This is a genomic window from Psychrobacter sp. Arc29 (assembly GCF_041431175.1).
Taxonomy (GTDB): domain Bacteria; phylum Pseudomonadota; class Gammaproteobacteria; order Pseudomonadales; family Moraxellaceae; genus Psychrobacter.
Genome location: NZ_JASMRR010000009.1, coordinates 115344 through 158294 on the forward strand (window position 1 = coordinate 115344; position 42951 = coordinate 158294).

Sequence of the window (42951 nt, forward strand, 5' to 3'; positions counted from 1 at the left end):
TTTAATTGGACCAATATCCTTTACGATAGCACTATCTTATTTTTACGTGAGTATCGCGCCGAACCTAAGTGAACATACGGTGCGGTTCACACTCATACTATGCCTGACTATACAAACCATACTAATTAGAAACTCATAAGCGAAGTCTATTTTATGTCCGATGTTATTGATCCTACTGTTGCCCCAATCATTCCTAATGAACCGATGGATACTCGTTCAGTGGCAGAGTTCACTGAGCAGGCCTATCTCAATTATGCCATGTACGTCATCATGGATCGGGCATTGCCAAATATCGCTGACGGCCTCAAACCTGTTCAGCGCCGTATTGTCTACGCCATGAGCGAGCTTGGGCTAAAATCCTCTGCTAAGGCGAAAAAATCTGCACGTACGGTCGGTGATGTGCTCGGTAAATACCACCCACATGGTGACAGCGCGTGTTATGAAGCCATGGTGCTGATGGCACAGCCATTCAGCTATCGCTATCCGCTCATCACGGGTCAAGGTAACTGGGGGAGCCCTGATGATCCTAAGTCCTTTGCAGCCATGCGTTATACCGAAGCAAAAATGTCTGCTTATGCCAATACATTGCTCGCAGAGTTGGGACAAGGCACGGTTGATTGGCAAGATAACTTTGACGGTACAATGCAGGAGCCAACCACCCTACCTGCCCGCTTGCCCAATATTTTATTGAACGGTACCACAGGTATCGCAGTCGGTATGGCAACCGACATTCCACCGCATAACCTTAACGAAGTGGTACGTGCTGCCATTCGATTACTGAAAAATCCAGAACTATCGGTTAAGCAGCTCACTCAGTCAATACCAGCGCCAGACTTGCCAACGCCAGCTGAAATCATCACTAGCAAAAAAGATTTGCAAGCGATGTATGAGACAGGGCGTGGCAGTTACAAAATGCGCGCGACTTTTCATATCGACCCCAAAGAGAAGAATTTAGTCATCATTGACGCGCTGCCTTACCAAGTCTCAGGCAACAAAATCCAAGAGCAAATCGCCAAGCTCATGACGGATAAAAAACTGCCTTGGATTACCGATATTCATGATGAGTCAGATCATGAGAACGCTTGTCGTATCGTATTGGAATTGCGATCAACGCGCGTCGATGTCGATCGCGTTATGAGCCATCTGTTTGCCAGTACTGATCTTGAGAGCAACTATCGCGTCAATATGAATATGATTGGCCTAAATGGTAAGCCGCAGGTCAAAAACCTAAAAGAAATACTAGAAGAATGGCTGATCTGTCGTCGTTCAGTAGTCACACGCCGTTTGCAATATCGTCTTGATAAAATCGATAAACGTTTGCACATCCTTGCAGGCTTATTGATTGCGTATCTGAATATCGATGAAGTGATACGCATCATTCGTGAAGAAGACGATTCAAAAGCGACATTAATGCAGGACTATGACCTGACTGACATTCAGGCCAATGCTATCTTGGATATTCGTCTGCGTCAGTTGGCAAAGTTAGAGGAAATTGAGCTACGCCGCGAGCAGGACGAACTGGCTGCCGAACGCGCCATTATTCAAGAATACTTGGACAATCCAGATAGTCTGACCAACTTGATGATTGAAGAACTCACCGCCGATATGAAAGAGCATGGCAACGAGCGCGTATCACCATTGGCAGAACGCGAAGAAGCACAAGCATTAAAAGAATCTGATCTGGTGCCGAGTGAGCCAGTCACCGCCATACTGTCCAAAGCAGGCTGGATTCGCGCGGCCAAAGGTCATGACGTCGATGCCGCTGGTATGAGTTATCGCTCAGGCGACAGTTATCAGGCGCACGTGCGCGGTAAATCTAATGAAAAAATCTATGTACTCGACAGTACGGGACGTAGCTATAGTATCGATGCGCACAACTTAGCGTCTGCACGTGGTCAAGGCGATCCACTGACCAGTGTGTTGAAACCGCCAGCAGGTGCGAGCTTTGAGCAGTTATTAACGGGTGACAACCATCAGCGCATTATCCTTGCAAGCTCCGCCGGTTATGGTTTTATCAATACACTGGGTAATCTTGATAGCAACCAAAAGGCGGGGAAAAATATCATTACCTTAACGCCTGACAGTCGCTTGCTCCCTGTCGCGCGTATCGATGCCCCCGTAGATGCAACGGCAAATAGTGACAGTGAAGCTACTAATGCAAATGTAGCGCCCGACCATGTCGCTGTGGTGACCAATGCGGGATATTTACTCATATTTGCCCTTGCTGATTTGCCTGAACAGGCTCGCGGTAAAGGGAATAAATTGATTAAGCTGAAAGCTAATGAAGAAGTGCTCGCTATCACGCCACTTAGTCAGCAAAACAGTCTCGTCATTACTGCGGGCAAACGCCATGTGACGCTAAAGCCAAATGATTTGGCCAACTATACGGGCACGCGTGGTAATCGCGGTGGGCAGTTGCCACGAGGCTTTCAGAATGTAACGAGTGTTGAGGTTGGGTGAGTAATGAAAAAATCAACCTCATTATTGTTTGTATTGATCCTTTCACAATCAAGCTTTGCTGAATGGCAACTAGTAAATGAAAATGATCCAACTGATCCTGTTGAAATCTATATTGATTTTTATCAGGCTGAGCATTTAAGTGATTCGCAATACCAAGTACCTATGAAGACCAGTACTTGGCCTCAGAGTCATTTCTCTAATTATCCAATTGCACTTTATGAACCTTATATAACTGCTTCTTATATTATTGAGTGTACAGAACAAACGGTCACTACTCACTCTCAACGACTTTTCGCAAAGACTGAACCTTCAGGATCTTTCGCTGACATATTCGATATGTTTGAGTTGGAAACAAATGATAAATCTACTCGCCCTCTTGAATTTACTGATGCAGTAGATAAGCGTTTATATAAGCGACTTTGTCAAAGTGATTAAGAAGCACAATTGATTGACCTAGAGTGCGTTCTACCTACTATCAGGTGAGTAACTCCTGAAATAATAATTGAAAGTATCATATTCTTTCTTATCAATAAGCAAGAAAGTTTATTTCACACACCAATGTATAAAAAAGCCGCCTACACAAACGTATAGGCGGCTTTTTTACGCTAATCAAAATAGAAAACCTACTTAAAACTTATTAAATTCGGTACCTTCAAAGATTATTTTTAGGAAGCTTGTAATCTGAGTACTTTTCATGAGGTAAGGATTGAAGTCAGCACCTGCTGAGAAGCTTTTTAAGGTATATTCCTCATCTTCAGTGCTTGATGTTAAATATTTGATTAAAAATCCATTCCATCTCCGTGCCTCTATTTCCTCAACTCCGATGATATGAGGCAATAAATGAGGATAGTCATTAATCAATATTGCTAAGACTTCATTGATAATAGGCCTTGAGCCTTCAATATTTTGAATTAAGTAATTATCATTAATAACAAGTGCAGAGGTTATATCACTTTTCTCATTGTTTCTGCGCCATCGCTCAAGAACTCTAGTTAACTCTATTCCGTTATTTTCCTCGCTATTTCTTCCGATATAAGTGAGACTGAGAAGAATATGCTCGCCATTTCTATTATTATTTTTTGAAGTATGGCTCGTCGTTATATGCATAAGCAACCTTATTTGCAAAACATTTTTCTAAACTAAAACAAATTTTAAACTCAAGTTATTCATCTCCAAATCTTGCTGATCGATCAGAATTACAATAACAGCTCACTCACATCAATTAAGTGCTTGCTCTATTGCCTAACAAACCCTTAATTACAGAAAATCAAAGTCAAATAACATCATGAATTCGTGGTTTTTTCTCATCAAAAATTGCTTTCAGAAAATTTTCAATCTGCGCACTTGTCATTAGATATGGATTATAGTCAGAACCTGCTGAGAAGCTCTTTAAAGTATATTCCTCATCTTCAGCGCTTGAGGTGAGATGTTTGATTAAAAAACCACTCCATTGGCGCGATTCTATTTCCTCTATATTAACGATATTTGGAAAGATGGTTGAATGCTCGTCAAATATCTTTGCCAAGGCAGTATTGATAGCAGGCCTTGTCCCTTGAAAACTTTGAACAAAATAACCTTCACTAATAACTAAAGCTGAAACGATATCGTTTTCTTCAAAATATCTGCGCCAATACTCAAGTGCGCGGGTCAGCTCGATTCCTGAATTTAGCTCGACATTTTTGGCGATATATGTCATGTGAATAAGAATATGCTCGCCATTTCTTTTCTTATTTTCTGGAGTATGGCTTGTCGTTATAATATTCATAAGGAACCCTATTTGCAAAATACTTATCTAAATTAAGATACACTTTATTATAAAATATAGTCAATGAAATTGTTACGTTTGAGCAAGTTTTTATTATCTGCCCTGACTTTCTATGGTTATGATATGAATATATTAATCAGATGCATATCAGCATTTTATCGTTGGATTTTACTACAACAGCTGATAAAAACTACATGATGCCGTTATTCCAATATCTTAAAACTCTAATCTATATTAGCCTATAACTTCTACTAAATTCCAAAATCCACATGGCTAAGTTTTTTCTATCAAGGCGGATGTTGCGAGAGCCTTTCATTGGATTTGATCTAGACAGCTCAAAATCAAATGCTGCTATCAATATCAGCTTAGGATTCTTTCTCCTCAAAAACTGCTTCTAAGAAGCCTGTAATTTGCTCTTTCTTCATCACATAAGGATTGAAATCAGTGTCTGCTGAAAAATGTTTTAGAGCATATTCCTCCTTTTCAGTACCTGATGTTAAGTATTTGATCAAAAACCCATTCCATCTCCGCGTCTCTATCTCCTCAAAATCAATAATATGAATTAAGAGGTGTGGTCGCTCATGATTCACTCTAGTGATAAGCTCATTAATAGCAACTCTTGAGCCTTCAATGTTTTGAATAAAATAATGATCATTAATGACAAGCGCTGAAGTGATACCGCTTTTTTCATTATTTTTTCGTGCTATCTCAAAGGTACGAGTCAGTTTTATGCCATTATCTTTCTCACGATTTTTACCGATATATGTGAGGCTAACCAGAATATCTGCACCGTCTTTATTTCTACTCTCTAAAACTTCGGTACCAGATCCTGAGGTGTAGTCAATAACCTTATGCATAAAAGAGTCCAATGATAAAAAGCCGTTTTAAATTAAGATACCCTTTAACCTAAAGTACAATCAACAACATTTTGTATTTTTTAGTAGGTTTTTGCCCGTTATCACTCTTTTCTAGAGAAACAACGTTGCAGTTTCACTAAGATAGCGTACTCTCTTCTCCTATCGCCACATCGTAGTACTACAGATTCTAGTACATTCAGTACGGTAGTCTTGTCTAATAAAAAATAAAGCTGAACTATTTTTCCTTATAGCACTAATTCAGTCCCAAAATAGGAATGACTAAGTCCTCTTCATCAGTGAGGTGTTGCGACAGTAGCTCACTGGCATCAATTAAACGCTGATGCAATTGCTTACCCAGTGCTTTATTCTCAGTATTGTTTGATGCTAACCTACCATTTAGCACTTGCAACTCATTAAGTAGTGCATCCAAATGTACGTGGTCACGATCTAATATCTCAAAACCTGCTTTTAGTTGAGGGTACATGCGAATGAACTGTGGAAAGTAGCCTGTATCTTCAATATTATGGTGCTGATGTAATTTAAAAATATATTGATTAATCCGTGGTGAGGTTTGTGAGCGATATTCTGACCATTCGATATCACCGGCATGATAGGCGTCACTGATTTGAATAAGAGTGTGTTGGCGTTTACGTATATCAGCGTGAATACTTAACCAAAAAGATGTCTTATAAATATAGTCTGCACTGAGCCATTGATTGGGCGGTAGCTTCTTGTATAAAAACAGCCAATCAGCCTTTAACCGACTCTCAGGATGACGTGGAGTCGGAGCAAGCAGCCCCTCATCTGTTATATCTTGAGCGTTTGATTTTTGAGTAGAAGCAGTCATAATATTGTCCCTATAAATTATTTTGCTTATTCAGTTTTCTCTATGAATGCTTAAGTCGTTATCAATAAATCCTCTTTAAAAATTGAGTTCAGAAAACGAAATCGTAATTCACTAGATACAACTCATTAGATAAACTAAAAAATATTCAATGAAAGTGTAGTCTATATATAGTTTAAACATAGAATATCAACAGTATCTTCGGTAATACGTTAGCAGTTTTATTAGTCATCAAAGTTCATAGCGTAAGACCAATGCGTTACACAACCTAGTCAAAACTCTCATCGTTTTTGGCTGATGAGCCTGTAGGATAAAACGAATAATATAGTCGCTCAGGTATTAGTAATCAGCTACTATTACCTTTAATAGCAGCGCTTAAAATGTAAAGGACAACCATGTTTATCGAAGATAAAATTGCTCAAGAAAGTATGAATACCAAAGTTTCTACCCCTAAAATCATCTTTTTCGATATCGATGATACCTTGAGCCGTAGCGGCGTCATCGCCGAACATAATAAAGCAACCCTTGAGCAACTGGCAGACACTGATATCAAGTTGGTGATTTCAACTGGCCGCTCCAAGGCCATATTGCCTGAGGATATTTTAGCATTGCTTGATGCAGATATATTGGATGCCATTATTTGTATGAATGGACAGTATAGCTTTGATAAAAATGGCCGAATCAGCCACTATCCATTGTCTGGTGAGCAAACAGATAAAATCGTGCGTCTGTGCCAGCAGAGCGACTTGATTCATAAGTTTGACTCTGCCACTCATATCGCTTGGTCAGGTGAAAATGATCGTTTGCGTGAATTCAATGCTGTCACACCCAACTCTATTCTTGACCCTGAGTATTACAAGTCAAATATCGTCTATCAATGCTCAGTATTTTTTAATAATCAACAAGAAAAAATGCAAGATATCGACTTTGCGCAGTATGACTTAAAACTGGTGCATTGGCATCAAATCGGTGCAGATATATTGCCAATAGAAGCATCGAAAGCACGCGGAATCAAAGATATCTGCGAGTACTATGCGGTAGATGTCAGCGAGTGTATGGCGTTTGGCGACGGTATGAATGACTTAGAAATGTTTGATTTGGTGGGGTTTACCGTGGCGATGGGTGATGCGCAGCCTGATCTGATAGCGCGTGCTGATTTCGTCACTGGGACGATCGAAGAGTATGGCATACAGACAGTGCTTGAACCGTTCTACGCCACCTCGTCAACCAAATAAAAATCTTATTTGAGCATGTATTAAGTACCTACCAACATTCTGTTAAAGCATCGTTGAACTACCATCAACAGTCATTGAATCTTCGGTGATAGCGGCGCTCAGTCATTGCGCCGCATCCTTTGCTGTTCTGATGTGGCTAATTATTATCTTAAGTTCTAAGTTCTTGGCGCTATTTGATGCTTGAATCTTCGCTTGTTCTTACACTTGTAATAGCATATTTCTATACGGCCATTATTTGTCTCATCCTTGGCAATACTCTCGAAAACCCACTCAGCATTGACTGTCTTTAAACCAATTTTTATCACTCATTTGATTAGTATTATTAGCGACCTTTATTAGCATAACTAAGCATCGTCTTGATAATAGCCCTTTAAATTGTACAAAGTAATAACCATAATAGTTTTATTAGCGACATGCAGCATTGACTGCTTCATTATTTTTATCAACTTTTTGATTTGCATTATTTTTTATTTAGGAGAAATATTTTGAGCCATTTATCATCGTCCCATCCAGACAACCCAGCTCGTATCGGCCGTATGGTGCCAAAAGCATTATTAGCGGCAGCTATTGGCCTAGCGTTAGCTAGCTGTAGTAACTCTGACAATGCGGCAGATGGTAGCGCTGCGGCGAGCAATGAGACGCTCAATTTGTATAACTGGTCAGAATACATGCCACAAGAGATTTTGGATGGTTTTGAAGAAGAAACTGGCATCGCAGTCAATTACACGACGTTTGATTCAAACGAAGCGATGTACGCCAAGCTCAAACTGCTCGATGATTCGAGCCAGTATGATTTGGCCATTCCATCGACTTATTATGTCGAAAAGATGGCCAAAGAAGGGTTACTTCAAGAGTTAGATAAGTCTAAATTAAGTAACTTTAAAAACCTCGATACGTCATTTACTAACACCAAAGTCGACCCTGACAATAAATACTCTATACCGTACATGTGGGGTAGCACCGGTCTTGCGATCAATGGTGATAGTGTCGATCCTGCAACTGTGAATAGCTGGAACGACCTATGGGATCCTAAGTATAAAGGTCAGGTAATGCTTACCAACGATGTGCGTGAAGTGTTCGGTATGGCGTTACTGACGTTAGGCTACTCGGGCAACAGCAGCAATCCTGACGAAATAAAAGCGGCTTATGACAAGCTTACGACGTTAATGCCAAACGTCAAAACGTTCAACTCTGATGCCACCCGTATGCCGTACATCGAAGGTGAGACATCTCTTGGCATGACGTGGAATGGCGAAGCAGTCATGGCGAATGACGAAGGTCTAACGAGCCTAGCTTATAAATACCCAACTGAAGGCGCTATCTTGTGGATGGACAACTTTGTCATTCCGAAAAATGCCAAACAAGTTGATGCAGCACACAAATTTATTGATTACTTGCTACGTCCTGAAAACGCCAAAATCGTGAGTGAAGAAATTGGTTATGCGTCACCAAACCAGGCAGCACGTGAGCTGATGGATGAAAGCGTTCGTAACAATCCAACGATTTACCCATCTAAAGACGTGTTAGCCAAAGCGGAGTTCCAAGAAGATGTGGGTGATGAAGCACTACAAGTGTATCAGCAATACTGGGATAAGCTAAAAACGGGTCGCTAATATCCATGGTTTAATATCTTTAAAATAAAGTAAATCTTTAAGAAAAAAACGCTGATCCTAAATGGTCAGCGTTTTTTTGTGTGCTATAAATGCAAATCTGTCTCGCCGCCCTGCTCTTTCATCCGGCGCTGCTCACGGCGCTGATAACCCAGCCCAGATGCAGCAAACCAGTGTAGCTTAGAGGTTTGTAACAGATCACTCAATTGCTGCAACTGCGTTTGCAACGTCTGTGTTAACCAAAAATACCCCTGCCACTCAAATGCTAAGTGCTGCACACTTGGATATTCTGAGACAGCAATACGAGTAATAGGCCGAAACACTTCATCGCTTGGACTACGAAGTACCGCCGCCATATGCTGCATGGCTTGCGTCAATTCGTGCTGATAATGTATCAGTAACACATGGTTTTCTTCATCGATTTCGATATTCGCCAAGCGCGGAGCAGCACTTAATAATAAGTCAATCGTTCCGATAATATTACGATGGGTACGCTGAATTGTCTCTAGTGTCTCTTTCTCGATTCCTGACTCACTTGCTGTCGCAGCGATGTGTGGTCGCACAGCCAGCAGGCGTTTATTAATCTGTTGTAGCGCTGTTACCAACTTCCTATCAACAGGTACTTCTTTAATAGGAAAGTCGATTGGGTTTGATTTTTGAGTAGCGTTGTCCATTACCCCATCCGCTGCATCAATATGATGACCCACGCCAGCATAGAGACTGCTACAAGCATCAAGGTTGCTACTCAATAAAAACCGCCACATCAACGTTGATTTGAGCGGTAAAATCAGTGTCACTGCTACCGAAACGCCCGTACCCAGCAAGATATTTAGCGCGCGATAGATGCCATCCTGGCCGATGCTGTTGTGACCCAAATCAGAGACAATCATCAACATAGTGATACCCGTTAGCAGCCCTGTATATCCGAGCTTTCTGACGGCTAAATAGCCAATGATGCCGCTTAATAGACCGATGAGCGCGTAGTCCACCCATGGCCATGCCCCTGCATTTTGAATGAACCACAGCACTCCAAGGGCAGTACCTATACCTAGCAGAGTACCCAAGACACGCTCTTTGGCTTTAGTATAGATAGCGCCTTGATACTGCAATAATCCCAAGATAATAAAAACCGTAATGGTCGTCCACTCCCCATGTGGCAGGTTGGTGAGTTTGTTGACCAGTAGCGCCAGTATGACAGCCGTTCCTAAGCGAATGGCGTGCAAGACGTCGGCATGTTGATAGCGAACATAAGGCTCAGTAAATGGAGCAGTAACACGCTGGTAAAGGGTTGATTTCACGCAAGGCTACTCTTTTTAGTTAATAAGCGAGATGAATGGTAACGCACATAGGTTACGCACAAACATGCTAGCAGTCGAGCCTCGATTTACAAAGTATTAATCAAAAAAAACGCCTTCTGTCTATTAAAAGACAAAAGACGTTCAAGCTCAAACCCTGCTGATGAATAGCTAAGTTTGAATCAATCTCATTAAACCTCTAAAAAGTCTAGTATACCTTCCGCTGCTTCGCGGCCTTCCCAAATAGCCGTCACGACCAAATCAGAGCCACGCACCATATCACCACCTGCAAAAATTTTGGGGTTTTGCGTTTGGAATTTAAAGGTTTGTTTTTCTGCAGCCAACACACGACCAGAGCTGTCCATTGCCACTTGCTGCGACTCGAACCAATCAGCAGGACTTGGTCTAAAGCCAAATGCCATAATCACGGCATCACATGGGATAATCTCTTCAGAATTAGGAATCGGCTCAGGACGCTGACGACCGCGGTTATCTGGCGCACCTAAGTGCGTCGTGACTACTTTTACCCCATTTACCTTGCCATTTAAGCCAATGATTTCAGTAGGCTGACGATTGAATAAAAACTCAACCCCTTCCTCACGAGCATTGACTACTTCGCGGCGTGAGCCAGGCATATTTTCTTCATCACGGCGATAAGCACAGACGACTTTTTCAGCACCTTGACGGATACTGGTACGGTTACAGTCCATCGCCGTATCGCCGCCACCTAGTACGACCACTCTTTTGCCTTTAAAATCGATATACTCTGCGGCGTCTTTTTCCCAGTCATTACAGCGGTTGACGTTGGCAATCAGGTAATCTAGCGCATCATAGACGCCTGTCAGCTCTTCACCAGCGAAGCCGCCACGCATATAGGTATATGTACCCATACCCATAAAGACCGCGTCATACTCAGCCAACAGCTCATCAATGGTGACGTCTGTACCGATCTCTGTCTCTAGACGGAATTCCATACCCATGTCTTCAAAGATCACGCGGCGGTTGCGCATGACGTCTTTTTCCATTTTGAACTCAGGGATACCAAAGGTTAATAAGCCACCAATTTCAGGACGCTTATCAAAGACAACTGGTTTCACACCATTTCTGACCAAGATATCTGCACAGCCAAGACCTGCTGGCCCTGCACCAATGATAGCAACTTTTTTGTCTGTCCAAACGACTTCAGACATATCCGGACGCCAGCCAAGTGCAAATGCGGTATCGTTGATATATTTCTCAACATTACCAATGGTCACTGCCCCAAAACCATCGTTCAATGTACAAGCGCCTTCACACAAACGGTCTTGCGGGCAAACTCGTCCACATACTTCAGGTAAGGTATTGGTGCGGTGGCACAATTCAGCCGCTTGGAATATCTGTCCTTCGGTGGCCAGTTTTAGCCAGTTAGGAATATAGTTATGTACTGGACATTTCCACTCGCAGTACGGGTTACCACACTCAAGACAACGATGCGCTTGCTGAGCAACAGCTTCGTTTTCGAAAGGTTTATAAATCTCGACAAACTCTGTTGAGCGCGTTGCAATGTCTTTTTTGGTTGGATCAAATCTCGGTACATCTAAAAACTGAAAATTATTTTCTAAGCGTTTTGCCATGGTGCTATCTCTTTTATATAAGGCTCTTTTGCAGTGGGTGGTGACAGTCAAGCGATGTGTTGTTTGTCTAAAATCTAAGACATATATCGCTGCTGTCACGTACCTGCTGAAAACCTGTGAGTTAAAACGTCTCTAAAAACGGAACGCTGGCTACCCTAATCAAAGTCATTGTCGATTCCTCAATACAATCTCTCAAGACAATCCATTGACACGACCGACAATGACAAATCGGCTATTGTGGGTCGGCCATGGTAGTTTTAAGAAGACTTGCAATGTTCGCCGCTTTTGGCTTCACCAAATAGAATTTACGAACATAATGCTCAAAGTCTTCCAATATCGTCTGACCCCATGCACTGCCTGTTTTATCTACATGAGCTTCAATCACTTGCTGTAAGTGAATGCGATGCTCTTCTGTTTGCTCGCTTGAGATACGGTTAAGATCGATCAGCTCATGGTTGCAACGATCAAAGAAGTCGCCTTCCATGTCGAGTACATACGCAAAACCACCCGTCATACCAGCACCGAAGTTGAGTCCAGTACGGCCAAGAATCGTGACGATACCGCCAGTCATATATTCACAGCAATGGTCTCCTGTGCCCTCGATGACTGCATGCGCGCCAGAGTTACGAACGCCAAAACGCTCACCGGCGGTACCGGCAGCGTATAACTTACCGCCCGTTGCACCATATAGGCAAGTATTACCGATGATGGCGGTTTCTTGTGCCGTAAAGTTTGAGTCTTTAGGTGGATAAATGACAATCTCACCGCCAGCCATGCCTTTACCCACATAATCGTTGGCATCGCCTTCAAGCTCGATATTTAAGCCGCCAGCATTCCACACGCCTAAACTTTGCCCTGCAGTACCTGTCAGGCGAAGCTTAATCGGCATATCACTCATACCAAGGTTGCCCCATACTTGCGCAATCTCGCCAGAGATACGAGCACCAATAGAGCGGTCACAGTTGCCAACGAAATAGCTATAAACGCCGCCTGAGCCTTGGCGAATATTGACGAGCATATCGCGAATCATTTGCTCAGCGAGCAAGCCTTTATCAAACGGCTCGTTACGCTCCACCTGACACGTTTGGGCTTTGCCCACACTGGCTGGGTGACTAAATAGCAATGGTGTTAAATCAAGATGACGCTGCTTGTCTGTATTGCCTTCTAGAATATCTAGCAAGTCAGTACGACCGACCAGCTCTTCCATACTACGAACACCTAGCGCTGCTAACCATTCACGTGTTTCAGTCGCCACAAATTTGAAGAAATTAATCAGCATTTCTGCTTCGCCAATGAAATGCTCGTCGCGTAGCTTGGCTTTTTGGGTAGCAACCCCTGTTGGACAGTTGTTCAAATGGCAGATACGTAGATATTTACAACCAACCGCAATCATCGGTGTAGTACCAAAGCCAAAGCTTTCTGCACCAAGAATGGCAGCCTTGACGACATCCAATCCTGTTTTTAGACCACCATCAGTCTGGACACGTACCTTATCACGTAATCCATTCACTCGTAGAGACTGATGGGTTTCAGCCAGACCTAGCTCCCATGGCGAGCCTGCATGATGAATAGACGATAGCGGAGATGCTGCTGTACCACCATCATAACCTGAGATCGTAATCAAATCGGCATAAGCTTTTGCAACACCTGTCGCGATCGTACCAACGCCTGGACGTGAAACCAATTTAACAGACACCAATGCATCTGGATTGACTTGCTTCAAATCAAAAATAAGCTGCGCCAAATCTTCGATAGAGTAAATATCGTGATGCGGCGGCGGTGAAATCAAGGTAACGCCTGGCACTGAATAACGCAAGCGCGCAATCAGCGCATTCACTTTACCACCGGGTAGCTGTCCACCCTCGCCCGGTTTTGCACCTTGAGCCACCTTAATTTGCATCACTTCTGCTGAGCGCAGATATGCAGGTGTCACGCCGAAACGACCAGAGGCCACTTGCTTGATTTTTGAGTTACGCAATGTGCCATAACGCGCAGGATCTTCGCCGCCCTCACCAGAGTTTGAGCGACCACCGATGGTATTCATCGCCATCGCAATCGATTCATGCGCCTCAGGAGACAGTGCGCCTAGCGACATGCCAGCTGAGTCAAAACGCGTCAAAATCTCAGAGATATCCTCAACATCATCGACATCGATACTGTTGTCAGTTTTCAATTGCAATAAGTCACGCAAAGTCGCAACTGGGCGGCTATTGACTAGATTGGCATAATTCTGATAATTCTCATAATCGCCCGTACGTACCGCCGTATGCAGGCTGTTAATCACGTCAGGGTTAAAGGCATGGTACTCTTTATTGAAGACAAATTTGAGCAAACCACCTTGATCTAGTGGCGCACGACGCTTAAACGCGTTGGCAGCCAGTTGCGCTTGGTCAGCGGCAAGATCTGCAAAGGTAGCGCCTTTGATACGGCTTTGTACACCTTTAAAACATAAGCTCACGACTTCTTCAGAGAGACCAACTGCCTCAAACAGCTGCGCACCGCGATACGACACAATGGTAGAGATACCCATTTTTGATAAGATTTTTAGCAAACCTTTATCCAAGCCTTTGCGGAAATTAACGCGAGCTTGGATCGGATCACCAAGCAATTCACCAGTAGCCACCAAATCATCGATGACATCATATGCTAGATACGGATACACACAAGTCGCACCAAAGCCAATCAATACCGCTATTTGATGCGAATCGCGCGCCAGACCTGTCTCAATCACCAAGTTAGCATCGGTACGGATACCTTCTGCAATTAGATAGTGATGCACGGCTCCTGTGACCAGAATGGCATTGGCGGGTACTTTTTCTGCATCGATATTTTTATCAGACAGTACAATCAAGGTGTTGCCTGAGCGGATGTTATCTGCCACTTCCTCACAAATAGCGACGATAGCATCAGATAGCTTTAGAGTACGGTCATAGTTCAGATCGATACGAGCCATTTTAAACGCTGGATCATCCAACGTTTCAAGCTGCTGCATTTTGCTAGCTGACAATACTGGCGATGACAAAATAATACGATGCGCATCTCTCGCAGATGGTGCAAATACGTTGGTCTCAGCACCTAAGCAGGTCTGCAACGACATCACGATTGATTCACGAAGTGGATCGATTGGCGGGTTGGTCACCTGTGCAAATTGCTGACGGAAAAAATCACCGACATGGCGAATTTGCTGCGATAGCACTGCCATTGGCGTATCATCACCCATCGAACCCACTGGCTCTTGACCGTTTTCAGCATTAGGGCGGATGATCTCTGTACGCTCTTCATTGGTGATGTGATACATCTTTTGTAAGGCTTTTAGCTTATCGCCACGGCACGCTTGCGCTGCTAAGGTTTCCTCTAAGCGCTCATCATCACGGACACGTGTCGCTTCTTCACGCAGCCACTTTCGATACGGATGCGCATTTTTCAGCAATGTTGCAACAGCAGTCGTATCCATCACTTGACCTGTCAACGTATCAATAACCAGCATTTGACCTGGGCCGACACGACCTTTTGCCAACACATCTTGTGGTGAGTAGTCCCAAACACCAACCTCTGATGCGACGGTGATATAACCGTTCTTGGTCGTCACCCAACGTGACGGACGTAGACCGTTTCTATCAAGCATACAGACAGCATAGCGGCCATCTTGAATCACAAGCCCTGCAGGACCGTCCCACGCTTCCATATGCTGCGAGTAAAACTCATAAAACGCTCGCAAATCCATATCCATGCTATCGACGTTCTGCCATGCAGGTGGTACTAAGATCGACATCGCATGGAACAAGTTCATGCCGCCAGACATTAGCACTTCAAGCATATTATCTAGACTTGATGAATCAGAACCTGTACTGTTTACAAGCGGCGTCAATTCATTCAAGTTTGGCAGTTTTTCTGATTTGAGCTTTGGCGTGCGTGCTTTAGACCAGTTACGGTTACCTGTGATGGTATTCAATTCACCATTGTGCGCAAGATAGCGGAATGGCTGTGCCAATGGCCAACGCGGCAAAGTATTGGTGGAGAAACGCTGATGGAAAACCACGATGTGTGATGCCAATCGCTCGTCTTGAAGATCCAGGAAAAATGCTGGTAAGTCTGATGGCATGACCAGACCTTTATAAATAATGGTCTGGCAGCTTAATGAACATACATAAAACAGCTCGTCATCAACCAGGCGCTGCTCTGCTTTTTTACGTGCAACAAACAGCTTACGGTTAAAATCATCAGCTGCTAGATCATCTGGTGCATTGACGAATACCTGCTTAAAATCTGGTAATGTCTCACGGCCGATCTCACCCACAATACTCAAATCAAGTGGCACATCACGCCAGCCAGCGACTTCTAATCCTTGGGCGGTAATTTCATCGCTCAATACTTGCTGGCTATGCTTGGCTTTATCATCATCCAAATTGACGAACACCATACCAACGGCAAAGTTGTCTGTAATTGCAAATTGCTGCTCATTGGCGATCTGTTTAAAGAAGTCGGTAGGGGTCGCTAATAGTAGACCGCAACCATCACCAGTTCTACCATCGGCCGCCACACCACCACGGTGTGTCATGCAACTTAAACTATGAATGGCGGTTTTTACCAAATTATGGCTGGCTTCACCCTTAATATGAGCAATTAGACCAAAACCGCAATTATCAGAAAAATCATCTGGCGTGGCCAGGTGTGTTTGCGAGGAAATCATTGACATAGCTTGTCCTTTTAAGTAGACGGGCAACTTACATCTCCAATGCGGAGCATAAGCTGGTACCCGTAAGCAGAACGGGCTGATAGTGGATATTCGGATAGTTGAATTAGCAAATGGTGCGAGGCTCAATCGACATCATGCTCTAAAAGCAAATAAACTTTTGACCCTCCTGGTCATTAGATAATGTCGTGACATATGCGTCGTATATTAGAGATAGTAAATGGCAGCCCTTTGAAACGGAGTAATTTATACCCCTAAATGCCAATTGCCTAATCAGTAATACGTTATGTCGTTCGTTTAAGCATCGTGTGTTATGTCGTTATATCTAGCAATGAGAGCTGGACATCCAACCATTTAATAACCGTGCATGTGGTTCGTCTTGAATATCTGACGCTCTGTATTCAAGCGCCTTATTCACTCTAAAAAGAGTGACAATAAGAGAGGTTGCGTCACTTACAAGAACTTTAACATAGCCAGTAAGTAGCCGCGCTTGAGACAACAAACCTTAGCAACACACCTTATAAATCGTTGATTTGTTACTAAATGCTTGTTTAATAATAGTTTTTTACGATAACTATACAGAACGTCGCCCACAGTTATATTAGTTAATGATTCACAAAAAATCTAGTCTTTTCTATCGATTCATCAGCCATAATTTGTATAAGGTCTCATTACTATTGGTTATAGGACGATTAAAAACCCATTAGAAATATAATACAAAGCGCCTACGTAGGGTTGCCTGAGGCAGTGGATGAGTTGTGTCTACCTTGAATACTTTGCCCCAAAATAGCGACAGTAGCCACTAATATATTAAAAAAACGAAGTATAAAAAAACCCCACTAACCAATTAGCTAATGGGGTTTTCGATGACAGAAAATGCGTATCAATTACTTTTATCTTCTATGAGTGCTTTTATACTGTCACTATTATTGTTTTTGGGCGTATTTGCATTGTTGCCAGCACCATTGTTACTTGCGCTTGGCGGTTTTGGCGCAGGTACGACGGGTGGTTTTTTGATACTGCTATTATTATCCGTTCCCGATGCTACTGATTTTTTATTATCCTGTTTAGGCTTGTTGGCACTACCTTCGTTTTGAGTTGGTGCTTCAGAGACTGACTGTGACTCATTACCAACCGTCCGCTCTTCAGTAACGGATAACGTTTCAGAAGTATCAGCTGACTGGCGAATACTCTCCTCTGAAATACTATCGTTAAAGCCTCCTTGACTATCGCGACTGGTGTTACTATTGGCGGCTTGGTCATTGGCTGTATTGTTGACTGCTTGCGCTTGCTGACGTGCTGGTATTTCACGCTTAGTCGGTTTTAAATTGACAGCGCGCGTACGCTTCGTACTTAAGTCTTTTACTGGATCAGGACGCTCGTAGTTATCGATAATACTGACGTATCGATTGATCTCCTCCGGTAGCACACGCACATTAGCAGGCAGTTTAAAATCTATGAGCTTTGCTGCCCCAACGGCCTCCTGTGGACTACTCATGATTCCGTAAGTTAGCATATAACGAACTTGATTTTCACTATCAAGATAGCGGAAATAAGCGAATTTATCACGATCTTCACGGCCCTCTAAATAACTGACAATCACGTCATTTTCAGCGACATTCATCACCTGCACAGTCCACTTACCCTTGTTGGCAAGTAGATAGCGCTTGTCTTTAAACTCGTCAGGATAATTACGCAAATCACGGACAGTCGTATCAAAACTAATTGGCTGTACATCGGTATCCAGCTCGTGAAGTGACTCGATTTTTAATGGTTGCTCAAACTCATCAGCCAACATTTGCGGTGCTGATACTGGTTCGTTTTCAATTTTGGCACCCATCGCTGGCGTTTGGCTTAACATCCAGACTAACGCTGTCACAACACCTAATAGTAACGTCGCGACCAGCCAGATCAGGGCTTGACGACTGTATGATTGACCAGCGGTACGCGCCTTCGATTTTGATGCTGCCATGGGGGGTCCTTGGTAAAAACATATTTAAGAGCATTACATCAATGCTCATTCAAATAGAAGTGCAGTTAGTGAATCTGCTGTACATATCAATTTTTAGTACGAATACTCACTAAAATTTTGATACATTATGCGCTGTGTTGTGACAATACTTCGAGCAACAGATCGTCATCGAAATCATTGGTCAATACTGCACTCCCTATTGATTTTAACAAAATCAGCCGGATTTGTCCGTGTTTCACTTTTTTATCGTGCCCCATCAAGTCCAAAGCCGTTTGTACATCAATGGCAGGCGGTTTGGTTGGCAGGTTACCTAGCATCAACACACGCTTAATGCGCTCAACCTCATCAAGGGTCAACCAACCAATTTTTTGGGACAGTTCAGCCGCTTGCATCATGCCCGCCGCTACCGCCTCACCATGCAACCAATTGCCGTAGCCTTGATGGGTCTCGATCACATGACCAAAAGTATGCCCAAAGTTCAATAGAGCACGCACACCTGACTCTCTTTCATCTTGAGCGACCACATCTGCTTTGTATTGACAGCAGCGCTTCACCGCTTCGCCAAGTACTGCCAAATCCAACGCCATCATTGCAGGTAAATTCTCTTCAAGCCATGTCAGGAATGCTTCATCCATGATAAGCGCATACTTGATAATTTCAGCGACTCCTGCTGATAGCTCACGTGCAGGCAGCGTTTTGAGCGTACTCATATCAGCGAGCACCATCTGCGGCTGCCAGAATGCGCCAATCATGTTTTTGCCTTGCGCATGATTGATGCCCGTTTTGCCGCCAACGCTAGAATCGACTTGCGATAATAAGGTCGTTGGAATTTGGATAAAGTTGACCCCGCGCATAAAACTTGCCGCAGCAAAACCTGTCATATCACCCACCACGCCGCCACCAAGTGCGATAAGCGTGACATCACGATTGAAATGCTCTGCCATTAGCGCATCATATATTTGGTCAATGCTTGTCTGGTTCTTATATTGCTCACCATCTGGTAACACGCAAACTTTTACCGTAAATTGCTCTGCTAGCTCGTCTTCTAAAGCTTGCAAGTATAGAGGTGCCACGGTATCGTTAGTAACGATTAATACTTGGCAACCCTTAATGTAAGGTGCGACTTGCTTTGCCATACTGCTATCTGCTGACGTCGCATCTTCAGTAATAATGATTGGATAATCATGACTTTGCGTACGAACTGTTAAGCTGTCATGAAACAGTGACGTTGCCATGAGACACTCCTTAAGCATTTATAATTGGGTAAAAGTAGCTGAGTATACCTACCGATAATATCAATAGATAATATCGGTCTACTCTTTATTGTCTTTTGGTGTTGTGTCAGTACAATCAAAAAATGCGTTCAGCTGCTGCATTAATTGGCTGACCATATGACGCGGATAAGTGTGACCAGTGGGCATAATAATATGCGCGACCTGACGATATAATGGATCGCGAATACTATATAGATCTTGCAGTATTTTTCTAGGATTAGGCTGTTGTAAAAGAGGCCGTGACTTGTCTTTAGAAGTGCGGGCCATTTGCACATCGACTGGGGCATTGAGATAAACCACGATGCCACGCTGTCTTAAGAACTCTCGGTTTTCAGCAGCCAATACTGCGCCACCACCAGTTGCCAATACAATTTGAGGGGCTTGAGTCAGCTCATCAATGGCACGCGTTTCACGCTCACGAAAACCCGCTTCACCTTCTTTGGCGAATATCCAAGCAATGTCAGCACCAGTTTGCGATTCGATATACCAATCACTATCTACAAAAGTGCGACCTAACTGCTTGGCCAGTAACTTACCGATCGTCGTCTTCCCCGCTCCCATCGGACCCACTAAAAACACCGACGGCAATTCCTGCACCATAATACTCACTCAGCTAAATTAGCTATCATACAACGTCATTGATATTCTGGCTAGTAATGCGCTGTGATTATTGTTAGTAATATTTAGAGCTTATCATCCATTGATCCACGCATATAGCTCACAATATTAAAGATGCTAAGTTTACGCACAAAAAAAGTAAGCACTAAGGCTTACTTTTTAGCGAATAATCAACAAATTTATGATTAATTCAAGCGGCTTGTGCCATCATTGATCAATTTTGGTGTGATAAATATCAGCAATTCTTCCTTGTTGTTATTGCGAACGTCTCTACGGAATGCGCGGCCGATGTATGGCAAATCGCCTAAGAACGGCACTTTATCTACGCCATTATTGGTACGGTTCCTAAAAATTCCGCCTAATACCACCGTTTGACCATCTTCAACAGTAACATTGGTTGAGATAGAGTCTTCGTTGATAGCAACGATACCATTAGTAAATACTGGCGTACCATTAGTGATAAGTAATTGCAAACCAATCTTGCCATCAGGGGTGATATTTGGTGTCGCCTCTAAACTCAGTGCCGCTTCTCTAAAACTGGTTGTGGTTGCGCCACTGGCTGATGCTTCCTGATAAGGAATCTGGGTACCAGAAGAGACTTTTGCGGTTTGCTTGTCAGCCGTCAACACTTTTGGGGTTGAGATGACCTCACCGCGATTGTCCGCTTGCAATGCTGATAGTTCAAGATCAAGCATCACATCAGATAAGCTAAGTAGACCAAAAGCGATACTACCAGCTGGATTAGCAACCCCTAAATCAACGTTTAAGTTATCAGGACGGCTGATGTCATATGAAGGATAAGAAACTGTTTGTCCATTGACAGTCGTCGTTTCTACGTCAAAATCTTTTAAGTCCCACAAAGTTTGATCACTACCACCAACCAGTAAGCTACGGTTATTGGCTGCACCATTTGATAAGATTCCCCAGCGAACCCCAATCTCTTTACTAAAGCTGTCAGTGGCACTCACGATACGCGCCTCAATCATAACCTGACGCACAGGGATATCAATCTTGCCAATTAAGGTACGAATATTTTCAATGCTATTTGCCACATCTTTGACAATCAAAGTGTTGGTACGCTCATCAACTGTCACCGTACCACGATCCGACAACAACGTATTATTGTCATTTCCACGATTTGCAAGTCCGCTCGTACCGCCACCACCAGATGAACCGCTTCCTTGAGAAATCAGAGTCAGGACATCTTGTGCTTTTGCGTAGCTCAAACGAATATATTCAGTACGTAATGGCGCATAAGATTGAACCGCTTCCTGCGCTTCAAGCTCACGTGCTTCTTGTTCAGCAAGCTCAGTAGAAGGCGCAACCAAAATCACATTACCATTTTCGCGCTTGCCTAGATTTTTACTTTTTAAAATAATATCAAGTGCTTGATCCCAAGGCACATTGATCAAACGCAAGGTGATGTTACCAGCGACTGAATCACTCGCAACGATATTCATTTCGGTAAACTGCGCTAAAATATCTAATACGCTGCGAATTTCAACGTCTTGGAATTCCATAGATAGCGGTTCTCCACTATATACTCTCTCCTCAAGTGTCGGCTCACGTAGCAGCTCAGGCTTGCTAATACCAATATTTAACTGATTGCCCGATTGGTAAGCTTGATACTCGTAATCATCAGACATGTTAATAGTGATGACACCATTTTGTCCTTGGTTTTTAGTATCGATACTACTCACCAGACCACTATTAATATTTAATCGACGTAGCAAATTTCTTGGGACCGTACTGCCTGTTAAACGTACGACAAGTTTATTACCTTGGCGTTGTACATCCACCGGAATGGCTTCGTTGGCAAGTACCATGCTGACGTTACCGCCACCATCATTACCTGCTGAAAAATTGACCGCACTGAGACCATCATAGCTGTACTGTTTACTTACTTGTGCAGAAGCAAGTTGTGGGTTCAACAATGGATTAACCCTCACCACCATCGTATCAGCTGGCACATCGTTTTTTACGACTGTCGTGCTAGTGGTGCGAACCGCCGCAACAGGAACCGTACTAGTCTCGACGATTGGCGTGACGACTGCAGTGGTGGTGATACCGCTAGAGTTATTAAGCACATCTTGTATAGGGTCACTAGTAATCACTGGGCGATCAGGGTCTGTAATAGTCAGTAGCAGATCGTTACCTTCAATCGCTGTTGTATAATTGCCTGACTGCTTGAGGCCAACGATAAGACGCGTCGTACTGTCGCTACTCAACGTGGTGACATCATTGACCATACCAATATTGTATTCGTTAAAACGACTGGCAAGACCGTTTTGTACTTGTTCAAAGTCTAATACCAAGCGGCTAGGATCATCAAGCTGATAGGCTGCAGGCAATACTGGTAAACCTGTGAACCCCAAACGCATTTGTGTCACTGCTGGTGCAGTTTGCACTACAGACACATTATTGATGCGCTGTGCAGCGTGGGCGCTACTACTTACTGCCACCATGCTGACTGCCAGTGCTGAAATGGCAAAAGCAGAAGAAACGCGGTTGCTCATCATCATTACCTTGTTATTGCGTACTGTCATTATTTATTCCTCAAAAAATCTGCCGACTTAGCTTATAGGGGATACCAGCGACTGGGGTTTTTCAATAAACCCAGCGCGGCTGTCTGGCACAATTTCAATCAAGTTGATCTGGGTCGGCGTGATTTCAACAATACGGCCGTCATTCAATCCAAGATAATCACCCACCTTCACACTAGCAACTGAACCATCAGGACGTTGGACTAATGCATATCTCTGACCTTCAGGCGACACTACTACGCCTCGAAAAACCAGCTGCGATAACTCGTATTGTTCAAGTGGTTCTTTTACACGTGTAATGTCTGGGCGCACGCCATCAATAGAAGTGGTAGGACCCTCTACATTCACCAAGCTCGGTGGTAAAAACGGGCTGCGCTGTGAGCTTGCACTATAGACAAAGTCTTCTACCAGTTCAGCTTTGGGTGGTGGTTCGATAGGCTGCGCTGGCTGGTTACGGATATCAGTCATCGCTTGCTCTGCCATACCGATACGATCCGTACAGCCAGTCATAGCTAGCGCTGCGATACTTAAAGTCAACAGCATGGGTAGTTTTTGCATACTCATTAGTTACCTCCTGCATTTGCATCAGTAGCGGCGGCATCACCTGCAGGAGCCGTTTCATCTTCAGGAGTCGCTTCTTTTGAACGATAGGTTTTTGTTTGCAAGACTAAATTAAGCTCAGGTAAAACATCTAAGCTCGGTTGTGGATTACTCACCTCAAAATCATGCATAGTGATGATACGAGGCAGCGCTGCAAGGCCACTGATAAAACTACCAAACTGATGATATTCACCTAAAGCAGCAATGCGAATCGGCTGCTCAATGAAAAATTCATTTTCAATTTCAGGTTCGACAGAGATGTCTTGAAAACGAATATTACTGCCGACACCTGTCATATTGATACCTTCTACCAGCTCTGACACACGCGTATCTTTTGGCAACTGGTCTAACAAGGTATTAAACTCCGTTTCCATCTGAGTGACCTGTGCTTGATAAGCTTCTAGGTGACGCGCACGCGATTCTTTTTCACGATAGCTTTCAAGCAAGGTCTGTTGCTGACTTTCAGCAGCATTGATCTCATCGATTTTGCTACTAATCGGTAGCGCCCATGATAGTGCCGCTATAAAGGTAATAATAAGACCGATCACCGTCACCTTCACTGGTAGCGGCCAGCTGCCATAGTTTTCAGAGTCTAGTGACTCAAAACTGCGACGAAATTCGTTAAGATCAAACTGCTTCTTTGGTTTTGAAGCAGTTTTTTTGGTCTTAATTAGGCTTTTTTTACGGACAAGTTTCATAACTCCCCTCCCACACCATCTTCCGCAGGGACAGGCGTTTCTGATTGTACTTTAGTCGTCACCACGAACTGTACATAACTGTCTTCAGGATAGACTGGACGTGGTGGCTCACCAGCCGTAGTAACTGTATTATTCAGTACAGGGGCCGCTTCATAAGCGCTAATGTTCTGTTGAATATTGCTAACTGCTGAGTTACCCATCCATTTACTACTATCCAAATTACGAATCAGGCTAGATACAATATTTGGGTTATCAGCCAGACCAGTCAATGTTAATACATCGCCTTCGCGTTTGAGATTGGTTAGATAAAGCGCTGGTGGAATTGCTCTAGCCAGATCATCCCACAAACGTACTGGTACAGGACGCCGACCTTGCAAATCTTGAATCACCTGCATACGTGAGATAATATCTTCACGGCGCTGTTCTAAACTGTCAATCTCAGTCAATGCAGTGTCTAAGCGTGCATTTTCTTGTTCAATCAAGGCGTTAGCATCAAGCTGTTCATCAAGCTCATTGTTAAAATAGCTCCATGAAGCAAAGGCCGCCAATAAAGTGAGCAAAGTCACCGCAACGATCAGAGTCATAAACTCTTTGTTGCGATGTTCACGCTCTTCTTGTCGCCAAGGTAAAAGGTTAATACGAGCCATTAGTCAAAGCTCCTTAACGCAAGACCGCATGCGGCCATTAAGCCTGGCGCATCAATGGTCAGTTGCTCATTATCAATGTTAGGCGCAATGGTCATATTGGTAAACGGATTGGCAACACTAACGCTCACACCGAGTTTTTGTTGTGCCATCCCAGCGAGACCTGCAATGGAGCTACTACCACCCGCAAGTACCATGTGGTCAATACTGCTATACTGACTTGAAGAGAAGTAAAACTGTAAGGAACGAGTGATTTGCTGAATGGTATTTTCTATAAAAGGGGTCAAAACTTCAGGATAGTAGTCATCAGGCAATGTGCGCTCACGTTTGCTCAGCGTTGCTTCTTCAGCTGACAGCCCATAACGGTTTTGAATCGCTTCTGTTAACTGAACACCACCAAACAATTGCTCGCGACTATAAATGAACTCACCATTTTTTGCGATATATAAAGTGGTTTGATTATGACCGATATCAACCAAAGCGACCAGTTCTGGCATATTGGGCAAATTGTCTGCCATTAGTCCAAAAGCACGCTCTATTGCATGTGATTCAATATCCATAACCTTGGTTTGCATGCCACCGAAGGCCAACGCATCAACACGCTGATCAACGTTTTCTGAGCGAGAGGCCGCAAGCAGTACTTGTACCATATCCTCACTCACTAAAGACGGGCCTAGCACCTCAAAATCTAAATTGACATCTTCTAATGGATAAGGCACATACTGATCAGCATCCAAACGTATTTGTGCTTCACGCTCAACATCGCTTAGCATCATATCCATATCAATAATTTTGGTGATGACGGCAGATCCTGATACGGCGGTTGCAGCATTACTGCCCGCAACTTGGCAACGTCTTGCTAGGCTCGCTATAATGTTGCCAACCGCCTCTGTATCAACTAGGAGTTTGTCGACGACTACACCTTCCGGTAGTCTCTCAATACCGTAAGATTTTAGGTGGAACATGCCTTGTTGACGCTGTATGTCCACTATTTTTACTGAAGTGGCACAAATATCCACACCAATCAAATGTCGACTTTTTGAAGTAAATAGCCTCACAAACTCTATACCTTATATTAAGTGTACAATCTGATAGTTATTTGTAATAATTGAATACAATACTTTACTTAATTGATAGATTCAAGCGTTTAAAAATATATTAAGGCCTACTTACACATTTATTATGACCTGTTGATTTTGTTCAAGGTATAATAAGTTATCCGCTACAAATTCTAATGAATAAGTCTTATTATGGCCAAAAAAAATGCTACCGCTCGTCTCATTCATTTCTTGGTGGGACTTTTTGTCGCTTGCCTAGCATTGGCAGTTATCTTAGCGCTTGCTGTACCTATTGGTTTTTATGGTATGGCGATGTATTTATCGCCAACTTTGCCAAGTATTCAAGAGATAAAAACTGCCAATTTAGAAATGCCATTGCAGATTTATAGTAGCGATGACAAATTAATCGGCCAATACGGCAATCGTTTATCGTTACCAGTCACATTTGATGAAATTCCTGAAGATTTGACTCATGCTTTTTTAGCGGCAGAAGATGCTTCTTTCTTTCAGCATAGTGGCATCAGTATTAAAGGTCTTGGGCGCGCGGTCACTGAAGTGGTGACTGATGATGACAGTCAGACTGGTGGCTCAACTATTACGATGCAGGTCGCCAAAAATTACTTTTTAAGTCCTGAGCGTACTCTAAACCGCAAACTAACAGAGCTGTTTGTGGCGCGAAAAATGGAAGATGAGCTTAGCAAAAATGAGATCCTTACTCTCTATGTCAATAAGATTTATTTAGGTGAAGGCGCTTATGGTATTCGCGCTGCTGCCAAAAAATACTATAGTAAATCTCTAGATAATCTCACTATTGCTGAAATGGCAATGCTTGCCGGTTTACCAAAAGCCCCTTCTAAATACAACCCTGTTGCCAATCCTAGCCGCGCGTTGACTCGGCGAAACTGGATTATTGGCCGTATGCATGAGTTGGGCTATATCACAAAAGCTCAGTATGATGAGGCCGTTAACTCCCCTGTCGGCATTAAGCTATATCAAGAAAAACTCGACGTTAATATGCCCTATTTGGCAGAAATGACGCGTGCGACTCTAGTCGAGCGTTACGGTGAGCAGGTGATGCATGGTGGTTGGCGTGTTCGCCTGACTGTTGATAGTAAGGCACAAACCGATGCAGAAGCGGCCATATTAACAGGCTTAGTAGCTTATGAGCATCGTCATGGCTGGCGCGGTGCAGAGGCAAATGACGAGCCTCTCGAAAACTTTCAGCGCTATAGCAATATGTCTCCTGCCAAAGTCACCAAGGTCAACTCTCGTAGTTTTGAAGCGACATTACAGTCTGGTGAAAGCGTGACGGTCAATTGGTCTGGCATGAGCTGGGCACGCAAATACATCTCTGCCAATCGTATCGGTTACTATCCTAATAATGCTAGCCAAATAGTCAGCAAAAACGATATTGTCCGCGTGATACCTACCGCAAATGGTAATTGGCAGCTAGGGCAGATACCCAAAATACAAGGTAGTCTGGTTTCATTAAATCCAGAAACTGGCGCGGTCAATGCATTAGTAGGCGGTTTTGATTTTAAACATAGTAAGTTTAACCGAGCCTTACAAGGATGGCGCCAACCTGGCTCAACCATCAAACCATTAATCTATACCGCCGCTTTGGAAAAAGGCTATCATCCAGACAGTATTGTTTCAGATCGCCCTATTCAAGTAGGTGACTGGAAACCTAAAAACTCTGATGAACGCTTCTTAGGTGACATTACCTTACGTCGTGGTTTGTATTTATCTCGCAACTTGGTTTCTATCCGTCTCCTACAAGCCATTGGTATTTCTGACGCGCGCAATCTGTTAGATGAGTTCGGCCTAGACAAAGAAAAACTACCAACAACTTTATCGTTGACTCTAGGGGCAGGACAAGCAACCCCATTGCAAATGGCAACGGCGTATTCAACCTTTGCCAATGGTGGTCACCGCGTACAACCTTACTTTATTGAGCAAATTTATAACTATAAAAATGAGTTATTATTTCAGGCCAATCCACTTCAGGCTTGCGCCCTATGCTTTAATGAGCAACTTGAAGCGGTTAATAAAAACCTGATAGAAGAATATAACAAATCATTAGAAGACGAAAACAGTACTACTGATAAATCAGCTAATGAGAGCACAGAGCTAGAAAATAGTGAAAACGTAGAAGAAATTGATGAAGCAATCGACCTTACTGTCTACGACGCTGGTCCACAATCAGATCGCCTAAAAGCACCTGTCGTACAATACATAGCAGCCAAACAAGCACCAAGAATATTAAAGCCTAGAGTAGCATTTGAGATGGCAGATATTTTACGTGATGTGGTGCAGCGTGGTACTGCAGTACGAGCAAAAGCCTTGGGCCGTGATGATATTGGCGGCAAAACCGGTACAACCAACGAAGCCAAAGACGCTTGGTTTGCAGGGTTTCATCCTACCAATGCAACGGTTGTATGGATGGGGTTTGATCAGCCAACATCTATGGGTCGCCGAGAGTATGGTGGTGTGGCTGCCCTGCCCGTTTGGATGGACTTTATGAAAGCTCAGCTCAAAGACACGCCAAACCAATGGGTGTCTATCAATAACCGCTCAAAATCTAAAAAGCAGCAGCAGCAAATTATAGAAATGACCGATGATGGTATTATAACTGATGATGACGACATCTCTGATAATAGCGCACCAGCAAAACCGGTCAAGACTCAAACTCAGCAGCGTAAGCCGACCCTACCTGAACCAACTACAGATACTAACAACTCAGCAGCTCAAGCAAACAATAGCCGTAGTAACGATAGCGTGCCGCAAAACCCTTTATCGGTCACACCGGTCCAGCGTATGCCCCCGATGCCAGAGTGATCTACTGCTCGGTATTTATCTAAATAAAAAAGGCTTATTCAGTGATTACTGAATAAGCCTTTTTATATCTCAGAGTTTTGGTTTACTTATATTTCTAAAACTCAACCATCCCTGCACGTAGTTGCTCGATCAGCTCTAAAAGCTGATTACGCCATTCTCTTATCGTTGCCTCATCAGGTAACCATTGATTTGACAGAGTGACAACATTCACAATAAGGTCTGGCGCTGCTAAATCGCTACTTGGTTTTTCATCCACAACCGTATCTGGTGGTACTGCATAGAGACAACGCTCATAAGCGCGCTCTATATTTGCAATAAAGCCTTGCTGTTGCAGTTGCTGCAAACGCTGAATCTCAGGAGATACCTGCGTGCGCTCGCTTAGTGCTTGTTCAATATCTGACAAAGTTGGTGCGGTCATATTTAAACTATAAAAATGACCCAGCTCTTGAGTGAATGCCAGCAACGCACCATATAAATGAAAAATAGCGGTTTCGCAATGGGCTTGATATAACTGCTTATCGCTAGTATTGCCTGCTGTTTGGCAGGATAGACGACAAAAATACAGTTTTTGATTGGTACGATCTGCTTGATATTTGGCAACGCGAGTTTTACCTGCCATTTGCGACTTATCCTTCTATAGATAGTAAATTGAGGCTTGTTTTCCAGTGTACTATTTTTTCAGATAATAGCACCATGCCTTTCTCAGTTTTTATACACACAAAAAAGCCAGCAACTTAGGCTGGCTTTTTCTTAAATTGGGAATGAATCAAAATACTCAATACGATTAGTTATTTTGATTTAACTCTTGAGCAAAGGCTTCATCAAAGCTTGCAAAGTCTTTGCTATCAGTGCTTGCAGTCATATCAAACGCTGCATTAAGATCATTGTCTTGTAGCTTCTGATCCGCTTTCTCTTTGCGTGCCTTGTGATAAGCAAGACCCGTACCTGCAGGAATCAAGCGACCAACGACCACGTTTTCTTTCAGACCACGTAGCTCATCGACTTTACCAGTCACAGCAGCCGCAGTTAGTACACGGGTGGTTTCCTGGAAAGAAGCCGCTGAGATAAAGCTTTCAGTTGCCAGACTTGCCTTAGTGATACCTAATAATTGACGCTCAAACTGTACTGGGAATTTATCTTCCGCTTCTAGTTTCGCATTCAACGCTTTGATATCTGCATACTCAACCTGATCACCTTTGAAGTGACTTGAATCGCCGCCGTCAGTGATTTCAACTTTACGCAGCATCTGACGAATAATAACTTCGATGTGCTTGTCGTTGATTTTTACACCCTGCAAGCGATAAACGTCCTGTACTTCGTTGACGATATAATCAGCAAGTGCAGTCTGACCTTTCAAACGCAAGATATCATGTGGGTTCTGTGGACCATCAGCGATCACTTCACCACGTGCTACCGTCTCGTTTTCAAAGACGTTGATTTGACGCCATTTTGGAATTAGCTCTTCATGTACTTCACCATCTTCATTAGTAATAATGAAGCGGTTCTTACCTTTAGTCTCTTTACCAAAGCTTACCACACCAGTCATTTCTGCCATGATGGCGTGATCTTTTGGACGACGTGCTTCGAATAGATCAGCAACACGTGGTAGACCACCGGTAATATCTTTTGTACCAGAAGATGCTTGTGGTACGCGGCCTAGAATCGAACCTGCTGCTACTTTCTCACCATCGCTCACGCGGATGATGGTTTCAGCTGGTAAAAAGTAAACCACTTCTTTGCCTTCGTCAGTGTTCAAGATAATCGCAGGACGTAAGTCTTTTGCTGAGCTTGAACGGTCACGCGTGGCTAGAATCTCAAATGAGCTCATACCAGTCGCATCATCAACCTTCACTGTGGCAGTCATACCGTCAGTGATATCACTGAAGCGTGCTGTACCAGCAAATTCTGTGATGATTGGATGCGTATGCGGATCCCATTTAGCGATAGTTTGACCGCCTTCAACCTGCTCTTCGTCTTTCACAAGTACGCTTGAACCATACGGTACTTTATAGCGCTCACGCTCACGGCCAAGCTCATCGGTCAATGCGATTTCAGCTGAACGCGATACGATGACTAAGTGACCATCGGTATGCTGTACCGTTTTCATGTTTTCGAAGTGCGCTTGACCAGCGTTACGTACAGAGATGCTGTTGTCTACAGATGCTGAACTCGCAGCCCCGCCCACGTGGAACGTACGCATAGTTAACTGAGTACCCGGCTCACCGATAGACTGAGCGGCCATAACACCGACTGACTCACCAATGTTCACTTTGTGACCACGTGCAAGGTCACGACCATAACACTGTGAACAAACACCATGCTCAACATCACAAGTAATAACTGAGCGTACCCAGATATCATCGATCGCGTTGCTATCAAGGACGTTAACCCAATACTCATCAATCAACGTACCAGCTGGAACCAATACTTTATCAGCGTCATCGTTATACGTCACATCACGTGCAGTCACACGACCCAGTACTAGCTCACCTAATTTCTCAATGATTTCACCACCTTGGATATGTGGTTTCATGAGTAGGCCTTCTTCAGTACCACAGTCATCACTCGTGATCACCAAATCTTGTGCAACATCAACCAGACGACGAGTTAGGTAACCCGAGTTAGCTGTCTTTAGTGCTGTATCCGCTAGACCTTTACGTGCACCGTGAGTCGAGATGAAGTACTGTAGTACGGTCAAACCTTCACGGAAGTTCGCTTTAATCGGTGTCTCAATGATTGAGCCATCTGGCTTAGCCATCAAACCACGCATACCAGCCAACTGACGAATCTGTGCTGCACTACCACGAGCACCAGAATCTGACATGATAAAGATCGAGTTGAATGATTTCTGCTCGTCTTCCTCACCTTGCGCATTGATAACTTTATCTGTTGCCAAGTTATCCATCATCGCCTTAGCGACTTTGTCATTGGTACGTGACCAGATATCAACGACTTTGTTATAACGCTCACCAGCGGTCACAAAGCCTTGCTCAAACTGATCTTCGATTTCGCGAACTTCGCCTTCTGCCACTTCAATGATTTGCTTTTTCAGTGGTGGAATAACCATGTCGTCGATACCGATAGACACACCAGATAGCGTCGCTTGAGCAAAACCAAGATACATCAATTGGTCAGCAAACATAACACTTTCTTTTACGCCAACTTTACGGTAGCAAGAGTTGATCAAACGAGAGATATTTTTCTTCGTCATCTCTTGGTTGCACTCATCAAACGTCATACCTTTAGGCATGATGTTCCAGATAAGTAAACGACCAGCAACCGTATCTTTGATACTGGTTTCTTTGGTTTCGTTACCGTCTTCGTCAATTTGCGTCTCAGTGACACGCACTTTGATCTTCGCGTTTACATGTAGGTCGTTTGAGCCAATCGCACGCAATGCTTCATTAACGGTCGCAAAAATCATGCTCTCGCCTTTGGCATTGATAGACGAACGACTGATGTAATATAGACCTAATACAACATCCTGTGATGGTACAATGATCGGATCACCGTTCGCAGGTGACAAGATGTTGTTGGTAGACATCATCAACGCGCGTGATTCAAGCTGTGCTTCTAGGGTCAATGGCACGTGAACGGCCATTTGGTCACCATCGAAATCGGCGTTGAATGCAGTACAAACAAGCGGATGCAACTGGATGGCTTTACCTTCGATCAATACTGGCTCAAATGCTTGCAGGCCCAAACGGTGAAGTGTTGGCGCACGGTTAAGAAGTACTGGATGCTCACGGATAACCATGGCCAGCATATCCCACACTTGTGGTTCTTCACGCTCTACCATCTTTTTGGCAGCTTTAATCGTCGTTGCCAAACCATGAGACAATAGTTTGTTATAAGTAAATGGCTTGAATAATTCTAGCGCCATTTTCTTAGGTAGACCACACTGATGTAGACGTAGCGTTGGACCTACAACGATAACCGAACGACCAGAGTAATCGACACGCTTACCAAGTAAGTTCTGACGGAAACGACCTTGCTTACCCTTGATCATATCTGCCAAAGATTTCAATGGACGCTTGTTACTACCAGTGATGGCACGACCGCGACGACCGTTATCAAGCAACGCATCCACTGACTCTTGCAACATACGTTTTTCGTTACGTACGATGATATCAGGCGCGCTCAGCTCGAGTAGACGCTTAAGACGGTTGTTACGGTTGATCACACGGCGATATAGATCGTTTAGATCTGATGTCGCAAAACGACCACCTTCTAGCGGTACTAGCGGGCGCAAATCTGGTGGTAGTACTGGTAAGATGTTCATTACCATCCACTCAGGCTTATTATTAGAATCACGGAATGCTTCTAATAATTTAAGACGCTTAGACATCTTCTTAAGCTTGGTCTCAGAACCTGTTTGCGGAATCGCTTCACGCAGCTCGTCAATCTCAAGATCCATATCAATATCTTTCAATAGGTCTTGGACAGCCTCAGCACCCATCTTGGCAGTGAATTCATCACCAAACTCTTCAAGTGCTTTGTAATAATCTTCATCATCAAGCAGTTGATACTTCTCTAAAGAAGTTAGACCAGGCTCAGTCACGATATAGCTTTCGAAATATAGAACGCGCTCAATATCACGCAATGTCATATCTAGCAATAGACCGATGCGGCTTGGTAATGATTTTAGGAACCAAATATGCGCAACTGGACTGGCTAGGTCGATATGACCCATGCGGTCACGACGGACTTTAGCAGTGGTGACTTCGACACCACATTTTTCGCAGATTACACCTTGGAACTTACGGCGCTTATATTTACCACATAAACATTCGAAATCTTTTACTGGGCCAAAGATTTTGGCACAAAAAAGACCGTCACGCTCAGGCTTGAACGTGCGATAGTTGATGGTTTCAGGTTTTTTTACTTCGCCATGTGACCATGACTTAATGACGTCAGGTGAGGCTAAAGTAATTTGAATGCTATCAAACTCTGTATTACCGTTGCCGGTAGGGCTTTGCATGATATCGAGTAAATCTTTCAAGTTGCTTCTCCGTTATCTTTATAATCATCTGACAGCGCACCATTGACGCAGATAAGATGAATGAAGGCAATGAATAGGGTTGAGACAAATCACTAAAAGCAGCAGCAATAAAGCAGACTGCCTTTAGTGGACAACTAAGTTAAACAACGGGCTAGTTGCTTTGTTTTAACTCAATATTAATACCCAGTGATTTGATTTCTTTGGTCAGTACGTTGAACGACTCAGGCATGCCTGGATCCATATACTGCTCACCATCAACGATGTTTTTGTACATACGAGTACGGCCTTCAACGTCATCCGACTTCACCGTTAGCATTTCTTGCAACGTGTAAGTCGCGCCGTATGCTTCTAGTGCCCATACTTCCATCTCACCGAAGCGCTGACCACCAAACTGAGCTTTACCGCCGAGTGGCTGCTGCGTCACTAGAGAATAAGAACCTGTTGAACGCGCATGCATTTTGTCATCAACCAAATGGTTCAATTTGAGCATGTACATGTAGCCGACGGTTACTTTGCGGTCAAACTTCTGACCTGTACGACCATCATATAACGTCTGCTGACCATCGCGATCCATACCAGCAAGCTCAAGCAAATCTTTAACTTGGCTTTCTCTTGCGCCGTCAAATACTGCTGTGCCCATCGGTACACCGCCACGTAAGTTGTCTGCTAGCGCCATGATGTCATCATCACTTAAGCTATCAAGATCAACTTGCTCACCGCCTACTTGGTTATAGATTTTGTCCAAGAAGTCACGTAGCTCTTTGATCGCTGCTTGAGATTTGAGCATACCATCAATCTTCTCGCCCAATCCTTTCGCTGCCATACCTAAATGCGTCTCTAGAACCTGACCGATGTTCATACGAGATGGTACACCAAGTGGGTTCAATACGATGTCAACGGTATTACCATTCTCATCATAAGGCATGTCTTCAACTGGCATGATGCGCGATACAACACCTTTGTTACCATGACGACCAGCCATCTTGTCACCAGGCTGAATACGACGCTTAACCGCTAGATATACTTTAACGATTTTTTGTACGCCATGTTGCAAGTCATCACCAGCAGTCAATTTGCGTTTTTTCTCAGCAAACTTCACATCGATGTCTTTTTGCTTATCAACCAAGTAATCAGCGATTTGCGTTAGACGCTCAGAGATTTCTTCTTCTACTGGCTGGATATCAAGCAAGGTCTCGAGGCTCATATCTTTCATATCAGCCAAAGCCATAACTGTACCCGCTTTTAGACCAGCACCGCCGCTGACTTTTTGGCCATCTAATAGATTACCAATACGGCCGCGAGCCGCTTCTTCAAAGATACGTAGCTCTTCTTTCAAATCTTTGCGATAGCTATCAAGCTGCGATTTTTCAATCGCTCTTGCGCGTGCGTCTTTTTCAACGCCATCACGGGTGAAGACCTGTACATCAATAACCGTACCTTTACTTGAAGTTGGTACGCGTAGTGAGGTGTCTTTCACATCAGCCGCTTTTTCGCCAAAGATAGCCCGTAGTAGTTTCTCTTCTGGCGTTAGTTGCGTTTCACCTTTTGGCGTCACTTTACCAACTAGGATATCACCAGCGTCAACTTCAGCACCGATATAGACGATACCTGCTTCATCAAGACTTGATAATGCTGCTTCACCAACGTTTGGAATATCAGCCGTGATCTCTTCTGTACCTAGCTTGGTATCACGAGCCACACAAGTCAATTCTTGGATATGAATAGTAGTGAAACGATCTTCTTTAACTACTTTTTCAGATAACAAGATTGAATCTTCGAAGTTGTAACCATTCCACGGCATAAATGCGATGCGGATGTTCTGGCCTAGTGCTAGCTCACCAAGATCCGTTGATGGACCATCAGCCAAGATATCACCCAAAGCAATCTCGTCACCTTGGTTAACAATAATACGTTGGTTGATACAAGTGTTCTGGTTAGAGCGCGTGTATTTGATCAAGTTATAGATATCGATACCCGCTTCACCAGCAGTCATCTCGTCTTCGTTTACACGAACAACGATACGTGATGCATCAACATCTTCAATCACACCGCCACGCTTAGCGATCACACAAACACCAGAGTCACGAGCAACGTGACGCTCCATACCAGTACCTACTAACGGCTTATCAGCACGTAGCGTAGGAACAGCCTGACGCTGCATGTTCGAGCCCATCAAGGCACGGTTAGCATCATCATGCTCTAGGAATGGAATCAGACCTGCTGCAACCGATACTACCTGACTTGGCGATACATCCATATGCGTTACTTTTTCTGGTGGCATACGAACAAATTCACCATAGCTACGAACACTGACCATCTCGTCAGATAACGCGCCATCTTCAGTCATCGGAGAATCAGCCTGTGCAATGACAGTACCTACTTCTTCGATTGCTGATAAATACTCAATAACGTCAGTCACTTTACCATCAACCACACGGCGATATGGCGTTTCTAAGAAGCCAAAGCTGTTGGTTTTAGCAAATGTTGCTAGTGAGTTGATCAGACCAATGTTTGGACCTTCAGGAGTCTCAATAGGACATACACGGCCATAATGCGTATCATGTACGTCACGTACTTCAAAGCCTGCACGTTCACGAGTTAGACCACCAGGTCCTAACGCTGATACACGGCGTTTATGGGTAATTTCAGACAACGGGTTGTTCTGATCCATAAACTGTGACAACTGGCTTGAACCAAAGAATTCTTTCACTGCAGCAGCTACTGGCTTAGAGTTAATCAAATCTTGTGGTGACAGGTTGTCTGATTCTGCTGAGCTTAAACGCTCTTTTACAGCACGCTCAACACGTACTAGACCAACACGGAATTGGTTTTCTGCCATCTCGCCCACTGAACGAATACGGCGGTTACCCAAATGGTCAATATCATCGACATCGCCGCGACCGTTACGAATCTCGATAAGTTCTTTTAGAACGTTAACGATATCATCGTTGGTCAATACACTGCGTTCGCGCTGCACGTCTGGATCGTCGGTGTTTTCAAATGGCAGACCAAGGCGACGGTTGAACTTCATACGACCGACGTTGGATAGGTCATAACGATCTGCATTGAAGAACATGCTTTCAAACAGTTTCTCAGCAGTTTCAACCGTTGGTGGCTCACCTGGACGCATGACTTTATAGATTTCGATCAATGCTTCTTCACGGCTTGAGGTACTATCAGCACGTAGCGTATCGGCAATATAACTACCTTGGTCGATGTCGTTAGTGAACAGAATGCTGAACTCTTTGATGGCACCACTGGCTTCAAATGAGTTCAATTTCACCAATAACTCGTGGTCGATTGGCGTGTTCGCTTTAGCGATGATTTCGTCGTTAACAACGATGTCTTCAGCTAAAATACGCTCATATAGATACTCATCAGGCACAGCAATCTTCGTCATACCTGCTTCTTCAAGCTGACGGATACGGCGTGCGTTAATACGTTTGCCCTGCTCTACAATAACGTCACCTTCAGGTGATACGATATCAAACTGAGCCATCTCGCCACGTAGGCGATCAGCAACTAGATCAATTTCAAACGTCTCTTCAGCTTTATAAACAGCGACTTTATCAAAGAACAAATCTAGAATTTCAGATGTGGTCAGGCCAAGTGCACGTAAGATAATAGAAGCCAATAGTTTACGGCGACGGTCAATACGTGCAAAAACCAAGTCCTTTGCATCAAATTCAAAGTCTAACCATGAACCACGGTAAGGGATGATACGTGCGTTATAAAGCACTTTACCACTTGAATGCGACTTACCTTTATCATGGTCAAAGAACACACCAGGTGAACGATGTAGCTGAGATACGATAACACGCTCAGTACCATTAATGATAAAAGTACCGTTAGCTGTCATCAAAGGCATCTCGCCCATGTAAACGCTTTGCTCACGGATATCTTTGATAGCAGCTTTGCTATCTTTGTCTTTGCTGTCTTTGTCTTTGATGATCAAACGGATTTTGACACGCATTGGCGCCGCGAACGTTGAACCACGTAAGATACACTCACGCTCATCAAATTCAGGCGTACCTAAATAGTACTCAACAAATTGCAACTCGGCGTTACCAGAGTGACTCTCAATTGGGAAAATAGAGGAATACGCAGCTTGCAAACCAGTATTCTCACGAGCTTTTGGCTTTTTGTGCTCTTGCAAAAATTGCTCATAAGAATCTACTTGAATAGACAGTAAATAGGGAACGTCCATTACAGTGGGCAATTCAGCAAAACTTTTGCGAATACGCTTTTTTTCAGTATAAGAATATGCCATCGAGAGTCCTTACAGTAAACGTGGAAACAAATTAAAAGCGTGGCCAGTATGCATAAATACGATGCAAACATGGCGACGTAAACGATAATATAAAACGGGTTTTCGTGTTCAGTTCATGTCTTTTCTGTCAATTACTACTTTACTCATCAGTGCTTACCTAGCACACTTCACTTAATCTCGTCGTTGCTTGCTAAATTCATAGTAAGTGAATCAATCTATATGACTGTTGCAACCAAAAAATTCAATATTATATAATCTATAATGCATTGCCTATTAGGCTTAATTTACAAATACATTGCTGGAAAATAACGTCTATTAAGATTGCATATAAACCACTTGCCATCTAGACTACTTATTACCGAACTATGTTCCCTACACATACAAACTGTCTATAAGACTAAATATCGACAGTCATGCCACACTAAGTAGGCAACTTATGATCAACAGCTTTTTCAGAATACCGCTTTTTTCAGGATTAATAATCGGGGTAACTATAACTTTAAGAATCAGTATAAACTATAGTGTTGATAGGAAAGCATGCAGACACAAAAAAATGCCAAACATCTACAGACGTTTAGCTGATATTAACTGATTTTAAAAACTGGTATGTGTACTTGCATGTATATCGTCTGTCCTTTTGATGGGTATCCACCGTTAATGCATACGTATGTTGGCAGACACAAAAGGTCAAGCTACGAATTATAATAAAAAAAAGCTGGCAATGCAAGGCATTACCAGCTTTTTTTCTGTACAGTGTTAAACTTATTTTAGTTCAACAGTTGCACCAGCTTCTTCAAGTTTCTTTTTCAACTCTTCAGCTTCAGCTTTAGATGCGCCTTCTTTGATTGGAGCTGGAGCGCTTTCAACCAAATCTTTCGCTTCTTTTAGGCCAAGACCAGTTGCTTCACGTACGGCTTTAATTACGCCAACTTTCTTCTCGCCAAAGCTAGCAAGAACTACGTCAAACTCGTCTTTTTCTTCAGCAGCAGCAGCAGCAGGACCAGCAGCAGCAGGTGCAGCAGCAACAGCAGCTGTTACGCCAAATTTTTCTTCCATGTCGCTGATTAACTCAACGATATCCATTACTGACATTTCAGCGATTGCATTTAACACGTCATCTTTAGATAGTGCCATGAGAACTCTCCGTTATCTGATAAAAATTAATTGATTCTAATATCGCTTTGATTGATTGCCGAATATGGCAATAAAATTCAACCAAAATTAGCGATGTTAAAGTTACGTTAAAACAAGCAATTAAGCAGCTTCTTTTGCGTCTTTGATTGCCGCTACAGTGCGAACGAACTTGCCAGGAACAGCGTTCATAGTCTGGACAAGCTTGGTCACTGGTGCATTCATAGTAGCCATCAAGATAGAGATTGCTTCGTCGCGAGTTGGTAGCTTCGATACGCGCTCTAGCTCTTCTGGACCATAAACTTCACCACCGACTGATACTAATTTGGTCTCTAAAGCTTTGTTATCTTTGCTAAAGTCGAAAACGACTCGTGCTGCAGATCCCAAATCTTCCATAGAGAAAGCCAAAAGTAGTGGACCAGTCATACGGTCTGACATGCTCTCAAACTTAGTGCCTTCAAAAGCGCGTTTTGCAAGGGTATTTTTTACCACTTTCAAAACAACACCTTTATCACGAGCTTGTTCGCGAAGCTGAGTAAGCTTAGCAACACCAATTCCGTGATACTCGGCAGCTACTGCTGAGTAAGCATTAGCAGCAACTTCAGACACTTCAGCCACAACTTGTTGTTTTTGCTCTAGCGTTAATGCCATAAGTTGACTCCTTTAATCTTATCAATCTGCTTATCATAAAAGCGCTAAAAATCGAAATTTTCGCAGGCTTAAATTTTAAGCTGGGACTGACTTGATACGACACATTACCAGCGGATTCAATTAATGAAAAAAGCATCTACTGGTAACGACTGATTACGGCACCGTTATCAGAATGACGTTGAGTAATAGTTTGAAGATTATATAAATAACCTTACCGCCCTATTCGCTCGTGTCTTAAACTGTGTGGGCCACCGTCTGCGTAGGACAACTAAGATTTTCATCTGTCGTCGATTAACAAAAGTGACTCAGTATCATATTTAACCATTCGAAAATTGTTAATTATGACGCTAAACCACTCTCTACCTACGGTCTTAGACAGCGTAGCAAATACTACGCTGACCTAATTTTTAAATATAGTGTGTACTCATCATTCAAAGTATTTGAATTTCAAATACTCAGAAATAGAGACTTTAATTATTTTGCAGTACGATAAGGAACAGCGTCGATCGTTAGACCAGGGCCCATCGTGCTAGACAAGGTAATTTTCTTGATGAAAGTACCTTTAGAAGTAGCAGGCTTAGCACGCTTTAGATCAGAAAGAATCGCTTGCGCGTTTTGCTCGATCTGCTCAGCAGTGAAACCAACTTGGCCGATAGTTGCATGGATAATACCAGCTTTATCAACACGGTACTGTGCTTGACCTGCTTTCGCGTTAGTCACAGCTTCAGCAACGTTTGGCGTTACCGTACCAACTTTTGGGTTAGGCATTAGGCCACGTGGACCTAGGATCGTACCCAATTGACCAACAACACGCATTGCATCTGGAGCTGCGATAACAACATCAAAGTCCATGTTGCCAGCTTTGATTTGCTCTGCTAGGTCTTCAAAACCAACGATATCTGCACCAGCTTCTTTAGCGGCTTCAGCAGCAGCGCCTTGAGCAAATACAGCAACGCGTTTGGTTTTACCAGTACCAGCAGGTAGATTGGTTGCACCACGAACCACTTGATCAGATTTACGTGGGTCAACGCCCAAGTTTACTGCGATATCAATAGACTCTTTGAATTTTAGCGCTGGCAAATCGTTTAGGATTTGAACGGCTTCTTCAAGAGTGTATTGCTTTTCGTTATCAATACGGCTTTGGATTTCTTTTTGACGTTTGGTTAGCTTAGACATTATACACCCTCCACGGTAATACCCATTGAACGTGCAGTACCAGCGATGGTACGAACAGCAGCGTCAAGATCAGCTGCAGTTAAGTCTGCATTCTTAGTTTTAACGATTTCTTCTAGCTGTGCACGGTCAACTTTACCGACTTTAGCAGTGTTCGGTGTACCTGAACCTTTAGCAATGCCAGCAGCTTTACGTAGTAAGTACGCAGCTGGTGGTGACTTCATGATGAAGGTAAAAGATTTATCGCTGTATACTGTGATCTCAGTTGGGATCGGTAGACCTGGCTCTTGGCCTGAGGTCGCAGCGTTAAATTCTTTACAGAACGCCATGATGTTCACGCCTTTTTGACCCAAAGCTGGACCAATAGGTGGTGAAGGATTTGCTTTGCCTGCAGGCACTTGCAGTTTGATGTAACCATCAATCTTCTTAGCCATGATACTCTCCTAAATGGGTAATAGCGCCAAATCAACGTGGTATATACCTAATTGACTAACAGCTCCCCGGTTGATGAACTTTTTGCTGATTTAGTCTAGTTTTTCAACTTTACTAAACTCAAGCTCAACCTGTGTAGGTCGATTGAATACGTTTACCGTTAGATGTAACTTAGACTTCTCATAATCCACTTTTTCTACCAACCCTTTAAAGTCAGTGAATGGACCATCGATAACCAACAACTCTTCGCCTGGCTCAAATAGCGTTTTAGGACGTGGGTCAGTTTCAGTCTGGTTCAAACGGTTTAGAATGCGATCAGCTTCTACTTGCGTAATTGGTGCAGGCATCTCAGGCGTACCGCCAATAAAGCCCATAATACGTGGACAATCCTTTACGATATGCCAAGTATTATCGTTCATTTCCATCTGGATCAATACATATCCAGGAAAGAACTTACGCTCACTCTTACGTTTTTTGCCGTCTTTCATTTCGACGACTTCTTCAGTAGGAACCAACACATCACCGAAAGACTCAGTGAAGTCACTACGGTTAATACGATCAGTTAATGAACGTTGTACTTGTTTTTCATATCCTGAAAACGCTTGGACAATATACCAACGCATATCACGCTCCTGATCATTATAAATAAGTTGTTATAAGTAAATCTCTCGTTAATAGTCACTAATACGCGCTATTAACCGATAAAGATACCAACGAACCAATTAAAAAAGTTATCTAATAGCCAAACAAAGAACCCAGCAATCGCAATCACAACAATGACTTGCCATGTGTACTGAAAGGTTTCGTCTTTACCTGGCCATGTTACTCGGCGAAGCTCAACACCAGCGTCTTTTAATAATATTTTAAAAGCACGGCCTTGATGTGTCAGCGCCAAGCAAATTAATGCAAATACAATAAGTGCGACAATGATACCAATACGTACCCAAACATCGTTGGCAGGTTGCCAATAGCCTGGTAGATATTGATTAACGAGAGTTGCACCGATCAAAACAATTGCGGCAAGTAGCCACAAAATCAAATCTTTGATTGAGCCAGTCTTAGCAACTTCAACAGCAGAAGTACCGTTCGCTGAGATGTGCTTATCTTTAGACAGCATTCCACCAGCAACCGCCTTGGCATCAGATAACTTAGTCTCGAGGTTATCTTGATTATTGCTCATAAAGAACTCGCTTCGGAGATGGTGGGGTACAACAAAGATGAGATAAGAAGATGGCAGGCGATGTAGGACTCGAACCTACAACCCTCGGTTTTGGAGACCGATGCTCTACCAATTGAGCCAATCGCCTATGGGTGTAAAGGACAGCATTATACAATATTTAGCATAGAATGCAAGCCTTTGACGGTAAAATTGTTAATTTTTACCTGATATTGCATTTACCAAAAGTCACTATATTAATTATAGGCTTTCTCATTATGGTTTAGATTAACCATACACGTTAAATGCAGCGCTAATATAGCAAGCTATGCGGCAAATTACAATACAATGTATTATAAATAAATGGCCAGTATCAAAAGCCATGCTATCAAAAAAACCATTTTACCAAAGCTTAGATCTAATTCTGTAAATACCTCTATTTCAACACCCAAAAAAAAGCCACCCTAGATAGGATGGCTTTTTTATGACTAATTCATAATCTCATTGCTGAGACTTAAG

At 43.3% G+C, this 42951-nt stretch carries 29 protein-coding genes and 1 tRNA gene; 5 read left to right on the forward strand and 25 right to left on the reverse strand.

The annotated features are described in order from the left end of the window. The first annotated feature begins 153 nt into the window (after positions 1 to 153). Both parC and QO189_RS12265 read left to right on the forward strand, forming a co-directional pair. Positions 154 to 2460 carry a DNA topoisomerase IV subunit A gene (parC, locus tag QO189_RS12260; protein ID WP_371532929.1) on the forward strand — a complete coding sequence of 769 codons (2307 nt, stop codon included), beginning with the start codon at positions 154 to 156 and terminating at the stop codon, positions 2458 to 2460. Positions 2461 to 2463: 3 nt separating this feature from the next. Then, positions 2464 to 2895 (forward strand): hypothetical protein, encoded by a 432-nt coding sequence (locus QO189_RS12265; RefSeq protein WP_371532930.1) that lies wholly within the window; start codon positions 2464 to 2466, stop codon positions 2893 to 2895. A 192-nt stretch (positions 2896 to 3087) separates the two neighbouring features. On the opposite strand, the gene QO189_RS12270 is transcribed toward QO189_RS12265, so the two are convergent. From QO189_RS12270 to QO189_RS12285, 4 genes are all read right to left on the reverse strand, one after another. Continuing rightward, the gene (locus QO189_RS12270) at positions 3088 to 3567 is read right to left on the reverse strand and encodes a BLUF domain-containing protein (protein ID WP_371532931.1); all 480 of its coding nucleotides are present in this window, start codon (positions 3565 to 3567) and stop codon (positions 3088 to 3090) included. A gap of 166 nt (positions 3568 to 3733) precedes the next feature. Continuing rightward, complete coding sequence (locus tag QO189_RS12275; protein ID WP_371532932.1) at positions 3734 to 4225, reverse strand: BLUF domain-containing protein; 492 nt, start codon at positions 4223 to 4225, stop codon at positions 3734 to 3736. Positions 4226 to 4590: 365 nt separating this feature from the next. After that, positions 4591 to 5082 carry a BLUF domain-containing protein gene (locus tag QO189_RS12280; protein WP_371532933.1) on the reverse strand — a complete coding sequence of 164 codons (492 nt, stop codon included), beginning with the start codon at positions 5080 to 5082 and terminating at the stop codon, positions 4591 to 4593. A gap of 253 nt (positions 5083 to 5335) precedes the next feature. Continuing rightward, entirely contained in the window at positions 5336 to 5929 is a 594-nt protein-coding gene (locus tag QO189_RS12285) for a hemerythrin domain-containing protein (protein ID WP_371532934.1), read from the reverse strand. Between the two features lie 392 nt (positions 5930 to 6321). Here QO189_RS12285 and QO189_RS12290 point away from each other — a divergent pair, with 392 nt between their 5' ends. Further along, positions 6322 to 7161 (forward strand): Cof-type HAD-IIB family hydrolase, encoded by an 840-nt coding sequence (locus tag QO189_RS12290; protein WP_371532935.1) that lies wholly within the window; start codon positions 6322 to 6324, stop codon positions 7159 to 7161. 485 nt (positions 7162 to 7646) lie between these two features. After that, complete coding sequence (locus QO189_RS12295) at positions 7647 to 8774, forward strand: PotD/PotF family extracellular solute-binding protein (protein ID WP_371532936.1); 1128 nt, start codon at positions 7647 to 7649, stop codon at positions 8772 to 8774. An 83-nt stretch (positions 8775 to 8857) separates the two neighbouring features. Here the strand turns inward: QO189_RS12295 and QO189_RS12300 are convergent, their stop codons facing one another. The 11 genes from QO189_RS12300 to pilM all read right to left on the reverse strand — a co-directional run bounded on the left by QO189_RS12300 (position 8858) and on the right by pilM (position 25779). After that, positions 8858 to 10069 (reverse strand): FUSC family protein, encoded by a 1212-nt coding sequence (locus tag QO189_RS12300; RefSeq protein ID WP_371532937.1) that lies wholly within the window; start codon positions 10067 to 10069, stop codon positions 8858 to 8860. 188 nt (positions 10070 to 10257) lie between these two features. Then, positions 10258 to 11679 (reverse strand): glutamate synthase subunit beta, encoded by a 1422-nt coding sequence (locus QO189_RS12305; RefSeq protein ID WP_238038807.1) that lies wholly within the window; start codon positions 11677 to 11679, stop codon positions 10258 to 10260. Between the two features lie 232 nt (positions 11680 to 11911). Next, positions 11912 to 16375 carry a glutamate synthase large subunit gene (gene gltB / locus QO189_RS12310; RefSeq protein ID WP_371532938.1) on the reverse strand — a complete coding sequence of 1488 codons (4464 nt, stop codon included), beginning with the start codon at positions 16373 to 16375 and terminating at the stop codon, positions 11912 to 11914. Positions 16376 to 17255: 880 nt separating this feature from the next. Further along, positions 17256 to 18344 (reverse strand): hypothetical protein, encoded by a 1089-nt coding sequence (locus QO189_RS12315; protein WP_371532939.1) that lies wholly within the window; start codon positions 18342 to 18344, stop codon positions 17256 to 17258. A gap of 125 nt (positions 18345 to 18469) precedes the next feature. Continuing rightward, positions 18470 to 19579: a 3-dehydroquinate synthase gene (aroB, locus tag QO189_RS12320; protein WP_371532940.1), complete on the reverse strand. Its 1110-nt coding sequence runs from the start codon at positions 19577 to 19579 to the stop codon at positions 18470 to 18472. A gap of 78 nt (positions 19580 to 19657) precedes the next feature. Beyond that, complete coding sequence (gene aroK / locus QO189_RS12325; RefSeq protein WP_093071072.1) at positions 19658 to 20218, reverse strand: shikimate kinase AroK; 561 nt, start codon at positions 20216 to 20218, stop codon at positions 19658 to 19660. 203 nt (positions 20219 to 20421) lie between these two features. Further along, entirely contained in the window at positions 20422 to 22782 is a 2361-nt protein-coding gene (pilQ, locus tag QO189_RS12330; protein WP_371532941.1) for a type IV pilus secretin PilQ, read from the reverse strand. A 27-nt stretch (positions 22783 to 22809) separates the two neighbouring features. Next, entirely contained in the window at positions 22810 to 23343 is a 534-nt protein-coding gene (locus QO189_RS12335) for a pilus assembly protein PilP (protein WP_371532942.1), read from the reverse strand. After that, positions 23343 to 24077, reverse strand: a complete 735-nt coding sequence (locus QO189_RS12340; protein WP_371532943.1) for a type 4a pilus biogenesis protein PilO — start codon at positions 24075 to 24077, stop codon at positions 23343 to 23345. The genes QO189_RS12335 and QO189_RS12340 overlap by 1 nt, the downstream gene beginning before the upstream one ends. Beyond that, entirely contained in the window at positions 24074 to 24724 is a 651-nt protein-coding gene (locus tag QO189_RS12345) for a PilN domain-containing protein (RefSeq protein ID WP_371532944.1), read from the reverse strand. The genes QO189_RS12340 and QO189_RS12345 overlap by 4 nt, the downstream gene beginning before the upstream one ends. Next, a complete protein-coding gene (pilM, locus tag QO189_RS12350) occupies positions 24724 to 25779 on the reverse strand; it encodes a type IV pilus assembly protein PilM (RefSeq protein ID WP_371532945.1) in 1056 nt (351 codons plus the stop codon). The genes QO189_RS12345 and pilM overlap by 1 nt, the downstream gene beginning before the upstream one ends. Positions 25780 to 25971: 192 nt before the next feature. On the opposite strand from pilM, the gene QO189_RS12355 reads away from it, so the two are divergent. Continuing rightward, positions 25972 to 28617, forward strand: coding sequence for a penicillin-binding protein 1A (locus QO189_RS12355; protein ID WP_371532946.1), 2646 nt, complete (start codon positions 25972 to 25974; stop codon positions 28615 to 28617). Between the two features lie 94 nt (positions 28618 to 28711). On the opposite strand, the gene QO189_RS12360 is transcribed toward QO189_RS12355, so the two are convergent. The 10 genes from QO189_RS12360 to QO189_RS12405 form a co-directional block, all read right to left on the reverse strand. Then, positions 28712 to 29236: a DUF6586 family protein gene (locus QO189_RS12360; protein WP_371532947.1), complete on the reverse strand. Its 525-nt coding sequence runs from the start codon at positions 29234 to 29236 to the stop codon at positions 28712 to 28714. A 165-nt stretch (positions 29237 to 29401) separates the two neighbouring features. Further along, positions 29402 to 33619, reverse strand: coding sequence for a DNA-directed RNA polymerase subunit beta' (gene rpoC / locus QO189_RS12365; RefSeq protein WP_371532948.1), 4218 nt, complete (start codon positions 33617 to 33619; stop codon positions 29402 to 29404). 151 nt (positions 33620 to 33770) lie between these two features. Next, positions 33771 to 37889 (reverse strand): DNA-directed RNA polymerase subunit beta, encoded by a 4119-nt coding sequence (gene rpoB / locus QO189_RS12370; protein ID WP_371532949.1) that lies wholly within the window; start codon positions 37887 to 37889, stop codon positions 33771 to 33773. 762 nt (positions 37890 to 38651) lie between these two features. Continuing rightward, positions 38652 to 39023, reverse strand: a complete 372-nt coding sequence (gene rplL / locus QO189_RS12375; RefSeq protein ID WP_057761722.1) for a 50S ribosomal protein L7/L12 — start codon at positions 39021 to 39023, stop codon at positions 38652 to 38654. 120 nt (positions 39024 to 39143) lie between these two features. Continuing rightward, positions 39144 to 39671 carry a 50S ribosomal protein L10 gene (gene rplJ, locus QO189_RS12380; protein ID WP_025652244.1) on the reverse strand — a complete coding sequence of 176 codons (528 nt, stop codon included), beginning with the start codon at positions 39669 to 39671 and terminating at the stop codon, positions 39144 to 39146. Positions 39672 to 40145: 474 nt separating this feature from the next. Beyond that, a complete protein-coding gene (gene rplA / locus QO189_RS12385; RefSeq protein WP_087039615.1) occupies positions 40146 to 40847 on the reverse strand; it encodes a 50S ribosomal protein L1 in 702 nt (233 codons plus the stop codon). Beyond that, positions 40847 to 41278 (reverse strand): 50S ribosomal protein L11, encoded by a 432-nt coding sequence (gene rplK, locus QO189_RS12390; protein WP_058025423.1) that lies wholly within the window; start codon positions 41276 to 41278, stop codon positions 40847 to 40849. The genes rplA and rplK overlap by 1 nt, the downstream gene beginning before the upstream one ends. A gap of 90 nt (positions 41279 to 41368) precedes the next feature. Continuing rightward, the gene (nusG, locus tag QO189_RS12395) at positions 41369 to 41899 is read right to left on the reverse strand and encodes a transcription termination/antitermination protein NusG (RefSeq protein WP_201599900.1); all 531 of its coding nucleotides are present in this window, start codon (positions 41897 to 41899) and stop codon (positions 41369 to 41371) included. A 71-nt stretch (positions 41900 to 41970) separates the two neighbouring features. After that, positions 41971 to 42456: a preprotein translocase subunit SecE gene (gene secE / locus QO189_RS12400; RefSeq protein WP_371532950.1), complete on the reverse strand. Its 486-nt coding sequence runs from the start codon at positions 42454 to 42456 to the stop codon at positions 41971 to 41973. Positions 42457 to 42507: 51 nt separating this feature from the next. Then, a tRNA-Trp gene (locus QO189_RS12405) sits at positions 42508 to 42583 on the reverse strand. Between the last annotated feature and the right edge of the window lie 368 nt (positions 42584 to 42951).

Coding starts and splice junctions, on each gene's coding strand:
- parC (WP_371532929.1), top strand. CDS start 154: ATGTCCGATGTTATTGATCCTACTGTTGCCCCAATCATTCCTAATGAA.
- QO189_RS12265 (WP_371532930.1), top strand. CDS start 2,464: ATGAAAAAATCAACCTCATTATTGTTTGTATTGATCCTTTCACAATCA.
- QO189_RS12270 (WP_371532931.1), bottom strand. CDS start 3,567: ATGCATATAACGACGAGCCATACTTCAAAAAATAATAATAGAAATGGC.
- QO189_RS12275 (WP_371532932.1), bottom strand. CDS start 4,225: ATGAATATTATAACGACAAGCCATACTCCAGAAAATAAGAAAAGAAAT.
- QO189_RS12280 (WP_371532933.1), bottom strand. CDS start 5,082: ATGCATAAGGTTATTGACTACACCTCAGGATCTGGTACCGAAGTTTTA.
- QO189_RS12285 (WP_371532934.1), bottom strand. CDS start 5,929: ATGACTGCTTCTACTCAAAAATCAAACGCTCAAGATATAACAGATGAG.
- QO189_RS12290 (WP_371532935.1), top strand. CDS start 6,322: ATGTTTATCGAAGATAAAATTGCTCAAGAAAGTATGAATACCAAAGTT.
- QO189_RS12305 (WP_238038807.1), bottom strand. CDS start 11,679: ATGGCAAAACGCTTAGAAAATAATTTTCAGTTTTTAGATGTACCGAGA.
- gltB (WP_371532938.1), bottom strand. CDS start 16,375: ATGTCAATGATTTCCTCGCAAACACACCTGGCCACGCCAGATGATTTT.
- QO189_RS12315 (WP_371532939.1), bottom strand. CDS start 18,344: ATGGCAGCATCAAAATCGAAGGCGCGTACCGCTGGTCAATCATACAGT.
- aroB (WP_371532940.1), bottom strand. CDS start 19,579: ATGGCAACGTCACTGTTTCATGACAGCTTAACAGTTCGTACGCAAAGT.
- aroK (WP_093071072.1), bottom strand. CDS start 20,218: ATGGTGCAGGAATTGCCGTCGGTGTTTTTAGTGGGTCCGATGGGAGCG.
- pilQ (WP_371532941.1), bottom strand. CDS start 22,782: ATGACAGTACGCAATAACAAGGTAATGATGATGAGCAACCGCGTTTCT.
- QO189_RS12335 (WP_371532942.1), bottom strand. CDS start 23,343: ATGAGTATGCAAAAACTACCCATGCTGTTGACTTTAAGTATCGCAGCG.
- QO189_RS12340 (WP_371532943.1), bottom strand. CDS start 24,077: ATGAAACTTGTCCGTAAAAAAAGCCTAATTAAGACCAAAAAAACTGCT.
- QO189_RS12345 (WP_371532944.1), bottom strand. CDS start 24,724: ATGGCTCGTATTAACCTTTTACCTTGGCGACAAGAAGAGCGTGAACAT.
- QO189_RS12355 (WP_371532946.1), top strand. CDS start 25,972: ATGGCCAAAAAAAATGCTACCGCTCGTCTCATTCATTTCTTGGTGGGA.
- QO189_RS12360 (WP_371532947.1), bottom strand. CDS start 29,236: ATGGCAGGTAAAACTCGCGTTGCCAAATATCAAGCAGATCGTACCAAT.
- rpoB (WP_371532949.1), bottom strand. CDS start 37,889: ATGGCATATTCTTATACTGAAAAAAAGCGTATTCGCAAAAGTTTTGCT.
- rplL (WP_057761722.1), bottom strand. CDS start 39,023: ATGGCACTATCTAAAGATGACGTGTTAAATGCAATCGCTGAAATGTCA.
- rplJ (WP_025652244.1), bottom strand. CDS start 39,671: ATGGCATTAACGCTAGAGCAAAAACAACAAGTTGTGGCTGAAGTGTCT.
- rplA (WP_087039615.1), bottom strand. CDS start 40,847: ATGTCTAAGCTAACCAAACGTCAAAAAGAAATCCAAAGCCGTATTGAT.
- rplK (WP_058025423.1), bottom strand. CDS start 41,278: ATGGCTAAGAAGATTGATGGTTACATCAAACTGCAAGTGCCTGCAGGC.
- nusG (WP_201599900.1), bottom strand. CDS start 41,899: ATGCGTTGGTATATTGTCCAAGCGTTTTCAGGATATGAAAAACAAGTA.
- secE (WP_371532950.1), bottom strand. CDS start 42,456: ATGAGCAATAATCAAGATAACCTCGAGACTAAGTTATCTGATGCCAAG.